The sequence below is a fragment of the Rhodovulum strictum genome, assembly GCF_009649175.1.
GTDB classification, from domain to species: Bacteria; Pseudomonadota; Alphaproteobacteria; order Rhodobacterales; family Rhodobacteraceae; genus Rhodovulum; species Rhodovulum strictum.
The window spans coordinates 1-55642 of record NZ_WJPO01000025.1; the positions used below are offsets into that span (position 1 = coordinate 1).

The window sequence follows — 55642 nt, forward strand, 5'->3', positions numbered from 1 at the left end:
TCTCCACCCCCGTCAGTTCGGGAGCTTGAATCACGCAGGCCGGACAGCTTCAAGTATATCAATGGGTCCTGACCCTAGAAAGAGTTTCATGAATATTCTTCCGCGGTAGAGGTGAAATCTGTGTGGGAGCGTATGGGAGTTCTGTTCCACAATGCAAGCGCGCACCGGCCTTCCGCCCTGGGCGCCCGCCCCCCAACACCCCCCTACGCCGCCTTCGCACTGCCCCGCGACTGGTCCACCAGATAGTCGGTCGCCACGCCGCCGATCCACATCGCGACCAGCGCGACCCACATCGTGGCGACGAAAAGCGAGCCTCCGGTGACGCCTGCGCCGATCGAGCAGCCGCCGGCCAGCAACCCAGTAGCCGACGCGGATATTGTAACGGAAGTCGCACTCCGCCGCATAGGGGGCAGGTGCGGCGTGCCAAGCTGGCTGTAGGGGAAAGCCGAACCTTGGGCGCTGTCTTCAAGATCGAGCTGGCTGGGGAGGTAGGATTCGAACCTACAACCTGCGGTACCAAAAACCGTTGCGCTACCGTTGCGCCACTCCCCAATGCTGGGCCGCTAGATACGCTGGTCGCGCGCGGGCTGCAAGCCCCATCCAGCGAAAAATCGCATGCCCGGTTTCGCGCCGGGCACGCGCCGTCAGACCGTCAGCGGATGCGCCTTGGCCAGCCGGTCGAATGCCATCAGCGTCGCGATCAGATCGGGCATCTGGTCCAGCGGAATCATGTTCGGCCCGTCCGAGGGCGCGCGGTCGGGATCCTCGTGGGTTTCGATGAAGACCGCCGCCACACCCAGCGCCACCGCCGCGCGTGCCATCACCGGGGCGAATTCGCGCTGCCCGCCCGAGGTGCCGCCCAACCCGCCGGGCTGCTGCACCGAATGGGTCGCGTCCATCACCACCGGGTAGCCGGTGCGCGCCATGATCGGCAGCGCGCGCATGTCCGCGACCAGCGTGTTGTAGCCGAAGGAGGTGCCGCGCTCGGTCAGCAGGATGCGCCGGTTGCCGGTCGATTCCACCTTGGCCACGACATTCGCCATGTCCCAGGGGGCAAGGAACTGGCCCTTCTTCACGTTGATGACGGCGCCGGTTTCGCCCGCGGCCAGCAGCAGATCGGTCTGGCGGCAGAGGAAGGCGGGGATTTGCAGGATGTCCACCGCCTGCGCCGCCGGGGCGCATTGCTCGGGCGCGTGGATGTCGGTCAGCACCGGCACCCCCAGCGCCGCGCGCACCTCGGCCAGAATCTCCAGGCCCCTGTCCATGCCGATCCCGCGCTTGCCGCTCAGCGAGGTTCGGTTGGCCTTGTCGAAGCTGGCCTTGAAGACGAAGCCCGCACCGGCGGCGGCGCAGGCCGCCTGCATCGCGCGGGCGATCATCAGCGCGTGTTCGGCGCTTTCCAGTTGGCAGGGCCCGGCGATCACGGTCAGCGGGCGGGTGTTTCCGACGCTCAGCGCGCCGATCTGGACATCGGTCATCTCAGGCCGAGACCTGTTCGCGCAGGATCGAGGCGGTCAGCGAGATCATCAGGTAAATCCCTCCGAAAATCAGGAATGCCAGCGCCGTGTTCTCGAAGGCGCGCGGATAGGTCGGCTCGTCCGGCGCGACGGGGCTGACGCCCAGCGACAGGTAGCGCACCTGGCGGTTCGCCTCGATCCGCGCGGTTTCAAGCTGCTGCAAAGCCTGTTGCAGCAAAAGCTGGCGGTTGGCAAGGTCGGCCTCGGCGATGCGCAATTCGGCCGAGACGCGGGCAAGCGAGCCGCCATTCGTGCCGCTTTCGGTCATCGAGGCGCGCAGGTCGGTCACCAGATCCTCAAGCCGCCTGATATCGCCCGCGATCCCGTCGACGCGCGCCTTGCTGGGGCTGGGATTGTCCAGAAGCTGCTGAAGTTGCAGACGTTTCTCGCGCAGCTGCGTTTCGAATGTGGCGATCTGGCTCATCAGCGCGCTGGTCTCGCTGACCGGGTCCAGAACGCCCAGCTTTTCCTGAAGATCCAGCACGCGCTCCTGCGCCTCGACCACCCGGGCCTCGGCATTGTTATAGCTTTCGCGCGCCCCGGACATCTGGTCGCCGCGCAGCCGCTGGGTCAGCCCGTCCACCCGTTCCTCGGCATAAGAGATCAGCGCCTCGGCAAAGGCGGCAGAGATGTCGGGATCGGCGGCGATCACCTCCATCTTCAGGATGCCCTCGGTCGGGTCGTAGCCGATCCTGACCACCTTCTGATAAAGCTTGTAGGCGGCTTCGTTGCTGCCGCCCTCGGGCAGCCGCCGCAGCGGGTCGATGCCCTCCTGGCTGAAATGGCTGCGGAATCCCAGATCGCCGTCAAGCCGCAGCATCGCATCGCGCGATTGCAGGTAGCTTTGCACCGCGATGGAATCCTGCTGCATCGCAAGTCCCGTGCCCTGGAACAGCCCGCCCAGACCGCCCGCGCCCTGGCCATCGGCCTGCTGGATCACGAATTCCGACTTGGTGGCATACATCGGCGTCGCAAGGACGTGGAAGTAATAGCCCGCGATCGCGGTCGGCAGCAGCACGAAGGCCGCCAGCCGGGCCAGCATCATCGCAAAGGCGCGGCGGCGGCGGCGGGCGATGTCGCGCTGGATCTGGCGCACTTCGCGCATCCGGTTCTCGGCCGGGGCGCGGCTGGCCGGTGCGCCGCCTTCGGGCCGGGTCGCGGGCAGGTCGCGGCCGGGTTGCGGAACGCTGCGCGGCACCTGGTCCCGGCCGGTGCCATCGGCGGCGACGCTGCGCACAAGTTCCAGCAGGTTGGAACGCTGGAACGGGTCGATCCCGCGCTGGCGCAACTGCCGCACCGCGTCGTGGTCGGAACTGACGGCAAGCCCCTGCTTCTGGGCGAGGCGGCGTGCCATGCGCAATTGCCGCCCCGTCAACCCCTCGCTCCGGATCGCGTCGAGTTCCTGGGCGACGCTCAGCGGCTTGCGGTTCTCGGCCGGGGCGGAATTGGCCGGGCTGGCTGCGGCTGCGGTGGGGAAGGGCGCGGCGCCTAATCCGTCCTCGACCCCGGGCGCGGTGCCGGGGGCGGACGGGTCGGTGCGCCGGATGCGGAAGCGTTTAGCCATCGGTCTGGTAGTCATAAAGTTCCCTGGCCTCTTCCAGGCTGTCGAACAGGTGAAGCTGCCCGTGATGCAGAACGGCCGCCGAGCGGCAGAATTTTTCCAGCGTCGCGGGCTGGTGCGAGACGATGACGACGGTCGCGCTTTCCAGCCGCTCGCGCAGCAGCGCGCCGGCCTTGCGGTTGAAATCGACATCGGTGGTGGACGGCATCCCCTCGTCGATCAGGTAGATGTCGAAATCCAGCGCCAGCATCAGCGAAAAGGTAAAGCGCGCGCGCATGCCCTGGCTGTAGGTGCCCACCGGCATGTCGTAATATTCCCCGATCCCGCACAGCCAGCGCGAGAACGCCTCGACATAATCGGGATCGAGCCCGTAAAGCCGCGCGATATAGCGCGCATTCTCGGTGCCGGTATGGCGCCCGACCACGCCGCCCATGAAGCCCAGCGGGAACGAGATGCGGCAGGCGCGGTTGATCCGCCCCTCATCGGGTTTTTCGAGGCCCGCCATCATGTTGATCAGCGTGGTCTTGCCGGTGCCGTTCGGCGCAAGGATGCCCAGCGAGTTGCCCAGTTCGACGCGAAATGACACGCAGTCAAGGATCACCTTGCGCTGCCTGCCCGTCCAGAAACTCTTGCTGACCTCAATGAACTCGATCATGCCTTGCCTGCGCCGCCCGGCTTGTGGCCCGGTCCTGCCGGATGTTTGTTTCCAGATGGAAGCCTAAACCGGATTTGCGGCCACATTATGTCCTGCATGGCATCGGGGCCGCGCGGAAACACCCGCGATGGCACCGCTTTGCCGGTCTTGCGGGTGGCGCGTCAGCCGCCCCGGGCCTCGGTGCCAAGGCTGCGGTGGACCTGGCCCGACTGGTCGACGAAATAGCGGCCGTCGGGCGTGTCGAACACCCAGAAGGGCAGGAAGCTGTCCCAGCTTTCGCGGCTGGGCCGCCAGCCCAGGAAGGGCGCGGCCTCGGCCGGGACGGGCAGGGCGGCGCGGGCGGTTTCGGGGTCCAGCAGGAAGGGCGTGCCCGGTGCCGTGATCGCGCCCGTCTTGGCCAGGGTGCAGCCCTGCGCCTCGATCTCGGCAATCGCGACAAGGGTGCCGTCGCGCAGGAAGGGCACGAGGTAATAGCCCCCCTCCGTCAGATCCAGCCGCCGCACATAGACCGGTTCCCCGGCAGCCGCACCCCCCGCCGACAGGCCCGAAATGGCCGCGGCGCGGGCTTCGGACGGGCCGCAGGGCCCGCCCGTATCGGATTCGTCCGAACTCACACGCCGGTTCCCGTGGTGGTCAGGCTGGTGAACATCTCGCCATCGGCCCGGACATAGACCGTCTGCGCGCCCGCGGTGATCTGCCAGAACGGCAGATGCGGCGAAAAGGATTCACGGCACGGCCGCCACACCATCGTCGGCGAGACGCAGAACGTGTCGGGCCGCAGCCGGAACCGGCCCCGGAACTCGTCGCGCGGGCTGAAGACATGCTCAAGCGCGCGCTTGGCCACCCGCTCGCGGTCCAGATCGAAGGGACGGGCGGGTTTGGCCAGGATCGACACGCCCTGAAGATCGCCGAACAGCGCGTCCACCTGTGCGTAGCCGTGCACTTCGCCCCCCATCATCGCCGGGGCAAGATAGTAATACTCGTCCAGCCGGTCGAGCCGCTTGACCAGAACCGGCTCCTCGAACCGCGGCTCGCGCAGCTTGCGCATCGCCTCGACGCCATCATGCAGACGGTAGCGCTCGATCCCGTCGCCGATCATCCGCAGCGCATCGTCCCGGCGGATCAGGTCGCGCCCGTTGAAGGGGCTTTCGAATTTCGGACGGCGCGGCAGTTCGATCCGTGGCGGCTCGGGGTCGCAGACGCTGATATACTGGCGCGTGCCGGTGCCGCTGTCATAGTCGCAGCCGGTGAAATAGGTCGATTGCCAGCTTGCATAGCTGACCCATTGCGCCTCGACCCCGTTCACGCCGCCGGTGCCGCAGACATCGCCCCCGTCATGCGGGGCATTGTTGCGATGCACCGGGTTGTTCACCCAGAAACCCAGCACCGAATAGGCCGTGCCCGGCGTGGGTTCCACATCGGTCTGGACGCCGCGCACGACGATCCAGTGCATGCAGCCATAGACCAGCGTGATCGGCGAAACCCGATAGCGCCAGAGCGTGTAGACGACCTTTTGCGTGCCCTCGGCCTCGGTCGTGGGCTTGTAGACCACGAAGGAATTGGTGAATGCCGCGGGCTTGCGGTCCATCATGGTGAATTGCAGCCCGTAAGGGTCGGTCGCCCAGCCCGGCTTGACGTTGTGGCTGTGGTTCGAGTTGTAGAGATCGTCCTGGTTCATCGAGCCATAGGGCAGCCCGATCTCGGCCAGCACCATCATCGCGCAGGCCGCGCCGCAATAATAGCCGGTGTCCTGCGTGTGGTACTTTGCGCCGGTGTCGAAGCTCCAGGTCATCGGTCCATCTCCCTCTGCTGTCGGCCCGCAACGGGCCATGGGCGCAGGTTAACACAAGGGGGGCGCCTTGCGCTTGACGGGCGTCAACGCCGGGTTGCGAGGCGTTGCGGGATGCCGCCTTGGGTGGCGCAGCGGGCCTGAAACATTCAAAACATTGAATTTATAACGGGCAGGCCCTATCCTCTGTCCGGGCGCCCGCAGGCGGGCCGATTCCAGCCAAGGAGAAAGACGATGACACTCGACCGCGCCGTGATGATGTTCGCAGGCTTCATGATCCTGCTCTCGCTTGCCCTGGGCATCTGGGTTTCGGGCTGGTGGTATCTGCTGACCGCCTTTGTCGGCGTGAACCTGATCCAGGCCTCGGTCACCGGCTTCTGCCCGGCGGCAATGGTGATGAAGAAGCTCGGGATCCGGCCGGGCAACGCCTTTCAGTAAGGTCGCTTGCGGCACACGGTCCCGCGATCCGGGGGTGTCCGCGCCAGCCGCCTGCGCTAGATAGGCGCAGCGGAGGTGCGGATGCTTCTTTCCATCAACGGGCTTGGCAAGGGCTATGACAGCGGCGGCGCGCGCGTCGAGGTGCTGCGCGGCGTCGATCTGGCGCTTGAGCCGGGCGAGACGGTCGCGCTGACCGGGGAATCGGGCTCGGGCAAGAGCACGCTGCTGCATCTGTGCGCCGGGCTCGACCGCGCCGATACCGGCCGGATCGAGGTGGCCGGGCGCGATCTGGCCGGGGCCGACGATGCCACGCTGGCCGCGCTGCGCCGTCAGGCGGTGGGTCTGGTATTCCAGCAGTTCAACCTGATCCCCTCGCTGAATGTCGGGGCCAACCTTGCCTTTCATGCCCGGCTCTCGGGGCGCGACGATCCTGCGGCGGTTGCAGCGCTGGCCGACCGTCTGGGGCTGGGCGGGCTGATGGCGCGCTATCCCGAGCAATTGTCGGGCGGCCAGCAGCAGCGCGTCGCCATCGGCCGGACTCTGGCCGCCCGGCCCGCGCTGATCCTGGCCGACGAGCCCACCGGCAATCTGGACGAGGCGACGGGGGATGCGGTTCTGGAACTGATGCTGGAACTTGTGGCCGAGGCCGGCGCCGGGCTTCTGATGGTCACCCATTCGCCCCGGCTGGCTGCCCGGCTGTCGCGCCGGGTGCATCTGTCGGGCGGGCGGCTGGCCTGATGCGTCGCACTGCCCTTGCCGCGCTCTTGTCGCATTGGCGCCGCCACCCGCTGCAACTGGCCAGCCTGCTGCTGGGGCTGGCGCTGGCCACCGCGCTATGGTCCGGCGTGCAGGCGATCAATGCCGAGGCGCGCGCAAGCTATGACCGCGCCGCCCGCGTGCTGGACCAGGACCGGCTGGAAAGCCTTGTGCCCGCCGATGGCCAGCGCATGCCGCAACAGGTCTTCGTCGATCTGCGCCGCGCGGGCTGGCAGGTCACCCCGCTGATCGAGGGGCGATGGGCGCGCGCGGGCCGCGCGGTGCAGGTCTACGGCATCGACCCCTTCACCATGCCCGCCGGTGCGCTGCCCGAGGCGGTGGGCGAAAGCGGCGACATCGCCGGGTTCTTCACCCCGCCCGGCCGGGGCTTTGCCGCACCCGAAACCGTGGCGGACCTTGAGGGCGCCGAGGGGCTGCCGCCCCTGATCGCGGCCGAGGGCATCATGCCGGGCATCCTGATCGCCGATATCGGCATCGCCCAGAGCCTGCTGCGCGCCGAGGGCCAGATCTCGCGGCTGTTGCTGGCCCCGGATCAGCCCCTGGGCCGCGCACCGCTGGAGGCGGTGGCCCCGGGCCTCGACCGGATGGCGCCGCAGGAAACGGCCGATGTGGCGCAACTGACGGGCAGCTTTCACCTGAACCTGACGGCCTTCGGCTTCCTGTCCTTCGCGGTGGGGCTGTTCATCGTCCATGCCGCGATCGGGCTGGCCTTCGAACAGCGCCGCGCCATGTTCCGCACGCTGCGCGCGCTGGGCCTGCCGCTGCGCACATTGGTGGGCCTCCTGGCGGCCGAGGTGATGCTGCTGGCGCTGGTCGCGGGGATCGTCGGTGTCGCGCTGGGCTATGGCATCGCCGCGGCGCTGTTGCCCGATGTAGCCGCCACGCTGCGCGGGCTTTACGGCGCGAGTGTCTCGGGCAGCCTGTCGCTGCGCCCGGAATGGTGGCTGGGCGGGCTGGCCATCGCGCTGCTGGGGGCGGGCGTGGCGGCGGCGCAAAGCCTGTGGCGGCTCTGGCGCATGCCGCTGCTGGCCTCGGCCCAGCCGCGGGCCTGGGCGCGCGCCTCCGCCCGCGGTTTCGCGGCTCTGGGCGGTCTGGCTGCGCTGCTGGCCGTGGTGGCGGTGATCGCGGGGGTCTACGGGCAGGGGATCGTCGGCGGGTTCGTGCTGCTGGGCGCGCTGCTGATGTCGGCGGCGCTGGCGCTGCCCGGCGCGCTGGCGCTGGCGCTGGGGGCGGCAGAACGGCTGGCCCGGGGCGTGCTGGCGCAATGGTTCTGGGCCGACACGCGCCAGCAATTGCCCGGCCTGTCGCTGGCGCTGATGGCGCTGATGCTGGCGCTTTCGGCCAATATCGGCGTGGGCACGATGGTCGCGAGTTTCCGGCTGACCTTTACCGAATGGCTGGACCAGCGCCTGCCCTCGGAACTCTATGTCACCGCCCGCAGCGAGGAGGAGGCCACCCGCCTGCGCGACTGGCTGGAACCGCGCAGCGATGCGCTCCTGCCGATCTGGAAGATCGAGGGGCCGGTGCTGGGCCAGACCGCGGAAATCTACGGCGTCGCCGATCACCGCACCTATTCCGACAACTGGCCGATGCTGCTGGGCGAACCCGATGTCTGGGCGCGGCTGGCGCGCGCCGAGGGCGCCATCGTCAACGAACAGCTCTGGCGGCGCGAGCGGTTGTCGCTGGGCGATCCGGTGCCATTGCCGGGCGGCGCGATCCGCCCGCTGGTCGGCGTCTATTCCGATTACGGCAATCCGCGCGGGCAGGTCATCATCGGCATCGCCGATCTGGTGGCCCAGTTCCCCGATCTCGACCGCCGCCGCTACGCCATCCGCACCGATCCCGCCGCCGTGCCGGAATTGCGCCGGGCGCTGGTTCAGGAATTCGGCCTGCCCGAAGACAGCATGATCGACCAGAGGGCGGTCAAGGATCTGTCGCTGCGGATCTTCGAACGCACCTTTGCCGTAACGGCGGCGCTGAACGTGCTGACCATGGGCGTTGCCGGCTTCGCGATGTTCACCAGCCTTCTGACGCTGGCCGCGATGCGCCTGCCGCAGCTTGCCCCGGTCTGGGCACTGGGGCTGACGCGGGCGGGGCTGGCGCGGCTGGAGGTGCTGCGCGCGATGCTGCTGGCGGCGCTGACCATGGTGCTGGCGGTGCCCGTCGGGCTGATCCTGGCCTGGGTGCTGCTGGCGGTGGTCAATGTCGCGGCGTTTGGCTGGCGGCTGCCGATCCATGTCTTTCCGGCCGACTGGCTGTGGCTGGGGGCACTCGCGCTGGCGGCGGGCGGTCTGGCGGCGTCCTGGCCCGCCTGGCGGCTGGCCCGGATCGAACCTGCCACATTGGTCAAGGTGTTCGCCGATGAACGTTAGGGCGCTGATCCTTGCGCTTTTCCTGCCCTTGCCCGCGCTGGCGCAGGGCTTTGCCGGGCTTGGGCAAACCGCCGATGGCTACACCCTGCCGCAGCGCGGCGGGGTGCTGGACTTTCCGCGCGATCACGGCGCGCATCCCGATTTCCGCATCGAATGGTGGTATCTGACCGCCAACCTGACCGGCGCGGACGGGCAGGATTACGGCATCCAGTGGACGCTGTTCCGCTCGGCCCTGGCGCCCGGCAATCCGGGCGAGGGCTGGCAGAACGCGCAGGTCTGGATGGGCCATGCCGGGCTGACTACAGCCCGGCACCATTTCCATGCCGAGCGGCTGGGCCGCGGCGGCACCGGGCAGGCGGGGGTCACGCCTGCCCCCTTTGCCGCCTGGATCGACGAATGGCGGATGGAGAGCACCGCCCAACCCGGGGCCGATCCGCTCTCGGCGCTGCGGCTGAATGCGGCGGGCAGCTATTTCGCCTATGCCCTGACACTGACGGCCGAGGGGCCGCTGGTCCTGCATGGCGATCAGGGCTATTCGGTGAAATCCGATCAGGGCAATGCCAGCTACTACTACTCGCAGCCCTTCTACCGCGTCGCGGGCACGCTGACCCTGCCCGATGGCCCGGTCGAGGTCACTGGGAACGCCTGGCTTGACCGGGAATGGTCCAGCCAGCCGCTTGCCTCTGACCAGCAGGGCTGGGACTGGGTTTCGCTGCATTTCGACGGCGGCGACAAGCTGATGGCCTTTCAGTTGCGCAGCAGCGCGGGCGACTACACCACCGGCACCTGGATCGCCGCCGATGGCAGCGCAACGCCGCTTGCCCCCGGATCGGTGACGTTCGAGCCGCGCGCCATCGCCCGGATCGCGGGCCGCACCATCCCGGTGCGCTGGCGCATCGCGTTGCCCGAACGCGGGCTCGATGTCATGATCGAGGCGCTGAACGAGGCCGCCTGGATGGAGACCACCGTTGCCTATTGGGAAGGCCCGGTGCGGATCACCGGCAGCCATGCGGGCCGGGGTTACCTGGAGATGACGGGCCATGACTGACCCCCTTGCAACGCTGTCGGGCACGCTTGACGCTGTCTGGGCGCAGCTTTTGCGCGGCGCGTCCGACCGCGAGGCGCCCGCCCGCCATCCGGTTCTGGCCACTGCCGGGCGGTCGGGGGGCGAGGCGCGGATGGTGGTGCTGCGCTCCGCGGATCGCGAGGGCGCGCGGGTCGAGATCTTTGCCGACCGCCGCTCGGCCAAGGTCGGCGAACTGGTGACCGAGCCGCGGGCAAGCCTTCTGGTCTGGGATCCGGCGCAGCGTTTGCAGATCCGGCTGCGCGCCCGGTTCGAGGTGCTGGCGGGCGAGGCGGTGACGCCCTTGTGGCAGGCGCTGCCGGGGGCGGCGCGCGCGCTTTATGGCGGACGGCCCGCGCCCGGCACGCCGATTGCCGCCCCGGGCGATCATATCGCCGATCCGGCCGCGCTTGCCTTCTGCGTGCTGCGCGGAATGCTCTCCGAGATCGAGACGCTGCATCTTGAAACGCTGGGCCATCGCCGCGCGCTTTTTCGGGCCGCCGAGGGCTGGCAGGGCCAATGGTGCGCGCCCTGAGCCCGGCCATGCCGCCCCGCCCGCGCGAGATCGTGCTGATCGGCGGCGGCCATACCCATGCGCTGGTCGCCCGCGCCTGGGGGCTGGACCCGCTGGCGGGCGTGCGGCTGACGCTGATCAATCCCGGCCCGACCGCGCCCTATTCGGGGATGCTGCCGGGGTTGATCGCGGGGCATTACGACCGGCAAGAGCTGGAAATCGACCTTGAGGCATTGGCGGCCCATGCGGGCGCGCGGCTGGTGATCGGCCGGGCCGAGGGGATCGACCGCGCGGCGCGGCTGATCCATGTGGAGGGGCAGGGGGCGATCCGCTATGACCTCGCCTCGCTCGATATCGGGATCACCACCGATCTGCCCGACCTGCCCGGCTTCACCGACCATGCTGTGCCCGCAAAGCCGCTGGGCGCCTTTGCCGAGGCGTGGGAAGGGTTCGTTGCCCGCGCGCGGGCGGGGGCGGTGGCACCCGGTATTGCCGTGATCGGCGCAGGCGTGGCAGGCGTCGAACTGGCGCTGGCGGCGCGGTTCCGCCTGGCCGAAGCGGGGCTTGCGCCGCAGGTCACGCTGATCGACGCTGCGCCGGAGGTGCTGCGCGATGTGCGCCGCGGGGCCCGGGCGGCGCTGATGGCGGCGCTTGCGGGGCAGGGGGTGCAGCTTGTGACCGGCGCCCGCATCGCGCGGATCGAGCCGGACGGCGTGATGCTGGCGGGGGGCGCGGCGATCGCGGCGAATTTCGTGATCGGCGCGGCAGGCCCGCGGCCGCAGGGCTGGCTGGCGGGCACCGGGCTGGACCTGACCGGCGGCTTCGTGACGGTTGACCGGCATCTGCGGTCGCTCACCGATCCGGCGATCTTCGCCGCGGGCGATTGCGCGCATCTTTCGCACGCGCCGCGGCCCAAGGCAGGGGTCTATGCGGTGCGCGCGGCCCCGGTGCTGGCGGCCAATCTGCGCGCGGCAGTGACGGGGGCGCGGCTGCGGGCGTTTCGGCCGCAGCGCGATTACCTCAAGCTGATCTCGATGGGCGGCAAGCATGCCGCCGCCGACCGGCTGAACCTGCGGATCGAGGGCGGCTGGGTCTGGCGCTGGAAGGACCGGATCGACCGCGGCTTCATGCGCGGCTTCCACGATCTGCCGCGGTCCTGAGCCGGGTCAGGGCCGCGCCGGGCAATCCGTGGGCAGGGGCCGCACCGCCCGGCCCGTCGCGCGATAGGCGGCAAGGCCCAGATATTCGTGCAGCGCAAGGTTGAAGGCCACCAGGCTTTCGGCCGGGGCCCAGCGCAGCCCCGCGCCGGGGCGGCTGCGGAAATCGACCGGATAGGGCGTCAGATCGCGCCATCCCGCCGCGCAGAAGGTTTCCACCGCGCGCGGCATGTGAAAGGCGCTGGTCACCAGCAGCCAGCGGCCCGGCCGGTCCGGTGCCAGCGCCCGGCTGAGCCGCGCATTTTCGGCCGTGTTGCGCGAGGCCCCTTCGAGGATCAATCGCGCCGGATCCAGCCCCGCCCCGGTCAGAACGCGCCGCGCCACCTCGGCCTCGGGCAGGTCCGAGCCGCCCAGCCGCCCGCTGCCGCCGGTGAACAGCACAACCGCCTCGGGATGGCGCCGGGCAAGGTCCAGCGCGGCAAGGAACCGCTCGCCCCCCTCGTTCAGCGAGGGCGGCCCCCAGGCCAGCGTGCCCGCCGGATCCTCGGCGCCGCCAAGGATCACGATGCCCGCCACCGGACCGGCCAGTTCGGGCACGGGATGGCGCGCTTCGATCCCGCGCAACAGGACATTGGCCAGCGGGCTCAGCGCGATCACCGCCCCGCCCAGCGCCGTTGCGGTGACCAGAGCGCGGCCAAGCTCGGGCCGTCCCGCCCACAGCGCCCAAAGCCCCGCCGCCAGCAGGATCAGCAGGACCGAGTCGGCGCGCAGAAGCCCCCAGACGATCTTCGAGGCGTAGAAGAAAAGATCGTCGGGCAGGCTCTGGCCCACGCCCCTCAGCCCTCGACCCCGAAGCCCGGGCGGCCGACCGCGACATGGGCCACGAAGCCCGCCTCGCGCACATCCTCGGGCGGGTAGATGTTGCGCAGATCGGCCATCCGGGGATGCGCCATCCGCTGCGCCATCTGGCCCAGGTCAAGGCCGCGGAACTCGTTCCACTCGGTCAGGATCACCAGCGCGTCAGCCCCTTCGGCCGCCGCATAGGGATCGTCGGCCCATGTGACGCCGGGCAACAGCGCCTCGCCCTCGCGCCGCCCTTGCGGATCGACGACGCGCACCTTTGCGCCGCCGCCCACCAGTGCGGGCACGATGGTCAGGCTGGGCGCGTCGCGCATGTCGTCGGTATTGGGCTTGAAGGTGACGCCGAGGACCAGGATCGTCTTGCCGTTGACCGAACCGCCGCACAGATCAACGACCTTGTCGATCATCCGCCGCTTGACCCGGTCATTGACCGCGATGACGGTTTCGGTGATCGCACAGGGCGCGGCATGTTCCTGCCCGATGCGCGCCAGTGCCTGCGTGTCCTTGGGAAAGCACGACCCGCCATAGCCGGGGCCGGCATGCAGGAACTTGTTGCCGATCCGGCCATCCAGCCCCATGCCGCGCGACACCGCCTTGATGTCGGCGCCGACCTTTTCGCACAGCATCGCCATTTCGTTGATGAAGGTGATCTTGGTCGCGAGAAACGCGTTCGCGGCGTACTTGATCATCTCGGCCGATTCGAGATCGGTATAGACGACGGGGAATTCGCGCAGGAACAGGGGCCTATATATATCCGCCATCACCGCCTTCGCGCGTTCGCTCTCGACGCCGACCACCACCCGGTCGGGGCGCATGAAATCGTCGATCGCGGCCCCTTCGCGCAGGAATTCGGGGTTCGAGGCAACGTCGAACTCGGCCGCCGGATTGGCCGCACGCACCGCAGCCGCAACCTGCCGGTTGGTGCCCACGGGCACGGTGGATTTCGTCACAACCACGGCATAGCCGGTCAGCGCCCGGCCGATTTCCCCGGCGGCGGCCATCACATAGGTCAGGTCCGCATGGCCGTCGCCGCGCCGCGTCGGCGTGCCGACCGCGATGAAGACCGCATCCGCCCCGTCCACCGCCGCCGCCAGATCGCCGGTAAAGGTCAGCCGCCCGGCCGCCACGTTCCTTGCCATCACCATATCAAGGCCGGGTTCGTAGATCGGCACCTCGCCGCGGCGCAGCATCTCGATCTTGCGCGGATCCTTGTCGACGCAGACGACCTCGTGCCCGAAATCGGAAAAACACACCCCCGAGACGAGCCCGACATAGCCCGTTCCGATCATTGCAATCTTCATTTCAAATCTCCCGCCATTGGGGTCTGGCCATGCCGATGCGACAGCGTGGCGGTCAAGTCAACTCGCCTTTGCCGTTCAGCGCCTCTGTGACATGCACCTGTGACGATGCTGCGGCGGCGAATTGACATTGGCGCGCGTCCTGCGGTTCATGGCCTCGACCAGCCCCCTTGCCCCGGATCGCCCATGCTTGCCGCGTTTCTGACCCTTGCCGCCGGTGCTGCGGGTGCGGTGCTGGCCGCGCTGCTGGGCGTGCCCGCGCCGTTCCTGACCGGGCCTGCGCTTTGCGTGACGGCTCTGGCGCTGGCGGGGGTGCGGGTCGTGCTGCCGGTGGGGCTGCGCGATGGCTGTTTCCTGCTGATCGGCCTGAATATCGGTGCGGGCATCACGCCCGAGGCGCTGGCCACCGCCGCGCGCTGGCCGCTGAGCCTGGCGCTTCTGGCGGTTTCGGTGATCGCGATCATGGCGCTGGGGGCGCGGCTTCTGGTCTGGCGGTTCGGCTTCGACCGGATGAGCGCGCTGCTGGCCGCGACGCCCGGGCATCTGAGCTTCGTGCTTAGCCTCTCGTCGGATGTCCGCGCCGACCTGCCGCGGGTCACGCTGATCCAGACCATCCGGGTTCTGGCGCTGACGCTGATCGTGCCCTTCGCCGCGCCGCTGATCGGCGGGGGCGACCTGCCCGCGCTGCCGCCCGGCCCCGATGCGATGCCGCTGGCGGTGCTGGCGCCGATCATGGCCCTTGGCGTTCTGGCGGGGCTTCTGTTCCAGCGTCTCAGGGTGCCCGCCGCGCTGCTGTTCGGGGGCATGGCGGTTTCGGGGCTGGGCCATGCCACGGGGCTTATCGCGGGCGCGGTGCCCGAATGGCTGGCGATCCCGGCCTTCACGGTGATGGGCACGCTGATCGGCACGCGGTTTGCAGGCGTCACGCCGCGCATGGTCTGGCAGGCGCTGGGCGCGTCGGGCCTGTTGACGGGCTTTGCCGCCCTGCTGTCGCTGGCCGCGGCGGCGCTGGTGGCGGTGCTGCTCGACCTGCCGATGCTGACCGCGCTGATCGCCTTTGCCCCCGGCGGGCTGGAAACGATGATGGCGATGTCGCTGCTTCTGGGCGCGGATCCGGCCTATGTCGCGGCGCATCACGTGTTCCGGCTGCTGGTGCTGACCGTGGTGCTGCCCTTGGCCGTCGCCCGCATCGGGGCGACGGCCGGGCGGGATGTCAGCCCACCACGTTGAACGCGGGGCCGTAGGGATAGCCCGTGATGTTCTCGGCGCCGGTTTCGGTGACGATCAGGATGTCATGCTCGCGATAGCCGCCCGCGCCGGGCTGGCCATGCGGGATGGTCAGCATCGGCTCCATCGAGATCACCATGCCGGGTTCCAGCACCGTGTCGATATCCTCGCGCAGTTCCAGCCCGGCCTCGCGCCCGTAATAATGCGACAGCACGCCGAAGGAATGGCCATAGCCGAAGCTGCGATATTGCAACAGGTTGCGCTCGGCGAGGAAGGCGTTGATCGCATGGGTCACCTCGGCGCAACTGGTGCCCGGCTTCAGCAGCGACATGCCATATTCATGCGCGGCGACATTGGCCTGCCAGATCGCCAGGCTGGCGGCATCCACCTCGCCCACGAACATGGTCCGTTCCAGCGCCGTGTAATAGCCCGAGATCATCGGAAAGGTGTTCAGCGACAGGATATCGCCCCGCTGCAACTGCCGCGCGGTGACCGGGTTATGCGCGCCATCGGTGTTCAGCCCCGACTGGAACCACACCCAGGTATCGCGATACTCGGCATCGGGAAACCGCCGCGCGATCTCCAGCTCCATCGCATCGCGGCCCGCCATGGCCACGTCGATTTCGCGCGTGCCTTCGCGCACCGCGTCCCGGATGGCGTATCCCCCCACATCCGCCACGGCAGCACCCGCGCGGATCAACTCGATCTCGGCCGGGCTCTTGCGCATGCGCTGCTGCATCGTGGCGGGCGCGATGTCGAGCGTCTCGCGCGGGGACAGGAAGGCATCCAGTTTCGCCTTCTGCATCAGCGTCAGGTGATCGCCCTCATACCCCACGGCGCGGCCCGTGCCCGCCACATGGGCGACCGCACGCCAGAAATTGTCGCGCGCCCAGTCGGTATAGGTCAGGTTGTCGGTGGCACAGCGCCGCCAGGGCTGGCCCGCGTCGATGCCTGCGCTGATCGTCACCGCGTCCGAGGCCGTGACGACCAGCCCATAGGGCCGCCCGAAGCTGCAATAGAGAAAGCCCGAGTAATAGGCGATGTTCTGCATCGAGGTCAGAACCACCACCTCGGCGCCGGTTGCATCCATCGCAGAGCGCAGGCCCATCAGGCGGGTGTCGTATTCCTCGGCCGAAAAGGGCAGGGCGACCTTGTCGCCATTGTGAAAGCGGAAGAAGTCGGGTCGGGTCATCGGGTCCTCCGAAGATGGGGCCCGGGGGTCTGGATGCCGGGCCGCGAGGGGTTCCCGGCGTACAGGAGTCTGGCGCATCTCGCGCCGGGCCATCGGGGCGGTCTGCCCCCGCAGCGACGCCATCGCCACGCGGCCCGCGCGCAGGATAGCGCAAGCGCGGCGCCGGGCAAGCGGGGAAATCCTGTGGCGCAGGGCCGCGCGACTTTCTAGGATTCGATCCATGCTGCGCTTTGCCCTTTCGCGCCTTCTTTCGCTCGGCCTCAGCCTGCTGGCCGCAAGCGTCGTGATCTTTGCCGCGATCGAGGTGATCCCGGGCGATCCCGCGGCCTACATGCTGGGAATGAATGCCACGCCCGAGGCGGTGGCCGCGCTGCGCGACGAGCTTGGCCTGGGGGGCGCGGCCCTGACGCGCTATCTGGACTGGGTATCGGGCATGCTGCGCGGCGATTTCGGGCTGTCCTATACCTATCGCGTGCCGGTTGCCGATCTGGTTGCCCAGCGGCTTTGGGTCTCGGTGCCGCTGGCGGGCTATGCGCTGGCGCTGTCCACCCTGATCGCGCTGCCGGTGGGGCTGTGGGCGGCGGCGCGGCGGGGCGGGCCGGTCGATATCGGCGTGATGGGGGCGACGCAGCTGGGCATCGCGGTGCCGAATTTCTGGTTCGCAATGCTTCTGGTTCTGGTCTTTGCGGTCAAGCTGCGCTGGTTCTCGGCGGGCGGCTTCCCGGGATGGGAGGCAGGGGTCTGGCCGGGGTTCAAGGCGCTGACCCTGCCCGCGGTGGCGCTGGCGCTGCCGCAGGCGGCGATCCTTGCCCGCGTCATGCGATCGGCGCTGATCGAGACGCTGGGCCAGGACTACATCCGCAGCGCGCGGGCCAAGGGGCTGAGCCGCGGACAGGCCATCCGGCGACATGCGTTGCGCAACGCGCTGATCCCGGTCCTGACGATCCTGGGGCTGCAATTTTCCTTCCTGCTGGCGGGGGCGATCATCATCGAGAACGTGTTCTTCCTGCCCGGTCTGGGGCGGCTGATCTTTCAGGCGATCACCCAGCGCGACCTGATCGTGGTGGAAAGCGTGGTGATGCTGCTGGTCTTTGCCGTCATCCTCGTGACCTTCCTCGTCGATCTGGCCTATGCCGCCGTCGACCCGCGGCTGAGGCGGCGATGAGCGGGCGGGTGCAACTGATCCTTGGCGGGGCGCTGTCTGCGGTGTTCCTGCTGGCCGCGGCGCTGTCGCTGGTCTGGGTGCCGCATGACGTGGCGGCGCTGAACATCGCCGACCGGCTGCGCCCGCCCGGCGGCGCCTATCTGCTGGGCACCGACCAGTTCGGGCGCGACATGCTGTCGATGCTGATGGTGGGCGCGCGGTCGTCGATTGCGGTGGCGCTGGTGGCGGTGGGCATCGGCATGGGGGTGGGGGTGCCGCTCGGCCTGCTGGCGGCGGCCAACCGCAGCGGCTGGCTCGACGAGGTCGTGATGCGGATGAACGACCTGATCTTCGCCTTCCCGGCGCTGGTCATTGCCATCCTGATTACCGCCGTTCTCGGCCCCTCGGCCCTGAACGCGATCCTCGCCATCGGCATCTTCAACATCCCCGTCTTCGCCCGCGTCACCCGCGGCGCGGCGCTCAGCCTGTGGACGCTGGACTACATCCTTGCCGCCCGCGTCGCGGGCAAGGGGCGGGCGCGGATCAGCGTGGAACATATCCTGCCCAATATCGCGAGCCTCCTGATCGTGCAGGGCTCGATCCAGTTCAGCCTTGGCATACTGGCCGAGGCGGGGCTGTCCTATGTCGGCCTTGGTGCGCAGCCGCCCACGCCCAGCTGGGGCCGGATGCTGGCCGAGGCGCAGACCATGATCTACACCCACCCGCTGCTGGCGGTACTGCCGGGGCTGGCCATCGTGCTGATGGTGCTGGGTCTGAACCTGATGGGCGATGGCTTGCGCGACGCGCTGGACCCGCGGCTGCGGAGGGTCGCGCGGTGATCGCGGTTCAGGGGCTGAGCGTCGCCATCGGGGGCACGCCCTTGCTGCGGGGCGTGTCGTTCGGAATCGATCGCGGGCAGATCCTCGGGCTGGTCGGCGAAAGCGGATCGGGCAAGTCGATGACGGCGCTTGCGATCATGGGGCTGCTGCCGCCGGGCGCGCATGCGGCAGGCCGGGTGGTGTTGGACGGCACCGACCTGCTGGGCCTGTCCGAACCGCAGATGTGCGATATGCGCGGGCGGCAGATCGGAATGATCTTTCAGGAGCCGATGACCGCGCTGAACCCGGTGCAGAGCATCGGCGACCAGGTGGCCGAGACGCTGGTGATCCACCGCGCTGCCACGCGATCCGAGGCGCTGCGCGCGGCGCGGCGGCGGCTGGACCGGGTGGGGCTGCCCGAGGGGCGGTTCCCGCTGGGGCGGTTTCCGCATGAACTCTCGGGCGGGCAGCGGCAGCGGGTCTGCATCGCCATGGCCATCGCACTGCGCCCGCAACTGCTGATCGCGGACGAGCCGACAACGGCGCTGGACGTGACCACGCAGGCGCGCATCCTCGACCTGCTGAAGGGGCTGGTGGAGGAGGAACGGATGGGGCTGCTGCTCATCACCCATGACCTTGCCGTGGTGGCGGGCATGGCCGACCGGCTGGCGGTGATGCGGGCGGGCGAGATCGTGGAACAGGGGCCGGTGGCCGATGTGCTGCGCGAGCGCCGCCACCCCTATACCCGCGCGCTGGTCGAGGCCTCGGCCCATCACCCCGGCGCAGACCTGCGGCCCACCGACAGGCCGTTGTTGCAGGTCGCGGGTGCGGTGCGGGACTATCCCCAGCCGCGCCTTCGGCTGTTCGCCCGGCCCGCGCCGTTCCGGGCGGTGGACGAGGTCAGCTTTGAGGTCCGGCGCGGCGAAAGCGTGGGGCTGGTGGGGGAATCGGGTTGCGGCAAGTCCACGCTGACGCGCGCGATCCTGGGGCTGGAGCCGTTGCAGGGGGGCGAGATCCGGCTGGACGGGCAGGCGGTCAGCGCGGGCCAGCGGATGCAAGCAAGCCTGCGCCGCAAGATGAACGTGGTGTTTCAGGACCCCTATGGCAGCTTCAACCCGCGCCACCGCGTTGCCCGCCTGATCGCGGAGCCCTTTCACCTGACCGGGCGCCCGGTGGATGCCGATGCAAGGGTGGCCGAGGCGCTGGTTTCGGTCGGACTGACCCCCGAGGACCGGCACAAGTTCATCCACGAGTTTTCCGGCGGGCAGCGCCAGCGGATCGCCATCGCCCGGGCGCTGATCACCCGGCCCGAGCTGATCGTGCTGGACGAGGCGGTGTCGGCGCTGGATGTGCGGGTGCGGGCGCAGATCCTCGACCTGCTGGCCGATCTGCGGGCGCGGCTGGGGTTGTCCTACCTGTTCATCAGCCACGACCTGCATGTGGTGCGCGCGATCACCGACCGGGTGCTGGTGATGCAGGCGGGCCGGATCGTCGAGCAGGGCCCGACCGAAAAGGTGCTGCGTGCGCCGGAACATCCCTATACCAAGGAATTGCTGGCCGCCGCGCCGGTGCTGGAGGTGCCGCCATGACATCCGATCTGATCCGCGAGCTTTGGTTTCCCGCCGACCGCTGCGTTATCGGCGGGCACTGGGTCGCCCCGTCGGGTGGGGGCCGGCTGCCGGTCGAAGACCCCTCGACCGGCGCGGTGATCGGGGAAATCGCGCGCGGCATGGCGGCCGACATCGACGCCGCGGTGGCCGCCGCAACCGAGGCGCGGCGCGGCGCTTGGGGCCGGATGACGGCGGCGGAGCGGGGGCGCATCCTTGCCCGCATCGGGCAGTTCGTGCGGGGCCGCGCGGACGAGCTGGCGGGGATCGAGGCGACGGACGTGGGCAAGCCGCTGAGCCAGGCCCGCGCCGATGCGCTGGCGCTGGCGCGCTACATGGAATTCTATGGCGGCGCCGCCGACAAGGTGATGGGCGAGACGATCCCCTATCTTGATGGCTACACCGTCTTCACCCTGCGCGAGCCGCATGGGGTCACGGGGCATATCATCCCCTGGAACTACCCGATGCAGATCATCGGCCGGTCGGTCGGCGCGGCGCTGGCGATGGGGAATGCCTGCGTGCTGAAACCCGCCGAGGAAGCCTGCCTGACCGCGCTGGCCTTTGCCCGTCTGGCCGAGGAGGCCGGGCTGCCGCCGGGCGCGCTGAACGTGGTCCCCGGTCTGGGCGAGGAGGCGGGTGCCGCGCTGGCGGCGCATCCGGGCGTGCAGCACCTGTCCTTCACCGGCTCGCTGAATGTGGGGCGGCTGGTGCAGGCGGCGGCCGCGCGGAACGTCGTGCCGGTGACGCTGGAACTGGGGGGCAAGTCGCCGCAACTGGTCTTCGCCGATGCCGATCTGGACGCGGCGCTGCCCTTCCTGGTGAATGCGGGCATCCAGAACGCGGGCCAGACCTGTTCGGCCTCCTCCCGCATTCTGGTCGAGCGACCGATCTACAATGAGGTTGTAGCGCGCATGGCAGAACGATACCGCGCGCTGAATGTCGGCCCGGCGCTGGACGATCCGCATGTCGGCCCGCTGATCTCGGCCCGGCAGAAAGAGATCGTCGAAGGCTATATTGCCCGGGGCGCCGATCTGGAAACGGTGGCCGAGGGGCGGATCCTGGGCAACGCGCCCGCAGGCGGGCATTACGTGGCGCCGCGGCTGCTGGCGGGGGTGGCGCCGGGGCATGTGCTGGCGCAGGAGGAGATCTTCGGCCCGGTGCAGGCGGTGATCCCGTTCGAGGACGAGTCCGAGGCGGTCGAGATCGCCAATGGCACGCCCTATGGGCTGGTCGCCTCGGTCTGGTCGCGCGACGGGGGGCGGCAGTTCCGGCTGGCGCGCGCGCTGCGGGCCGGGCAGGTGTTCGTGAACAATTATGGCGCGGGGGGCGGCGTGGAACTGCCCTTCGGCGGCACGGGGCTTTCGGGGCATGGCCGCGAGAAGGGATTCGAGGCGCTGTACGGTTTTTCGGTGCTCAAGACGGTGGCGGTGCGGCATGGCTGAGGGAGGCGGCATGAGACTGGAGGGCAAGACAGCCATCGTGACCGGGGGCGGATCGGGCTTTGGCGCAGGCATCGCGCGCAAGTTCGCGGCGGAGGGTGCCCGGGTGATGGTGGCCGATATCAACGTGGAGGCGGCCGAGACCGTGGCCAAAGAGATCGGCGGGCTGGCGCAGGTCGTGGACGTGGCGGACGATCTGTCGGTCAGGGCCATGGCCGAGACGGCGCTGGCAGTGTTCGGGCGGCTCGACATCCTGGTGAACAATGCCGGCATCACCCATCTGCCGCAGCCGATGGAAGATGTCAGCGAGGAAGAATTCGACCGGGTGCTGGCGGTCAATGCCAAGTCGGTCTACCTGACCGCGCGCCATCTGGTGCCGCATTTCAAGGGCGCGGGTGCAGGCGCGATCCTGAATGTCGCCTCGACCGCGGGGCTGTCGCCGCGGCCGCGGCTGAACTGGTACAATGCTTCGAAGGGCTGGATGATCACCGCGACCAAGGCGATGGCGGTGGAACTGGCCCCCCATGGCGTGCGGGTCAACGCGATCTGCCCGGTGGCGGGCGAGACGCCGCTGTTGAAAAGCTTCCTCGGCGAGGACAGCCCCGAGATGCGGGCGAAGTTCCTGTCGACGATCCCGCTGGGCCGGTTCTCGACGCCCGGGGACATGGGGAATGCGGCGTGTTTCCTGTGCTCGGACGAAGCCTCGATGATCACCGGTGTCGCGCTGGAGGTGGATGGCGGGCGCTGCATCTGAGGCCGGGCCGGGGGCGCTGCCCCCGGACCCCCGGGGTATTTCGACCAAGAAGAAGCAGGGGGACGGGATGCGTCCGGGACACAGGAACCTGATTACCGATGTCGCCGGGCTGCGGGTCGGGCAGGCCGAGGATGCGCGCGTCAGGACCGGCGTTTCGGTGCTGGTGGGGGAGGCGCCCTTTGTCGCCGGGGTGCATGTGATGGGCGGCGCGCCCGGCACGCGCGAGACCGACCTGCTGGCGCCCGACCGGCTGGTGCAGCGGGTGGATGCGCTGGTGCTGGCGGGGGGGTCGGCCTTCGGGCTGGATGCGGCCTCGGGCGTGGCCGACGGCTTGCGCGCGATGGGGCGCGGCTTCGAGGTGGGGGGCCAGCGGGTGCCGATCGTGCCGGGCGCGATCCTGTTCGACCTGCTGAACGGCGGCGACAAGGACTGGGACGAGAACCCCTATGGGGGGCTGGGGCGCGCGGCGCTGGCGGCGGCGGGCGAGGATGTGGCGCTGGGCAGTGCGGGGGCCGGGTATGGGGCGACGACGGCGGATCTGAAGGGCGGCCTCGGCTCGGCCTCGGTCGTGCTGGACAGCGGGATCACGGTGGGCGCGCTGGTGGCGGTCAATGCGGTCGGCTCGGCGGTGATGGGGGGCGGGCCGGAATTCTGGGCCGCGCCCTGGGAGATCGGGGGCGAGTTCGGCGGGCTGGGGCAGGGGCGGCATGACCCGGCTGCGCGGCCGGTGACCAAGCTGGGCGCGGGGCAGGCCACCACCATCGCGATCCTCGCCACCGATGCCGCGCTGACCCAGGCCCAGGCGACGCGGTTGGCGATTGCCGCGCATGACGGGATCGCCCGCGCGCTGGTGCCGAGCCACACGCCGTTCGATGGCGATCTGGTCTTTGCGGCGGCGATGGGCGCGCGGGTGCTGGCCGATCCCGACCGGGACGCGCTGATGCTGGGGCATGCTGCGGCCTGTTGCCTGGCGCGGGCCATTGCGCGCGGGGTGTTCCATGCCCGCCCCGCGCCGGGCGATCCGCTGCCCTGCTGGCATGCGCGGTTCGGCGGGGTTTGAGGGGCGCGCGCCGGGTGCTAGGCTTGGCCGAGCGATCCGAGGAGTTGCCCGATGAAACGCCTGATCACCCTTGCCTGTCTTGCCCTGGCACCCGGTCCCGTCCTGGCCGATGACGTTGTCGACACGCTGAACAGTGCGATTGCGGCCTATGAGGCGGGCGATGTGAAATACGCCCTCGAGGAACTGGCCTATGCACGGCAATTGATGCAGGCGGTTGCCGCCGAGGGGCTGACGGGTTTCCTGCCGCCCGCGCCCGAGGGCTGGACCCGCGAGGTGAATATCGAAATGAATCAGGGGCTTGCCATCATGGGCGGCGGCGCCGGGGCCGAGGCCACCTATTCGGACGGGGACAAGTCCTTTACCCTGTCGGTGATGGCCGACAATCCGATGGTCGGGGCGATGGCCGCGATGTTCGGCAACCCGATGCTGATGGGCATGTCCGGCGAGATCGTCCGGATCGGCCGGCAACGATTCGTCGATCAGGGCGGCGAGCTGACGGGGCTGGTGGACAACCGCATCCTGGTGCAGGCCAACGGCGCCCCGCGGGAAGACATGCTGCCGGTGCTGGAGGCCATCGACTATGACGGGTTGGCGGGCTTCGGGCGGTAGGTGGGGGCGGTCGGGGTTCGGGGACCGCTGGCGCGTCCGATCTTCCCCGTGGGGAAGATCCGTTGTGGGGGTGGCGTGGTGGCGGTGTTCGGTATCGGCGCTTAGAAAGATGAGAAACTCGATATTGTGCGCCGCCACACTTGCTGGATAGTCTCTTCCAACAGGAACCTTCGCGGAGCGGTGATGGAATTTAACTTCACAGAGCCTCAGACTGACGCAGAGCGGCTATTTGGGGGTTTCTATTGCATCAACGCGATCGGAAGAATTGAGGCAGGTGACGATGCTCGGTTTCGTGAGTTTCTGATCAGGGTCATGCCCCCGCCACGCTTGACCGTATATATCAACTCGGTAGGTGGGGACGTTGATGCGGCGATTGGCATTGGTCGCCTTATTCGCGACCATTGGTTTTCAACATCGGTGGGCTCTTATGTCTTGGATCACGACCAAGACCGGTCCTATATTTTGCCTCGCAAGCACATCACCGGCACTTGTGCTAGCGCAGCTACGCTGGTGTATCTCGGCGGGCGACTTCGTTACCTTCCGATTGGATCAAAATTTGGTGTGCATCAGTTCTCTTTCCGAAACCCGTCGCCCGATGACGTGGGCCGCTCGCAAGTGCTCTCATCTCGAATAGCTACTTACGTGCAGGACATGGGGGTATCGACTGGCTTCCTTGAACTCTCATCTGCCACATCCAATGCAGAAATTGACACGGTAGAGGAAGAAAAACTTCGCGCACTAAAGGTCATAACCGGTGGTGAAACCGAAGCGAAATGGACCGTTCAGGCGCGCAATTATGTAATGTATGTCCGAGGTGAGCGTGACTCGCTATATGGACATCACAAAGTCATGCTCTGCTATGTAAAGGGGACCGGCTTCATGTTCTGGGCAGTTATCGAGTCACAAGGTAGAGAGCTGGAACTGACAAGCTTTGGTTTGGTCGAGATAGTTGTGAACGAAGAAGATTTTCGAATTGACGTTTCGAAGCGTTGCGAGCGTCAAGTTTGTGGCAATTATACTAACGTGCTCGCGCGAATCACGGAGGAGGAGGCTCGCACAATCGCGTTCTCAGAAAGCTTCGGCGTGCAGATCAGACTCTGCAATGAGTCACCAATGTTCCTCGGGATCTCGGCTGTTTCGACTGAAGGCGGCAGGGAGCAATTGCAGACATTCTTCAACACGCTTTGCGCAACGTAAGCGCTATTCCGAAAAGAAGGTGTTGAGGTGGGGTGGTCCCTTTTTGTAATAACAAATCTCGCTTAGCGTCATTGTGATATTTTACAACTACGTTGTTCAGGCTGAACCGAATAGTGTCCCACTGGTGACGCTGTCAGGCCGAGTTTTTACGGAGCGTCGGCGGAGAAGCTGCCCTTCGCTGCTGATTGCCATGGCACCTGCCTTGGACCCCTCGGTCGCCCCCCCCCCGCCGCCGATCCCGTCAGGCTGCGCCTCACCCCATCCCCAGCCCGCCCGCCACCGCGTCGGTCAGGGGGCTTGCGGGGGTCTCCAGGGCCTCGATCACGTCGAAATGGTGGCGGGTTTCGGCGATGTGCAGGGCGGTGCCGGGCCAGGCCTCGGCCAGCCAGCGGGCCTGATCGAGGAAGGCGGGGCGCTCGGCGGCGCCGACCCAGGCGGTGACGGGCAGCCCGGGGCGGGGCCGGTGCAGGACGGGGCTTTCGGCGCTGGCGGTGGCGGCGTCGAGGCAAAGTGTCTGGTTCATCCGGGTGCGCAGGAGCGGGCGCAGGTCGGCCAGCGGCGAGATCGCGATGACGCGGGCGAGGCGGGACGCGACGGGCTCGGGCAGGGCGATGTCGGGGCAGAGCATCCGCGCCACCAGATGCCCGCCCGCCGAATGGCCCGCCAGCACGATGGGGCCGGGGGCGAGCCGCGCCATCACCGGCAGGGCGGCGGCGATATCGGCGGTGATCGCGGGGATCCCGGCCTCGGGCGCCAGCCGGTAGGAGGGCAGCGCGACCGCCAGCCCGCGCGCGACCGGCCCGGCGGCCAGATGCGACCAGAAGGATTTGTCGAACCGCATCCAGTAGCCGCCATGCACGAAGATCATCAGCCCGGCGGGCCGCCCCGGGGGCAGGAAGATGTCGAAGCGCTGGCGCGGATGCTGGCCGTAGGGCATGTCGGTTTCGCCGCGGGCATGGGCGCGGAAGGCGGCGGCAGAGGCGGCCCAGCGCGGGGGATAATCCATGGCGCCGGGGATATGGGCGGCATTGGCATAGGCGTCGTCCCAGTCGATCGCGTCCTCGTCGCTGGACATTCCCCCGCCCTCCGTGCTTGCCTGCGGCCGAACCGCGACGGAGGATGACCGATGCCCGCACCCGATCTCAAGAGCCTTCTGGCCGACCGCGACCTGCTGGTGAGCCGCGCCTTTGTCGGCGGCGCATGGATCGAGGCCGATGACGGGGCGCGGTTCGAGGTCAGGAACCCGGCCACCGGCGCCGTTCTGGCCAGCGTGCCCGATCTGGGCCGGGCCGAGACGGCGCGCGCGATCGAGGCGGCGCGGGGGGCGCAGGTTGCGTGGGCGGCGCGTCCGGCGAAGGAGCGGGCGCAGGTGCTGCGGCGCTGGTACGAGCTGATGATGGCGGCGCAGGAGGATCTGGCGGTGATCCTGACCGCCGAGATGGGCAAGCCCTTGGCCGAGGCGCGCGGCGAGATCGCCTATGGTGCGGCGTTCATCGAATGGTTCGCCGAGGAGGCGCGGCGGATCTATGGCGAGACGATCCCGGGCCATATGGCGGACAAGCGGCTGATGGTGATCCGCCAGCCGGTGGGGGTGGCGGCGGCGATCACGCCCTGGAACTTTCCCAATGCGATGATCACCCGCAAGGCCGCCCCGGCGCTGGCGGCGGGTTGTGCGATGGTCATCAAGCCCGCCGAGGACACGCCGCTGTCGGCGCTGGCGATGGCGGTGCTGGCGGAGCGGGCGGGGCTGCCCGCGGGGCTTTTGTCGGTCGTTACCTCGATGCGGGCGGCCGAGGTCGGGCGCGAGTTCTGCGAGAACCCTGTGGTGCGCAAGCTGAGCTTCACCGGCTCGACCGAGGTGGGGCGCATCCTGCTGCGGCAGGCGGCCGATCAGGTCAAGAAATGCTCGATGGAACTGGGCGGCAATGCGCCCTTCATCGTGTTCGACGATGCCGATCTGGAGGCGGCCGTGCAGGGTGCCATCGCCTGCAAGTTCCGCAACAACGGCCAGACCTGTGTCTGCGCGAACCGGCTTTACGTGCAGGCGGGCGTCTATGATGCCTTTGCCGAAAAGCTGGCGGCGGCGGTGGCCCGGCTGCGGGTGGGCGACGGGCTGGAGGCGGGCACCGATCTTGGCCCGCTGATCTCGCACGACGCGCTGGACAAGGTCGAGGCGCATGTGGCGGATGCCAGGGCGCAGGGGGCGCGGGTGCTGTCGGGCGGGCGGCGCCATGCGCGCGGGGGCATGTTCTACGAGCCCACCGTGATCGCGGGTGCGACGCAGGCCATGCTGTTTGCCCATGAGGAGACATTCGGCCCGGTCGCGCCGCTGTTCCGTTTCGAGACGGTTGACGAGGTGATCGCGCTGGCCAATGACACGATCTTCGGGCTGGCCTCGTATTTCTACGCGCGCGACCTGAGCCGGGTCTACAAGGTGGCCGAGGCGCTGGAATACGGGATCGTGGGGGTGAATACCGGCATCATCTCGACCGAGGTGGCGCCGTTTGGCGGGGTCAAGCAGTCGGGACTGGGCCGCGAGGGCGGGCGGCAGGGGATCGAGGATTACCTGGAGACGAAATACATCTGCCTGTCGGTCTGAACGGGCGGGGCGGCCCGGTCAGGCCGCGTCATCCGGATCGGCCGGGGCCAGTTCCATGACCGCAAGCAGGTCGGCATAGGCCGATTGCCAAGCGCTGCGCATTTCATCGGTGCAGGCCGGGCCGAAGAAGTCCTGAAGCGCCATGTCGAAGGCGCGCTGGCCGATCACGAAATGCGCGTGCGTGACGTTGCGCCGGGCATGGACGCGGCCCAGATGCGCGGCGGTCGCGGTCAACTGGGCGCGGTCGCCAAGCACGCCCACCACCATGGCCAGGGCCGCCATCAGCATCCGTTTCTGCGTGGCGAAGTCGCGCTGGAACAGGCTCCGTGCCTCGGGCGCGATCTCGAACAGCCGATCATAGAACGCCTCGGCGAACCGGCCCTTGGCGGCAAAGAGGGGCGCGGCGCTTTCGACGATGATCTTGCGGGTCTGGGCGTCCATCGCTTCTCCGGGGGCGGCAACCGCGATAGTCTGCGCCGGTCCCCTTAACGGCGGGTGAACGGCGACCTGCGACGATTGCGCCCCGGGTCGCTGTGGCGTCCCGCTGCACCCAGATTTGCCTTGACCGCACCGGACATCAACGGGGAACATCAAGACGAAACGGGACGGCGGCCCGGCGCTTCCGGCGGCCGCACCCGACGGCCGGGGCGGGCCTGCGGCCCAGCCTCCGGTCCGGGCGCAGCATGTCGGATGGCGCGTGACGCACGCAAGGATAATCCCGTGCCACGCGACCGATCGGAGGAAGTCACCCCATGCGCTGTTTCACGATCCTCGGCCCCTCGCAGGCGGGCAAGTCGACCCTGCTGAAAGCCCTGAGCGAGCTTGACGGCCGACCCGTCACCGCCGCGTTTTCCGACGCGCTGACGGTCAGCCAGTTCACCTATCTGGGCGAGCCCTGGGCAGGCTTCGACATCGCGGGCGGGCCCGATTACCTTGGCCATGCGGGCGAGGCGCTGGCGGCGTCCGATGCGGCGATCCTGTGCGTCGCGCCCGAGCCCGATGCGGCGGTGCTGGCCGCGCCCTATCTGCGGCTGGTCGAGCAATCCGACGTGCCCTGTTTCGTCTTCATCAACAAGATGGACCAGGACGAGGCGCGCATCCGCGACATCGTGGGCGCGTTGCAGGCCTATGCCGCGCATCATATCGTGCTGCGCCAGGCCCCGATCCGCGACGCGGCGGGCCATGTGGTGGGGGCGGTGGACCTGATCTCGGAACGCGCCTTCCAGTATCAGGAGGGCCAGCCCTCGAAGCTGATCGAGATCCCCGCCGACCTGCATGACCGCGAGCAGGAGGCGCGGGCGGAACTGCTGGAGCATCTGGCCGATTTCGACGATCACCTGATGGAGCAGCTGATCGAGGACCGCGAACCGCCCACCGACGAGCTTTACAAGGTGCTGGCCGAGGCCCATCGCGGCAACCGCATCATGGCGGCCTATCTGGGCGCCGCGGGGCATGGCAACGGGCTTGTCCGGCTGATGAAGGCGCTGCGCCACGAGGCGCCCGACATGGCGGCAATCGGGCCGCGGCTGGGGGTCGAGGCGCCGCTGGCCATCGGCGTCGCGTCCGAAACGCGCAAGCATGTGGGCAAGTCCACGCTGATCCGCGCGCTGGGCGGCCCGGTGCAGCATGGCAGCCCGCTGGCGGGCGACAATCTGGGCAGCCTGACCGGGATCGACGGCAAGCCCGTGCCCGAACCGCTGGAGCCGGGCACGCTGGCCATCGCGGTCAAGTCGGACCATCTGGAACCGGGTTTCGTCTATACCGCGCAGGGCGCAGGCGAACTGCCCGGCTGGACCCGCGGCCGTCCGCCCGCCTATGCCCGCATCCTGATGCCCGCGAACGATCGCGACGATGCCCGGCTGTCGGCGGCACTGGCGCGGCTGGCGGGGTCCGATCCGGGGATGGAACTGGCCCAGGATGCTGCGACCGGGCATCTGGTGGTGCGCCTTCAGGGGCCGATCCACATGCGCCGGGTGCTGGCCAAGCTGGCCGAGGAGTTCGGGATCGAGGCGGTCGAGCATCCCGTGTCGGGCATCTATCGCGAGACGATCACCAAGACGGTCGACACCCATTACCGCCACCGCAAGCAGACCGGCGGCGCGGGCCAGTTCGCCGATGTTCACCTGACGATCCGGCCGCAGGGGCGTGGCGCGGGCTTTGCCTTTGCCGAGACGATCAAGGGCGGCACGGTGCCCAAGAACTACATCCCCGCGGTCGAGGCCGGCGCGCGCGAGGCGATGGACCAGGGGCCGCTGGGCTTTCCGGTGGTCGATGTCGCGGTGACGCTGACGGATGGCAAGTATCACGCGGTCGACAGTTCGGACCATGCCTTTCGCACCGCTGCCAAGGCCGGCGTGCGCGAGGCGCTGGCCGAGGCGGGGCCGGTCGTGCTGCAACCGATCGAGCGGGTGGACATCCATGTGCCCTCGGTCCATTCGGGGTCGCTGGTGGCGCTGGCGGGCAGTCTCAAGGGGCAGGTGCTGGGCTTCGAGGCGCATGGCGATGCGCGCGGCTGGGACGTGTTCCAGGCGCTGATCCCGGCGGCGGCCAAGGACGAGCTGTTCCAGGCGCTGGGCGGGCTGACCCATGGCACCGCATGGTTCGAATCGCGCTTCGACCATTACGAGGAACTGCACGGGCGCGATGCCGAACGCATCCGCGAGGCGCGGGCGGCGGAACTGGCCTGACGCGCGGCGCCGCGGCAATGAGCGGGGCGACCCCCTGGCTCTTGCCCGCCAGCGGCGCCCGGCTTGGCCATGCCGGGGCGCTGGCCTGGCTGGCGGGGGCAGATGCCGTGCTGCTGGGCGAACGGCATGACCGCGCGGCGGATCACCGCTGGCAAGTGCACGTTGCGGCGGGGCTGGCGGCGCATCGGCCGATCGTGATGGGATTCGAGATGTTTCCCGCGCGGCTTGACCCGGTGCTGGCCGACTGGGTCGGGGGCGGGCTGTCCGAGGGGGATTTCCTGGCCCGCGCCGACTGGTCCACTGTCTGGGGCTTTCCGGCCGAGCTTTACCTGCCGCTGTTCCGGTTCTGCCGCGAGATGGGCGTGGCCATGGTCGGGCTGAACTGCCGCCGCGATCTGGTGCGCGAGGTCGGCGCGGGCGGGTGGGAATCGGTGCCCGATGATGCGCGTGAGGGGCTGACGCCCGCCCGACCCTCGCCGCCCGCCTATCGCCGTTTCATCTATGATCTGACCGGTGGCGCGCGGCCGGGGCGCGTGGCGACATCGCCCGAGGATCCGGCCTTTGACCGCTTCGTGCGCGCGCAGGAGGTCTGGGACCGCGCCTTTGCCACCCGGATCCACGCCGCTGCCGGGCGCCCCGGCGCGCCGCTGGTGGTGGGGATCATCGGGCTGGGGCATCTGCTGTGGGGCGGTGGCGTGCCCTGGCAACTGGCCGATCTGGGGCTTCGGGATGTCCGCGTCGCGATCCCGTCCGCGCCCGACGATCCGCCGCCCGAGGTCGGGATGGCCGATGCGATCTGCACCCTGCCGCCCGGGGTCGAGCCTGCCGGAGCGTGACCCCGCAACAGGGGGCTTTTCAGCCGGTTTCAATCCTGATAGAAAATATCGGAAATAGGGCGCGCCCCGCCGCCCGCCATCGTCAGGCCCCAGCTCTTCGCCCGGTCCCCTGCGCCATTCTCAGGATGCACAGGATGAACCTTGCAAGAGCCCCGCTCAGGGACCGCCCCGCCAGCCCGGAACCGCATTTTGCCCGGATCTCTGCCGATCCGCTGGCCGATGCCTTTTCCGGCCGGATGGGGGCACATGCCCGGGGCAGCGCGCAGCCGGTGCCCGCCGACGAGGTTGCGGCGCTGTGGGGGCAACTGACCGCGACGCCACGCAAGGGGCCCTCGGTCGCCTATGTCCATATCCCGTTCTGCGAAAACCACTGCCTGTTCTGCGGCTTCTACCAGAACCCCTGGCGGCGCGAGGCGGGCGCGCCCTATGTCGATGCCGTGCTGGCCCAGCTTGCCCGGGGGGCGGAAACGGCTGTCCAGCGGGGCCACCCGCTGCGCGCGGTCTATCTGGGCGGCGGCACGCCCACGGCGCTGGCCACCCAAGATCTGGTGCGGCTGGTCGAGGGGCTGCGCCGCCACCTGCCGCTGGCGCCCGATTGCGAGATCACGCTGGAAGGGCGGATCGTCAGCTTTGGCCTGGAAAAGGCGCGGGCGGCTTTCGATGCGGGGGTCAACCGGATCTCGCTGGGGGTGCAAAGCTTCGATGAAAGGGTGCGGCGGCGGCTGGGGCGCAAATCGACCCGGGCCGAGACGATCCGCTTTCTCGACGGGCTGATGGCGCTTGACCGCGGTGCGGTGGTGATCGACCTGATCTATGGCCTGCCCGGGCAGGACCGCGCCACGTTCCGCGCCGATCTGCGGCAGGCGGTGGCGCTGGGGCTTGACGGGCTGGACATCTATTCGCTCAAGGCGATCCCCGGCACGCCGCTTCTGATCGCGCAGGACAAGGGCAAGCTGACCCCCGCCGCGCCCGAGGAACTGGGCCATTTCTATGCCGATGGCGCCGACGAGATGGACCGCGCCGGGTGGGAGGCGATCTCGACCACGCATTGGCGGCGCGGCACGCGCGAGCGCAGCATCTACAATCACGAGGTCAAGGCGGGCGCGCATTGCCTGGGTTTCGGGGCCGGGGCCGGGGGCAACCTGCATGGCCATGGCTATCGGCTGACGCCCGATCTGGACGCCTATCGCGCCGGGACCGCGCCGGTCGCCGGGCTGATGCGCCCCGCGCCGCTGGCCCCGGTCCACAACGCGATCAAGGCCGGGATGGAACGCGGGCGGCTGGAAGCCGCGCCCGTCGATGCCGCGCTGGCCGCCTCTGGCATCGCCGCGTGTTTCGACCGGATCGCCGCGCCGCTTCTGACCCAATGGCAGCAGGCGGGGCTGATGAAGGCGCGCGAGGGTGGCCATGCCCTGACCCTTGCCGGGCGGTTCTGGCAGGTGGCCATGACCGCGCGGCTGATGGCCTGGACCGATGCCCGGGCCACCGATTTCACCACCGAGGAGACCCAGCAATGACGACCACCCCCGATACTGCCGCCGCGATCCGCGCCGCACTTGCCGCCCATCCCGGTGCCGCACTCGAAGACATTGCCGCGCAAAGCGGCGCCAGCTTTGCCGAGGTTCTGGCCTGCCTGCCCGACGACGAGGCCGTACTGGTCCCCGGCCATCATTTCGAGGAGGCGATGGCCGAGATCACCCGCTGGGGCGAGATCACGCTGATCATCAATACCGGCGACGTGATCCTTGAGGCCAAGGGCGAACTGCCGCCGGGCAGCGTGGCGCAGGGCTATTTCAACCTGCATGGGCGCCCCATCGGCGGGCATATCCGTGCGGGCGCCTGCGCCGGGGTGGCCTTCGTCACGCGCGGGCTGTTCGGGATGGAGGCGCGCTCGGTCCAGTTTCTCGACACGCGTGGCGGGTGCCTGTTCAAGATCTATCTGGGCCGCGATGCGAACCGCGCGCTGATCCCCGCCCAGCTTGCCGCGTTCGAGGCGCTGCGCGACCGCCTTGCCTACGCGGTGCCCGCATGAGGGCCGGGCCATCATGCGCGACATGGCACGCAGCGGCACGCTTCCCATGAGCCTGCATGAATGCCTTCGGGCCCATTCGGGACAGCCCGTCCATGACGCGCGCATCCTGACCGGGGGCGGGACGGTCGCGGTGATCGTGCTGGACGGCGTGGCCTATACGTTGCGGATCACGCGGGCGGGCAAGCTGATCCTGACCAAGTGACCCGGCCTGCCGCCATGGACGGAATGTCGCGGCATTGGTTCTTGATAAAAACACTAAGGTAAGGTTTGGTGACCTTTGACACCGCCCCAAGCCAGACGCCAGGGGAATCGCTGACCGACATTGCGACGGACCACCGTCGCCCAGATTGACGAGGATCCCATGCGTCTTGATCTCCGACTTCCCGTTACGCTTGCCGCCCTGATCGGGCTTGCAGGCGCCGCGCTTGCCCATACGCCGCTGTGCTCCTGCTATGACAATGGCGACGGCACGGTGCTGTGCGAGGGCGGGTTTTCCGATGGCGCGTCGGCTGCCGGGGTCAAGATGTCGGTGATGGACGGCTCGGGCGCCGCCCTGATCGAGGGGGCAATCGACGCGAATGGCGAGTTCGTGTTCGACAAGCCCGAAGGGGCCTTCAGCGTGATCTTTGACGCGGGCGAAGGCCACCGCATCACCATTTCCTCTGACGCGATCTATTGAGGGCAGCACAATGAACCGCCTTTTCGCAGCCGCGCTTGCCGCCACGCTTGCCACCCCCGCCGCCGCGCATTTCCAGCTGATCTACGCCCCCGACCCGAATATCGAGGCGCCGGGCGATGTCACGCTGAAGCTGATCTTCTGGCACCCGATGGCGAACGGGCATGCCATGGACATGGGTACGCCGGTCGAATTCTTCTCGGATTTCCGGGGCGAGCGCACCGATCTGCTGCCCAGCCTTGCGCCGATCACCTTCAAGGGTGCGGATAACGAGGCCGCAGCCTATGAGGCCACGCTGCCCGTCCGGCGCAATGGCGACTACATCCTCGCGCTGACGCCCGCGCCCTATTACGAGGGGGGCGAGGATATCTATATCCAGCAGATCACCAAGGTCTTCTTCAACAAGGCGGGCCTGCCGACCGGCTGGAACGAACCCCTTGGCCTGCCGACCGAGATCGTGCCGCTGAACAAGCCGACCAACATCCTTGTCGGGTCCACCTTCTCGGGCCAGCTTCTGTCCGGGGGCGAACCCGTGGCGGGGGCCGAGATCGAGATCGAGTATCTGGCCGCCGAGCCCGACATGGAGACCAACACCGCTGGCGCGGCGACGGTGGGCGAGGCGCCGGGCGGCACGCTGGTCGCGATCACCGATGCCAACGGGGTCTTTACCTTCGGGATCCCGCGCGCCGGGCATTGGGGCTTTGCCGCGCTGGGCAGCGGCCCCGAAACCGAGCATGAGGGCAAGGAACTCAGCCAGGACGCGGTGATCTGGATCAAGGCCTATGATCTCGAATAGGCGTTAACCTGGGTGAAGGGGCGGCGTTCCGTGCCGCCCCGGCCCGTCGCCTGCGGTCGCTTTCCGGCCGCCGACGGGAGGCCCAGGACGCGGAACGCCCCACCCGGTTGTCGCACGCTCCCAGGAAACGGTCCCCACGAAAACGGCCTCCCAGGCAGAACGGATCCCAAGACATGAAACGCGCATTTTTCGGCCGCAACGGATGGGGCAGAGGTGGCCGGGGCACCGGCGGCGGGCAGGCGGATGGCTGCCGGGCCTGCTGGGACGGGTGCAGCCTTGACGCGCTGGCGCCCGGAACCACCTGCCGCATCCGGCGGCTGATGGGCTGCGGGCCGGTGCGCCAGCGGCTGCTGGATCTGGGCATTCGCCCCGAACGCGAGGTGACGGTTGTGCGCGCCGCGCCGCTGCTGGACCCGATCGAGCTGCGCGTGGGCGACAGTTTCATCGTCATCCGCCGCCGCGAGGCCGCCCAGATCGAGGTCGAGGATGTCTGATCGCCGCCTCGTCGCGCTGGCGGGGCAGCAGAACGCGGGCAAGTCGACGCTGTTCAACCTGCTGACCGGCCTGACCCAGCATATCGCCAATTATCCCGGCGTCACCGTCGACAAGAAATCGGGCCGCTATGCCCATGCCGGCCAGAGCGTCGAGGTGGTCGACCTGCCCGGCTGCTATTCGCTGACCTCCTATTCGCCCGAGGAACGGGTCGCGCGGAATTTCCTGATCGAGGATCGCCCCGATGTGGTGGTCAACGTGCTGGACGCCTCGAACCTGCGCCGGGGGTTGCCGCTGACCTTCCAGCTTCTGGAAATGGGCATGCCGGTGATCGTGGCGCTGAACATGATGGATGTGGCCGAGGGGCGGGGGTTGCAGATCGACCTGGCCGCGCTGGAACGGCGGCTTTGCGTGCCGGTGGTGCCGGTGATCGGGCGCAAGGGGCAGGGCGGCGAGGCGCTGAAGGCGGCGATTGCCGCTGCCCGCGACACGCGGCCCGCGACGCTGAATTACGGTGCGCTGGAACCCGCGGTTGCCGAGCTTCAGGCACGGCTTGCCGACCGGGGCGAACTGGCGGGGCTGTCGGCGCGCTGGCTGGCGGTCAAGCTGCTGGAGGCCGATATCGAGGCCGAGCGGCTTTTGGCGGACCGGCTGGACAATCCCCATCCGATCCTCGATCTGGCGCATCGGCTGCGCGCCCAGGCAGGCGGGGCCGAGGCGGCGGCCGACCGGATCGCCGCCGCGCGTGACGCTCTGGCCGCCGATATCGTGACCGCCTGCATCATCGCCACCCGGGCGGGCCATGTGCCGCTGTCGGAACGGATCGACCGGGTGGTGCTGAACCGCTTTATCGCGCCGGTCTTTCTGGTGGCCATCGTCTGGGCGATCTACCAGCTTTCCATCGTGCAGGGCTATGAACTTACCAAGGTCACATGGCCGGTGCTGGCGGGTTTTCGCAACCTTGCCGCGGGCGTGCTGCCCGATGCGGGGTTCCTGGTCGATCCGCAGGTCCGGTCGCTGGGGCTGTGGATGGTCGATTCCGTCAACACGCTGCTGAACTATGTGCCGATCTTCCTGATCCTGTTCGCGCTGATCGCGATCCTCGAGGATTCGGGCTACATGGCGCGGATCGCCTTCATCCTCGACCGCATCCTGCACCGCTTTGGCCTGCATGGGCAGTCGACGCTGCCCTTCATCCTGGCCGGCGTCTTTGCGGGGGGCTGTGCGGTGCCGGGCGTGATGGCGACCAAGGGCATTCCCGACGCGCGCGCCCGGATGGCCACGATCCTGACCGTGCCCTTCATGAACTGCATGGCCAAGATCCCGCTTTATACGCTGCTGATCAACATCTACTTCCCCGAGGCCAAGGGGTTGATGCTGTTCTACCTGTCCACCATCACCGTGATCGCGGCGCTGCTGGTTGCGAAGCTTCTGACCACATCGGTCCTGCGCCACCATGAAACCGCGCCTTTCGTGATGGAACTGCCGAACTACCACCTGCCCACGATCCGCGGCGTGGCGCAGCGCGCCTTTGACCGGACCTGGCTTTACATCAAGAAGGTGGGCACCGTGGTCGTGGCCATCGCGGTCGTGATCTATGTGCTGCTGCAATTCCCCGGCGTTCCGGCCGAGCGCGAGGTCGCCTATCAATCCCGCGCCGAGACCGCCATCGCGGACTTCTACACCGCGCTTGGCGACAACCCGCACCGGGCCGCCGTGCCCGATCAGGCCGCGCTGGTGGCGCTGGTCAATGCGGCGACCGATTATCGTGCGGCGCGCCTGAACGCAGGCGGGCGCGCGGCGGCCGAGGCGATCGACGCCCGCTTTGCCGAGCGGTTCCCCGAATTCGTGCCCTTCGTGCTGCGTGCGCAGGATGACGCTGCCCGCGCCGCCTCGGCTGCGCTGCGCGATCTGGCCAATGCGCGGACCACGCTGCGCCGCGAGATGCGCCAGGACAAGATCGAGTCGAGCTTTCTGGGCATGATCGGCCGCAGCATGGAGCCGGTGACGCAATTCGCGGATTTCGACTGGAAGATCAACGTCGCGCTTCTGGCCTCCTTTGCGGCACGCGAAAGCTCGGTCGCGACGCTGGGGGTGCTGTTCGACCAGCCCGAGGGCGAAGGCGCGCAGACGCTGGAGCAACGCATGGGCGCCGAACAGGCCGCCGAGGGGCGCAGCGCGCTGTCGGCCGTCGCGCTGATGCTGTTCTTCGCGCTTTACCCGCCCTGTCTGGCGACCGTCATCATGGTGCGGGTGCAGACCGACAGCTACCGCTGGATGGGCTTTGCCATCGTCTTCCCGACGCTTCTGGGCCTTGCGGTGGCGAGCGCCGTCTTTACCCTGGGCAGCGCATTGCAGCTGACCGGCCTTCAGACCATGACCGCGGTCTACCTGCTTGGCCTTGCGGCGCTGCTGATCGTGGCGCTGCCCAAGCCCTGGCTGCGTCTTCCCCCACGCCGAGCGGCACAGGACATGCCATGACCCCCCAGATCGACCTTGCCACCGAGACCGCCCTTGCCGGGCACGAGATCGCCCTGATCGCGCTGGCGCTTGCCGTCGCGCTGGGTTTCCTGTTCCGCGGGCTGATCCGGCGCCGCCGCGGGGCGGCACGGGCCTGTGGCGGATGCGCGGGCTGTGGCGGGGCAAGCTGCAAGGCGACCGGGCTGGACCTGCCCGGGACCACGGACCGAAGCTGAGGTCCGGGCGGATCGCCCCGACCTCAGACCTGCATTTCCTTGGTCGCGCTCAGGGTCAGTTCGGGGTGGTCGCGTGCCACGCGGTCGATATCCCATTGCAGCCGCGTCATGTAGACCGCGTCGCCATCATTGTCGGTGGCCATGTGCTGCTTGTTCTTCTGGGTGAACGCCTCGACCGCGGCCTTGTCGCCATGCACCCAGCGCGCCGAGGTGAATTGCGACGCCTCGAACCGCACCGGCAGCCCGTATTCCAGTTCGATCCGGCTGGCCAGAACCTCGAATTGCAGCGCGCCCACCACGCCGACGATGAAGCCCGAGCCCACCATCGGCTTGAACACCTTTGCGGCACCTTCCTCGGCGAACTGCATCAGCGCCTTGTCCAGATGCTTGGCCTTCATCGGGTCGCCCGCGCGGCAGACGCGCAGCAGTTCCGGTGCGAAGGACGGTATCCCCGTGACCTTCAGCGCCTCGCCCTCGGTCAGCGTGTCGCCGATGCGCAACTGGCCGTGGTTCGGGATGCCGATGATGTCGCCCGCCCATGCCTCGTCCGCCAGTTCGCGGTCGGCGGCCAGGAACATCACCGGGTTCGTCACCGCCATCGGTTTCTTCGAGCGGACATGCAACAGCTTCATCCCGCGCTGGAAATGCCCCGAGGCCAGCCGCACGAAGGCCACCCGGTCGCGGTGCTTGGGGTCCATGTTGGCCTGAACCTTGAACACGAATCCCGAGACCTGCGTTTCCTCGGGCGCGATCTGGCGGGGTTCGGCGGGCTGGATCTGGGGCTCGGGCGCATAGGTGCCGATGCCCTCCATCAACTCCTTTACCCCGAAGGAATTGATCGCCGAGCCGAACCAGATCGGCGTCATGTGCCCTTCGAGAACCTGTTGCGCATCGAGGGCGGGCAGCAATTCGCGTGCCATCGCGACCTCCTCGATCAGCTTTTCGCGCAGATCGGCGGGCACGTGCTCGGCCAGTTTCGGATCGTCCAGCCCGTCGATCCGGATCGATTCCGCCACCCGGTTCCGGTCGGCCCGATCCATCAGTTCCAGCCGCTCGTTGATCATGTCGTAGCAGCCCAGAAAGTCGCGGCCCATCCCGATCGGCCAGCTTGCGGGCGTCACATGGATCGCCAGCATTTCCTGGATCTCGTCGATGATCTCGAACGTGTCGCGCGCCTCGCGGTCCATCTTGTTGCAGAAGGTCAGGATCGGCAGATCGCGCAGGCGGCAGACCTCGAACAGCTTCTGGGTCTGGCTTTCCACGCCCTTCGCGCCGTCGATCACCATGATCGCGGCATCCACCGCCGTCAGCGTGCGGTAGGTATCTTCGGAAAAGTCGCTGTGGCCGGGCGTGTCGACCAGGTTGAAGCGGTACTTCCCGTAATCGAAGGACATCGCCGAGGCCGAGACCGAGATGCCCCGGTCCTTTTCCATCTGCATGAAGTCCGACCGCGTGCGCCGCGCCTCGCCCTTGGCGCGCACCTGCCCGGCCATCTGGATCGCGCCGCCGTAAAGCAGGAACTTCTCGGTCAGCGTGGTCTTGCCCGCATCGGGGTGGCTGATGATGGCAAAGGTGCGCCGCCGGGCGATTTCCGGCGGCAATTGGGGGCGGTTCTTGGCGGCGTCCAGCATGGGCGCGGATATAGCGGCGGGGGCAGGGGGGCGCAATCGCGTTCGAACGCGGGCGTCGGGGCGGGCCGCTACCCGCGATAGCGGTTCAGCACGAAGACCCGGATCGCCGAGGCAAGCCCGGTCCCGGGATCGCGGTTCGCGTCGATCTCGGCCGCGAGCGCGTTGATCGGTACGCCCCGTTCGGTCGCGATCTCGCGAAAGGCGGCCCAGAACGCATCTTCCAGCGACACGCTGGTGCGGTGCCCCTTGAGCGTGAGCGAGCGTTTGACCGGGCGGCCGTTCATTCGTCCTCGCGCCGGTGGGCGTCAAGCGTGTCGCGGGCGCGGGCGGCTTCGGCCGCCTCGCGCGCCTTCTGGGCCTTGGTGCGGCCGAATTTCGCGGCGTTCTCGTCGCCCCTTGCGCGTTTCTCGGCGCGCTCGCGTGCCTTGCGGGCCGCGCGCAGGTTGACGACGCCGCCCGCCATCAGTCGGACGGCCCGATCATCTGCTCGGGCCGCACCACCCGGTCAAAGGTCTCGCCATCGACAAAGCCCAGCGCGATCGCCTCCTCGCGCAGCGTGGTGCCGTTCCTGTGCGCGGTCTTGGCGACCTTGGTGGCGTTGTCATAGCCGATCTCGGGGGCAAGGGCTGTGACCAGCATCAGGCTTTCGCGCATCAGCTTTTCGATCCGCGCCTCGTTGGCCTGGATGCCGTTGAGCATCCGTTCCGTGAAGCTGTCCGCCGCATCGCCCAGAAGCTGCATGGATTGCAACAGGTTATAGGCCATCATCGGGTTGTAGACGTTCAGTTCGAAATGGCCCTGGCTGCCCGCGAACTTGATCGCCGCGTCATTGCCGATGACATGGGCGGCGACCTGGGTCAGCGCCTCGGCCTGGGTGGGGTTGACCTTGCCCGGCATGATAGAGCTGCCCGGCTCGTTCTCGGGCAGGATCAGTTCGCCCAGACCCGAGCGCGGCCCCGAACCCAGAAGGCGGATGTCGTTGGCGATCTTGTAGCACGAGCCTGCCACCGTGGCGATGGCGCCCGACAGGAACACCATCGCGTCATGGGCGGCCAGCGCCTCGAACTTGTTGGGCGCGGTGACAAAGGGCAGGCCGGTGATGCGCGCCATGTTGGCCGCCACCATCTCGCCCCAGCCCTTTTTCGTGTTCAGCCCGGTGCCGACTGCCGTGCCGCCCTGCGCCAGTTCGTGGATGCCGGGCAGCGCCATCTCGATCCGCGCGATGCCCTGACGGATCTGCTGGGCATAGCCCGAGAATTCCTGGCCCAGCGTCAGCGGCGTGGCGTCCTGGGTGTGGGTGCGGCCGATCTTGATGATGTCGCGGAACTCGTCCGACTTGCGTTCCAGCCCGTCCAGCAGCTTGCGCAGCCCCGGCAGCAGCACGTCGCGCGCGGTCATCGCGGCGGCGATATGCATCGCGGTCGGGAAGGTGTCGTTCGAGCTTTGGCCCATGTTCACATGGTCGTTCGGATGCACCGGATCCTTCGAGCCGATCACCCCGCCCAGCAATTCGATCGCGCGGTTCGAGATCACCTCGTTGGCATTCATGTTCGATTGCGTGCCCGAACCGGTCTGCCAGACCACCAGCGGGAAATGATCGTCGAACCGGCCCTCGATCACCTCGGCCGCGGCCTGCACGATGGCCTTGCCGCGGCGTTCGTCCAGCGTGCCGAGCGTCATGTTCGCCTCGGCGCAGGCCTGCTTGACCACGCCCAGAGCGCGCACGATGGCGATGGGCTGCCGCTCCCAGCCGATGGGAAAGTTCAGCAGGCTGCGCTGGGTCTGGGCGCCCCAATACCTGTCGGCTTGCACCTCCAGCGGGCCGAAGCTGTCGGTCTCGGTGCGGGTCTGGCTCATCGCGATCCTCCGGTCTGTCGTTGCCGACAGGCTATAGGCCGGGGCCGGGCGCGGGGCAATGGGCCGGGCGCGGGTCTACTTGCGGAACTTGTCCAGGCTGACCACCTCGGCCTCGCCATGCTGGGCCTCGGCGGGCACGTGGCGGTGGCCGGGGCCGTCATCGCCGTCGTCATCCTCGTCCTCGGCCTGATGGGTCTCGAAGCGCAGGCCGAACTCGACCGAGGGATCGACGAAGGTGCGGATCGCGTCGAACGGGATGTAAAGCGGCTCGGGGCGGTCGCCGAAATTCAGCGTGACCGAGAACCCGTCCAGGTTGACCTCGAGATGCTCGAACCAGTGCTGGATCACCACGGTCATCTCTTCGGGATAGCGGTCGCGCAACCAGTCCGCCAGCTCGACCTCGGGATGGGTCGTCTCGAAGGTGATGAAGAAATGATGCTCGCCCGGCAGGCCCGCGGTGGCCACGCGGTCCAGAACCTTGCGGATCAGCTCGCGCATGGCGGCATGCATCAGGTTGCCATAGTCGATCCGGTCGGACATTGCCGCTGAACCCTCGGGTTGAGTGGGCCCAGCATAGGGGATTCGCAAGGCAGGGGAAGGGGCTACGGGAAAAATCCGCTGCGACCCCGTGCGGGCGCTTTCCGGCACCCCCGGCAGCCGTGGCGGGCAGGGCGGATCAGCCGATCTTCTGGCCGCTCATCCCGATGGCGATCGAATGGGCGGGCAGGAGTCCCAGTTGTTCGAAGAAGGCGACGAAGTCGAAACTGTTATATGCCTCGGCGATCCTGTCACCCTCGTAGCGGGCCATGAGCTGGCCCATCACGCGCACCGGCTTGCCGTCGCCCGGCCGTACCGCCGAACATTCGATCAGCGCGGCCAGCCAGTCACCCGATTCCACCGTCTTGACAAGACGCAGTTGCGGCGCCTCGACCAGGTTGACCAGCGCCATCGCGAAGACGCCGATATCCTCGGGCCCCACCTGCATGTCGTCGATCAGGCCCTCAGCCTTGGACTCGTCGGTGAACAGCGTCCCGACCGCGTCGAAATCGCCCTCCAGATAGACGCGGCGATACCAGTCTTCCAGTCGTTCGGATCTGTTCATGGGCGTCCCCTTTGCGTCCCTCCGTTTGTCGCTCAGAACGGTTAGCGCAGGATGAACGGAGGCTATGGGCGCGGTGGATAACGTGCTGTCGTCAGGAGAAGTGCAGGCTTCTGTTGCCAGGTGCCTGCGAACCCCGCCTTACGTTGCTAGACGCAAGGGCTTAGATTTGGTCTTGCGGACCGCTTACGCGGCCAGCGCCACCGGAGCACGGTTGTCATTGGCAACTATCATGCTTGCACCGATAACGGTGGTAGCTCACCGGGCGAAAGCAAACCCCTTTAGACGTCCGTCGATCCTGTTTCGGCCCCATGATCCCGCCAATGTGGGATTTTGGTGGAGCCGCCGGGTACCGCCCCCGGGTCCGATCCGCTTATTACGGGCGCGTTTATCGCCATAGTCCCTTGCGAGACATTTCGAATGTAGGCGGATGGCCCGAGTCGCGCAAGGGGCGCGCCGCGACCGGGCTCAGCTTCCGGGCAGCGAGGCGCAATGCGCCCCGCCCGAGGCTTGTCCGGACCCGAGCGCCAGAAGCGGCGGCGCGGTGAACGGATCAAGCGGGCGCGAGGTGGCCAGATCGAAGCCCAGCACGCCCGCCACCGCCACCAGCAGCACCAGAACGATGGGCTTGCGGGTCATCGCCGCGCCTCCAGCCCCAGATAGGGCCTGAGCTTGATGCCGTACCACGACCCGGTAAAGGCCGCCGCAAACCAGGCCCAGCCATGCAGGCTGCCGGTCGAGACCCCGCTGAACAGCGCCCCGATATTGCAGCCAAAGGCCAGCCGCGAGGAATAGCCCAGCAGGAACCCGGCGATGATGACCGCGATCCAGGCATGGATCGGGTGGCCCGTGACCTTGGCGCTGAGCCCGTCACGCCACCAGGCGGCCAGTGCCGCGCCCGCGATCAGGCCCAGATCGGTCAGCGAGGTGATGTCGGTCAGAAGGCTCTGTTCGATCCGTTCCACGTTGGAGGGCGCCGACCAGAAGGCCGAGCCCGACAGATCGGCCCCCATCGCCACCGCGCCCTTGGCGACCCACAGCCCCAGCCCGTAGACCACGCCCCAGGGCTGGCCCGCGACCACCAGATGCAGGATCGCCAGCCCCGCCAGGATCAGCGCCGCCGCCCAGAGCCGGCCGGGCAGCATCCGCTTGCCGGGTTCGGCCACCGCCAGCGCGATCCCCGCCACCGCCGCCAGCGCGACCAGCGTCAGCGCCAGCCCCGCGCCCCCCGACAGCGCCGCCACGGGCAGGCTGCCGAGCCCGGTCCACCAGGTCAGGTGATAGGCCCCGGCGAAACTGCCGATGCAGAAGAAGGGCAGGGCAACCGCGCTGACGAGATTGCCCGAACCCGCATTGACCAGCGTGCCCGAGCCGCAGCCCAGCACGATCTGCATGCACAGCCCGAAGACGAAGGCGCCGCCGATCATCGCATAGCCGACCGGCGCATGCGCCCCCATCAGTTCGGTCGGGTTGGCGGCCAGCAGCGGAAAGGCGATCAGCGCCACCAGCCCGATGCAGATCATCTGCGCCACGATGCCGGTTGCGTCGCGGAACAGGATCAGCCGCCGCCACGGCCCGGTAAAGCCGAAGCGCAACCCCTCCATCACGATGCCGAAGCCCAGCCCGATCAGCAGAAGTGCGCCGTAGCGCGGCCCGGCCAGCGCCGCGACGGCCAGCGCCGCGGCCAGTGCCGTCAGGACCGCCAGCGCGCGCCCCCTCAGCCGCGGCGTGCTCTGCGTTGCGAGCGTGGTATCGGTCATGGGTGCCTCAATACTTGCCGGTCACCCGGTTCCACAGGTTGCGCACCGGCCCCGGCACATTCGCCATGGGATTACCGGAATTCGCCCAGCCGACCATCGAGTCGGGGTAAAGCCGCACGCCCTCGATGCCTGCGAGTTCGCTCAGCGCGAACCAGTTGGTCGCGGCCCAATGGCCCGTGTTGCAGAAGGACACCAGCCGGTCATCCTGATCGAACCCGTTGAGCGCGGCCAGCCGCTGCACCATTTCGGGTTCGATCCGCGAGGGCGCGGTGCCGAACCAGCCCGAATGGGTGAAATAGCGCGATTGCGGCAGCGTGCCGGGCCGGGCGGCGGCGTCATGCTTGGCGTTGCCTTCCCAGAACTCGGCGGGCCGGGCGTCGATCAGTTCGCCGGACTGGCCGCCTGCCACGATCGCCTCGATATCGGCGGTCGTGGCCAGCCATTCGTCGGAAAAGCTGATCGTGATGTCGCTGGGCGTGGGCGCGACCGGGCCGGTCTCGACCGGCAGATCGGCCGCCAGCCAGGCATTCATGCCGCCATTCAGGATCGCCAGAGGCGCGACGCCGCTGGATTTCAGCGTCCAGTAGACCCGCGCGGCCGAGCCGAAATCGGTCTGGTCGCTGCCCTGATAGACGATCACCGTGGGGCGGTCATGGGTTACGCCCACCGCGCGCAGCACTTCGGTCAGCCGGTCCTCGGGCACCAGCGCGCCGGGATTCTCGGCCGGGCCGCGGAACAGGTTGTAGGGCGCATGGACCGCGCCGGGGACGTGCCCGGCCTCGAACAGGGTCTGCTCGCTGCCCTCGACCTTGCCGGGGCGGATGTCGAGGATCAGCGGATCCAGCGTCTCGCGCGCTTCGGCAAGGGCAGGGGCCTCGATCAGAGGGCCGAATTCCTGGGTCTCTGCCCGCAGCGGCAGCGCCGCAAGGGCCAGGGTGATGGCGAGGGAAGGCAGGTGTTTGGTCATGTCGGTCACCTCTTTCTGATGGGCCGAACCTGTGGCGTGGTATCGCGCGGCGCAATACCGCATGGCGCGACTCAGACTAGCGTGAAACCCGCAGAAAATCGCCCGTTCTTTGCATCATCGTTTTCAGGTGCATTTTTTCGCCCGTCCTTGCGGTTGCGGGAAACCGGTTGCGCGGGCAGGCGGGAAAAAAGGATGCGGGCGTGACATTCCGGCCTCAGCCGGGGACGCGAAGGGGGCCGCCCCCCGGCAAGGGAGGCGGCGGCAGGCGGGATCAGAACCCGGCCTTGATCTTTTCGAACTCGGCGGACTGGCGTTCGCGCAGTTGGCCCGGCATCGGCAACTGGGTCAGGACCGGCGCCGAGATCGGCCCCAGACCGACCTCGGTCAGCGCCTCGTCGCCGATCTCGGCCATCGAGGCGGCGTTGGAATGGCCGAAGCCCGCCGCCAGCAGCCCCTCGGTCGAGGACGGATCGAGCAGCGCGTTGATGAAGTCATAGGCCTTGTCGACCGAGCCCTGGCCATCCTTGAGCTTGGCATAACCGCACATCCACAGCGACGAGCCTTCGACCGCCTCGCGCTGATAGCCGATGGGGAAGCCCTGTTCGGCCATGGTGGGCACCGTCTCGTTCCAGGCCCAGGCGATCAGCACCTCGCCCGTGGCTAGAAGCTGCGCCAATTCGGCGGGGTCCACCCAGTAGGTGCGCAGGTTCGGATGCACCTCGCGCAGCCAGGCCGAGGCGGCAGCGAACTGCGCGTCGGTGGCTTCGGTCCAGTCGGTGGTGCCCGTCGCCAGATAGGCCAGCGCATAGATGTCGTCCACGTTGTCGGGCAGCGCGACACGGCCGGCATAGTCGGGGTTCAGGAAGACCTGAAGCGAGGCGACGGCCTCGGCGGGCACCTGATCGGTGTTGTAGGCGATGCCGGTCGAGCCGAAATCGGTCGGCACGAAGAACACCTCGCTGGCATCGACCAGCGCCTTGCCCTTCAGCTCGGCATTCACGTCGGCCCATGCCGGAATGCGGCTGGTGTCCCACGGCGCCAGGATGCCCGACTCGACCCATTTCGTCACCGAGCCCGCGCAAAGATGGCTGACATCGGCCTTGAAGCCCGAGCGCAGCTTCTGGAAGGCTTCCTCCTCGTCGCCGAAGAACGAGAAGCTGGGCGCCTGGCCGTGCGCCTCGATGTATTTCGAGTGGAAGGCGGGGTTTTCGAACCCGGAATAGTCCAGGACCAGCAATTCGGGATCGGCAGCCAGTGCGGCAGAGCCGATCAGCGTGGCGGCGGAACAGGCGAGGAAGGTGCGCATCGTCATTCGTCATCCCTGTGTCTGTGAGGGGAAGGGTGGCGGCACGCTAGCGATGCGCTGTCGCCCGCTCAAGGGAAATAGGGGGGACTCGCAACCGGCTCACGGCTCTGTCAAAAGGGGTGAGACCAAGGAGGGCAGGATGGGCGGGACGCTGGTGACGGCCGACTGGTGCCGGATGATGGCACGTTACAATCGCTGGCAGAATCGCGCCGTCTTCGAGGCCGCGGGCGCCTTGCCGCTGGAGGCGCGCGAGGCGGATAGCGGTGCGTTCTGGCGCTCGATCCGGGGGACTTTGTCGCACCTGCTCTGGGCCGATCACGTCTGGATGGCGCGGCTTGACGGCTGGGACGCGCCCGATCCGGCGCTGGCCGACAGCGGCGATTTCGTCCCCGACTGGGCCGATCTGCGGTCCAAGCGGCAGATCACCGACGCGCGGATCAGCCGCTGGGCGCAGGCGCTGACCGACGGGGCGCTGGCGGATGATCTGGTCTGGTACTCGGCGGCGGCAGAACGCATGGTCACGCTGCCGCGCGCGCTGTGCGTGGCACATATGTTCAACCACCAGACCCATCACCGCGGCCAGATCCACGCGATGCTGACCGCCGCCGGGTCCGATCCGGGGCCCACCGACCTGTTTCTGATGCCCGATCTTGCGGGCTGAGACCGAGGGAGAGAGCGAATGTTCAAGGCGCTGGTCGTCGAGAAGGACGAGGATGGAAAGACCCGGGCGGGCGTGCAGGAGCTGGACGAAAGCCGCCTGCTGCAGGGCGAGGTGACGGTTGCGGTCGAATATTCCACGCTGAACTACAAGGACGGGCTGTGCATCGGACCGGGCGGCGGGCTGGTGCGGAATTATCCGCATGTGCCGGGGATCGACTTTGCCGGCGTGGTCGAAGACAGTGCCGACCCGCGCTATGCCCCCGGCGACCGCGTGGTGCTGACCGGCTGGCGCGTGGGCGAAAGCCATTGGGGCGGCTATGCCCAGAAGGCGCGCGTGGCGGCCGACTGGCTGGTGCCGCTGCCCGAGGGGCTGACGACGCGCGCGGCGATGGCGGTGGGCACGGCGGGCTTTACCGCGATGCTGGCCGTCATGGCGCTGGAGGATCACGGGCTGAAACCGGGCGACGGGCCGGTGCTGGTGACGGGGGCCGCGGGGGGCGTCGGTTCGGTCGCGACGGCGATCCTGGCGAAACTGGGCCATGAGGTCGTCGCCGTCACCGGACGCCCCGAGACGGAAAGCTATCTGCGCGATCTGGGGGCTGCGCGCATCCTGCCGCGCGAGGAACTGACCGAGGTCACGAAGAAACCGCTGGAAAGCGAGACCTGGGCGGGCTGCGTCGACTCGGTGGCGGGCGCGATGCTGGGGCGCATCCTGAAGCAGATGAAATACCGCACGTCCGTTGCCGCGGTGGGGCTGGCCGGGGGCGCGGTGATCGAGGGCGCGCTGATCACGCCCTTCATCCTGCGCGGGGTCAACCTTCTGGGCATCGACAGCGTGCTGAGGCCGCAACAGGACCGTCTGCGCGCCTGGAACCGGATCGCGACGGATCTGCCGATGGACAAGCTCGAGGCGATGATCCGGCCCGCGGTGCTGGCCGATCTGCCCGCGCTTGGCGCCGATATCCTCAAGGGTCGCGTGCAGGGGCGGGTTGTGGTGGATGTGAACGCCTGACCCTGATCGCGCCTAGCGCGAAGTCATGGTATTTCAAGGCTTTGCAAGCTGCCCGCCCGCCGTCTAGACAGGCAGGACAACAGATGCCCGACAGCGCCGGAGCCAAGATGGTCGCGCTCGATCCCGAGTTTGTCCGCAACCAGTTCCCGGCCTTCCGGCAAAAGGAACTGCGCGACAAGGTGTTCTGCGAGAATGCGGGCGGATCCTATGTCTGCCGCTATGTGATCTGGCGCATCCACCGCTATTTCAACGAACGCCGCGTGCAGCCCTATGGCGCCTATCCGGCCTCGCAACAGGCGGGCGCCGAGATGGACGAGGCGCGGCTGCGGCTGGCCGCCCATATGGGCGTGGCCCGCGACGAGGTGCATTTCGGTCCCTCGACCTCGGCCAATACCTATGTGCTGGCCCAGGCGTTCCGACAATGGCTGCCCGCAGGCGCGGCGATCGTGGTCACCGATCAGGATCACGAGGCGAATTCCGGGGTCTGGCGGCGGCTGGCCGAGGATGGCGGGATCGAGATCCGCGAATGGAAGGTCGATCCCGGCACCGGCCATCTGGACCCCGGCGCGCTGGCCGCGCTGCTGGATCGGCGGGTGCGGCTGGTCTGTTTCCCGCATGCCTCGAACATCCTGGGCGAGGTGAACGACGTGGCCGCGATCTGCCGGATGCTGCGCAGCGCAGGTGCGCTGAGCTGTGTTGACGGGGTGGGCTATGCCCCCCATGGCTTGCCCGATATCCGCAGGCTCGGGGCCGATATCTACCTGTTCTCGACCTACAAGACCTATGGGCCCCATCAGGGCGTGATGGTGATGCGGGGCGAGCTGGCGCATCGGCTGCCGAACCAGGGCCATTGGTTCAACGCCGCCGATACCGTCAAGCGGTTCAACCCAGCCGGGCCGGACCACGCCCAGATCGCCGCCTGCGCCGGGATCGCGGATTACATCGACGCGATTTATGACCACCATTTCCTGGGCGGGCGGGATGCACGGGGGCGGGCGGACAAGGTGGCGGAACTGTTCCGCCAGCAGGAAACCGCGATCCTGACGCCGCTGATGGAGTATCTTGCCGGCCGGCCCAGCCTGCGGGTTCTGGGGCCGAAGCGGGCGGATAGGCGGCTGCCGACCGTCTCGGTCGCCCTGTCCGAACCCGCCGCGCAGGTGGCCGAGCGGTTGGCGCGGCATGGCATCTTGGTGGGCGGGGGCGATTTCTATGCGCGGCGTCTGTTGCAGGCGATGGGGGTGGATCCGGCCCGGGGCGTTCTGCGGCTCAGCCTGTTGCATTACACCCAGCCCGCAGAGGTTGACCGCCTGATTACCGCGCTAGATTGCGAACTCTGACCGCGGCAACCCCCCGGAACCCCGATGCCCGACGCCTCTCCGATCCTGTGGTGGGTCCGCCGCGACCTGCGCCTGGCGGACAATCCCGCGCTGGCGGCGGCCTGCCGTTCGGGCCGCCCGGTGATCCCGGTCTTCATCCATGACGAGCTGGTGGCGGGTCTGGGTGCGGCGGCGAAATGGCGGCTGGGGCAGGGGGTCGAGCATTTCGCGCGGATTCTGGGCGCGCGCAATTCGCGGCTGATCCTGCGTCGCGGCGCGGCGCTGGAGGTGCTGCGCGCGCTGGTGGCCGAGACCGGGGCGGGCGCGGTGATCTGGTCGCGCGCCTATGACCCCGACAGCGTTGCCCGCGACAAGGCGGTGAAGGCCGAGCTTAGCGCCGACGGGATCGAGGCGCGGTCGGTTCCGGGGTTCCTGCTGTTCGAGCCCTGGACGGTCGAGACCGGGCAGGGGGCGTTCTATCGGGTCTATACCCCGTTCTGGAAGGCGGTGCGCGACCGCCCCGTGGCCGAGCCGCAGCCCGCGCCGGGCATCATACCGCGCCCCGAACGCTGGCCCACCACCGACGAGATCGAGAACTGGCGCATGGCGGCACCGATGCGCCGGGGCGCCGCGGTCGTCGCGCGCCATGCCCGCATCGGAGAGGAGGCGGCGCAGGACCGGCTGGGCGTCTTTGTCGAGGAACGGATCGCCGACTACAAGGAACGGCGCGACTTTCCTGCCGCCAATGCCACCTCGCATCTGTCCGAGAACCTGACCTGCGGCGAGATCTCGCCCCGCACCCTCTGGCATGCGGGGCTGGCGGCGATGGATGCGGGCAAGGCGGGCGCCGAGCATTTCCTCAAGGAAGTCGTCTGGCGCGAATTCGCCTGGCATCTGATGTGGCACAGCCCGCAGATCGCGACGGCCAACTGGCGCGAGGGCTGGGACAGCTTCCCCTGGTCCACCGACGAGACCACCCCCGAGGTGACTGCCTGGAAACAGGGCCGCACCGGCATCCCGCTGGTCGATGCCGGGATGCGCGAGATGTATGTCACGGGCAGGATGCACAACCGCACAAGGATGATCGTCGCCTCCTACCTGACCAAGCATCTGATGACCCATTGGCAGGTCGGGCTTAGATGGTTCGCCGATCATCTGACAGACTGGGATCCGGCGGCGAATGCGATGGGCTGGCAATGGGTTGCGGGCTCTGGCCCCGATGCGGCGCCCTATTTCCGCATCTTCAACCCGGTCAGCCAGGTGGCGAAGTTCGACCCCGATCACGCCTATCTCGACGCCTGGATCGCCGAGGGCCGCGCCCGGCCGTCGGCCACGGCGCTGTCCTATTTCGAGGCGGTGCCGCTGTCCTGGGGACTGTCGCCTGACGACAGCTATCCCGCCCCGATCGTCAGCGCAGAGGAGGGGCGCCGCCGCGCCCTGGCCGCCTATGAGGCGCGCAGCGGCTGAGAGGCATTGCGCGGCCGCGCGTGCATCTGCAAGAAAACCAATAAAAGGGGAACGAGGGAGCCGGGATGAGTGTCCTGACAACGACAAGAGGGCAGGCCAACCTGCCGCGCTATTTTTCGCAGGTTTTCGATGTGGCCTGTTCCATGGGCCATGGGCGGCTGGATTTCGTGCTGCCCGACGGGCGGCGGTTCCGCGCCGAGGGGCGCGCCCCGGGGCCGGTGGCGGAACTCGACATCCACGATCCGGACGTCTTTGCCCGGCTGATCCGCGAGGGCGATCTGGGCTTTTGCGAAGCCTATCTGGACGAGGGATGGTCCACGCCGGACCTGATGGCCTTCATGGATCTGGTCCATGCCGACAATGACGAACTGTTCGACGGCTTCCCCGGCATGGGGCTGGTGCGCGCCTATGAGCGGTTCCGCTTCTGGCTGCAACGCAACACAAGACGCCAGGCCAGGAAGAACATCGCCGCCCATTACGATCTGGGCAATGATTTCTACGGGCTCTGGCTTGACGAGAGCATGACCTATTCCTCGGCGATGTTTCTGACCGGCCAGGAAAGCCTGGAGGCGGCGCAGGAACGAAAGTACGCCTCGATGGTCGATGAAATGGGGGTGAAGCCCGGCGATCATGTGCTGGAAATCGGCTGCGGCTGGGGTGGGTTCGCGGAATATGCCGCCGGCAAGCGGGGCTTGCGCGTGACCGGCTTGACGATCAGCCGCGAACAGCACGATTACGCGGTCGAGCGCATCCGCCGCGCGGGGCTGTCGGACCGGGTCGAGATCAGGTTGCAGGATTACCGCGACGAGGCCGGGCGCTATGACGGCATCGCCTCGATCGAGATGTTCGAGGCGGTGGGCGAGAAATATTGGCCGGTCTATTTCGCCAAGCTGCTCGACTGCATGAACCCGGGCAGCCGGGCGACGCTTCAGATCATCACCGTGCAGGAACGCCGCTTCGAGATTTACCGCAAGGGCGTGGATTTCATCCAGAAATACATCTTCCCCGGCGGCATGCTGCCCAGCCACACGATCCTTGGTGATCTGGCGCGGGCCGCCGAGCTTGAGGTGACCCGCTCGGTCGAGTTCGGCGAAAGCTATTCGCTGACGCTGCGCCGCTGGCACGAGACGTTCAACGCCCGCTGGGACGAGGTGTCGGCGCTGGGCTTCGATGCGCGCTTCCGGCGCATGTGGAACATGTATCTCACATCTTGCGCGGCGACCTTCCACAGCGGAAACTGCGACGTGACCCAGTTCACCGTCACGAGACCCGCCTGATCCATGCCCACCGCCGCCAAACTCGTCGCTGCCCTGCTGTTCGCAGCGGTGGCGTGGTTCACCTCGGACGCCCTTGTTCCGGTGTTTCCCGAGGGCACGAACCTGGGCAAGTTCACCTATGTGAACACTGCGATCGGGCTGCTGGCGGGCTGGTTAGTGATGGGGCGTCTCGCGGGCGAGGGCTATGGGGTGGCGGTGGCCTCGGGGGTGCGCACCTCGGCGGTTCTGGCCTTCTATGCGCTGCTGGCCCATTCGATCTACGAGATGCTGCGCATGGCCACGCGGCTGCGCTTTGACGGGATCATGGATGCGCTGACCGGCACGGTCGAGTTGATGGCCAGGAACGGCCTGATGCTGGTCACCGCCCCGGTAGCAATGGGGATCCTTGTCGGCGGGGGGATTCTGGCCGCCATTGTCGTCGAGTTCATAGCGCATCGCTGGAACTGAGGGGGGCGTCCTGGACCGGCTGTTCTTTTACGGCACGCTCTGCCATGTGCCGCTTCTGGCCCGCGTTCTGGACCGGGCCGAGACAGACCTTGTGCTGACGCCCGCCCGTCTGGCCGATCATGCGGTCCGCTGGGTCGAGGGCGAAAGCTTTCCCGCGATCCACCCCGCGCCGGGTGCGGTGGCCGAAGGGCTCTGTCTTGAGGATGTGGGGCCGGAGGCGCGCGCGCGTCTGGACTATTACGAGGGCGGCTATGGCTATGCGCTGGCCGCGGTGACGGTCGAGACCGCCGCAGGCCCGCGCGCGGCGCAGGTCTATCTGCCCCGCGGCCCCGCCCCGCAGACCGGCGCGGCCTGGAACCTGGCCGAGTGGCAGGCGCACTGGGGCGAGATTGCGACCCTCGCCGCCGATGAGGTGATGCTGGGCTATCCCGGCCGCGATCCTGCCGTTAATGCAAGGCGTTACCGGATGATCCTTGCACGCGCCGCCGCCCGCATCCGGGCCCGTGAACCGGCGCCTGCGACCCTGCGCCGTCCCACGCGGCCCGGCGATATCCAGGAACTCGCGCGCAGCCAGCCCTATGCCAATTTCTTTGCGGTCGAGGAATACGATTTCCGCCATCGCCGCTTTGACGGGGCATGGAGCCCGGCGGTGAACCGCGCTGCCTTCTTCTCGGCCGATGCGGCCACGGTGCTGCCCTATGACCCGGCGCGCGATGCGGTGCTGCTGATCGAACAGTTCCGCGTCGGCCCCTATGGCAGGGGCGACAGCGAATGCTGGTCGATCGAGGCCATTGCCGGGCTGATCGACCCCGGCGAGACGCCCGAGACCACCGTGCGGCGCGAGGCGGTCGAGGAGGCGGGGATCACGCTGGGCACCCTGCACAGGGTCTATGGCTACTATCCGTCCCCGGGCGCCAAGACCGAGTTCATCTATTCCTTCGTCGCCGAGGCCGACCTGCCCGAAGGCAGCGGCGGGCTGGGCGGGCTGGCCGCCGAGGACGAGGATATCCGCGCCCATGTCGTGCCCCTTGCCCGCGCGATGGACCTGATCGAGACCGGCGAGATCGGCAATGCCCCGCTGATCCTGTCGCTGCTGTGGCTTGCACGGAACCGTGAGAGGCTGCGCCCTTCGCCTTGAGTTCCCGCGCCTGCCCCCGTAGCACTATACGAAACGGGAGGCGAAGGGCGCATGGATATCGGCAGGGATCTTGCGGGTCTGATCGGCAACACGCCGCTTCTGCGGCTGAACGGCCCGTCCGAGGCGACGGGCTGCGAGATACTCGGCAAGGCCGAGTTCATGAATCCCGGCCAGTCGGTCAAGGACCGGGCCGCGCTGTGGATCATCCGCGATGCGGTGGCGCGCGGCGCGCTGCGGCCCGGCGGCACCATCGTCGAGGGCACGGCGGGCAATACCGGCATCGGGCTGGCGCTGGTTGGCGCGTCGATGGGCTTTCGCACGGTCATCGTGATCCCCGAGACGCAAAGCCAGGAAAAGAAGGACATGCTGCGGCTGGCCGGCGCCGCGCTGGTCGAGGTTCCCGCCGCGCCCTATTCGAACCCGAACAATTTCGTGCGCTACTCGGCCCGGCTGGCCGCGCGTCTGGCCGAGACCGAACCGAACGGCGCGGTCTGGGCGAACCAGTTCGACAATGTGGCCAACCGTCAGGCCCATCTCGACAGCACCGGCCCCGAGATCTGGGACCAGACCGGGGGCAGGGTGGACGGCTTCATCTGCGCGGTGGGCTCGGGCGGTACGCTGGCGGGGGTGGCAATGGCGTTGCAGCCCCGCGGCGTGAAAATCGGTCTGGCCGATCCCGAGGGGGCCGCGCTTTACAGCCATTACACCACGGGCGTTCTGAAATCCGAAGGCTCGTCGATCACCGAGGGGATCGGACAGGGCCGGATCACCGCCAATCTGGAGGGGCTGACGCCCGATTTCTGCTGCCGCGTCCCGGACAGCGAGGCGCTGCCCGTCGTCTTTGACCTGCTTGAAAAGGAAGGGCTTTGCCTTGGCGGCTCGTCCGGGATCAACGTGGCGGGCGCGATGCGCATGGCGCGCGAGATGGGGCCGGGGCATACCATCGTGACCGTGCTGTGCGACTACGGCACACGCTATCAGTCGCGCCTGTTCAACCCCGCCTTCCTGCGCGAAAAGGGCCTGCCGGTGCCGCATTGGCTGGACGGCCCAACCCGTGCGCTGCCCGCGATGTTCGAGGCATGACGCGCCTCGTTCGGGTCTTTGCGCTGGTCCTGCTGGCCGCGCTTGCCGCGCCCGGGCTGGCGCCGCCGGGCCTTGCCCAGCAATCCGCCCCCGCGGCCGAGGACGCCACGCTGGACCTTGGCGCCTGGGAACAGCTTGCCTCCCGCGCCGAGCAGGCGCTGGCATCTGGCCGCGACAGCGATGCCGCGCTGGCCGAGCTGCGGGCGCAGCTTGTCGACTGGCGCACCCGGCTTCTGACCGCGCAGGGCACCAATGCGGCGCGGATCAAGACGCTGCGCGACCAGATCGCCGCGCTTGGCCCCGCACCGCCCGAGGGCGAGACCGAGCCCGCCGAGATCGCCGCGCGCCGGGCCGAACTGAACCGCCAGCTTGCCGACATGCAGGCCCCAGCACTTCGGGCGGTCGAGGCGCATAGCCGTGCCGACGGGTTGATCCGCGAAATCGACGCCGTGATCCGCGAGCGCCAGACCAGCAAGCTTCTGGAACTCGGGCCGATGCCCTTCAACCCGACGAACTGGGCAATGGGCGCCGAGGCGCTGCGCCAGACCGGCATGGCGATGTTCGTCGAACTGGCCGAAGCCTGGACCACCCCGGCGGGACGCGACACGTTCCGCGAGGATCTGCCCGTCACGATCCTGTTCCTGGCCATGGCGGGCGTGCTGCTGGCCCGCGGGCGGCGCTGGATGGAACAGTTGTCGGACCGGCTGATCCATACCAGCCGCAGCCGGGGGCGGACGGTCTTTTCCTCGTTGCTGTCGC

At 68.3% G+C, this 55642-nt stretch carries 56 protein-coding genes, 1 tRNA gene and 1 other RNA gene (1 of these 58 cut by a window edge); 35 read left to right on the forward strand and 23 right to left on the reverse strand.

Annotated features, from left to right (window positions below; translation table 11 throughout):
- Nucleotides 1-203: 203 nt before the first annotated feature.
- The 7 genes from GH815_RS14145 to GH815_RS14175 form a co-directional block, all read right to left on the reverse strand.
- Nucleotides 204-356: a hypothetical protein gene (locus GH815_RS14145; RefSeq protein WP_407072187.1), complete on the reverse strand. Its 153-nt coding sequence runs from the start codon at nucleotides 354-356 to the stop codon at nucleotides 204-206.
- A 121-nt stretch (nucleotides 357-477) separates the two neighbouring features.
- Nucleotides 478-552: transfer RNA gene (locus tag GH815_RS14150), tRNA-Gln, on the reverse strand.
- A gap of 92 nt (nucleotides 553-644) precedes the next feature.
- Entirely contained in the window at nucleotides 645-1478 is an 834-nt protein-coding gene (gene kdsA / locus GH815_RS14155; RefSeq protein WP_153749422.1) for a 3-deoxy-8-phosphooctulonate synthase, read from the reverse strand.
- A gap of 1 nt (nucleotide 1479) precedes the next feature.
- Nucleotides 1480-3081, reverse strand: coding sequence for a capsule biosynthesis protein (locus GH815_RS14160; protein WP_425542013.1), 1602 nt, complete (start codon nucleotides 3079-3081; stop codon nucleotides 1480-1482).
- A complete protein-coding gene (locus GH815_RS14165) occupies nucleotides 3074-3733 on the reverse strand; it encodes an ABC transporter ATP-binding protein (protein ID WP_153749424.1) in 660 nt (219 codons plus the stop codon). Before GH815_RS14165 ends, GH815_RS14160 begins: the two co-directional genes overlap by 8 nt.
- A 161-nt stretch (nucleotides 3734-3894) precedes the next feature.
- The gene (locus GH815_RS14170) at nucleotides 3895-4347 is read right to left on the reverse strand and encodes a hypothetical protein (RefSeq protein WP_153749425.1); all 453 of its coding nucleotides are present in this window, start codon (nucleotides 4345-4347) and stop codon (nucleotides 3895-3897) included.
- Nucleotides 4344-5525, reverse strand: coding sequence for a hypothetical protein (locus tag GH815_RS14175; protein WP_153749426.1), 1182 nt, complete (start codon nucleotides 5523-5525; stop codon nucleotides 4344-4346). Before GH815_RS14175 ends, GH815_RS14170 begins: the two co-directional genes overlap by 4 nt.
- A gap of 231 nt (nucleotides 5526-5756) precedes the next feature.
- Here GH815_RS14175 and GH815_RS14180 point away from each other — a divergent pair, with 231 nt between their 5' ends.
- The 6 genes from GH815_RS14180 (at nucleotide 5757) to GH815_RS14205 (ending at nucleotide 11846) form a co-directional block, all read left to right on the forward strand.
- Nucleotides 5757-5960 (forward strand): YgaP family membrane protein, encoded by a 204-nt coding sequence (locus GH815_RS14180; RefSeq protein WP_153749427.1) that lies wholly within the window; start codon nucleotides 5757-5759, stop codon nucleotides 5958-5960.
- Between the two features lie 81 nt (nucleotides 5961-6041).
- Nucleotides 6042-6698, forward strand: coding sequence for an ABC transporter ATP-binding protein (locus GH815_RS14185; RefSeq protein ID WP_153749428.1), 657 nt, complete (start codon nucleotides 6042-6044; stop codon nucleotides 6696-6698).
- Complete coding sequence (locus GH815_RS14190; RefSeq protein WP_153749429.1) at nucleotides 6698-9109, forward strand: ABC transporter permease; 2412 nt, start codon at nucleotides 6698-6700, stop codon at nucleotides 9107-9109. Before GH815_RS14185 ends, GH815_RS14190 begins: the two co-directional genes overlap by 1 nt.
- The gene (locus GH815_RS14195) at nucleotides 9099-10157 is read left to right on the forward strand and encodes a lipocalin-like domain-containing protein (protein ID WP_153749430.1); all 1059 of its coding nucleotides are present in this window, start codon (nucleotides 9099-9101) and stop codon (nucleotides 10155-10157) included. Before GH815_RS14190 ends, GH815_RS14195 begins: the two co-directional genes overlap by 11 nt.
- Nucleotides 10150-10707: a pyridoxamine 5'-phosphate oxidase family protein gene (locus GH815_RS14200; RefSeq protein ID WP_153749431.1), complete on the forward strand. Its 558-nt coding sequence runs from the start codon at nucleotides 10150-10152 to the stop codon at nucleotides 10705-10707. Before GH815_RS14195 ends, GH815_RS14200 begins: the two co-directional genes overlap by 8 nt.
- A gap of 8 nt (nucleotides 10708-10715) precedes the next feature.
- Nucleotides 10716-11846: an FAD-dependent oxidoreductase gene (locus tag GH815_RS14205; protein ID WP_153749432.1), complete on the forward strand. Its 1131-nt coding sequence runs from the start codon at nucleotides 10716-10718 to the stop codon at nucleotides 11844-11846.
- Nucleotides 11847-11852: 6 nt separating this feature from the next.
- Here GH815_RS14205 and GH815_RS14210 read toward each other — a convergent pair whose 3' ends face one another.
- Complete coding sequence (locus tag GH815_RS14210; protein WP_343030891.1) at nucleotides 11853-12674, reverse strand: YdcF family protein; 822 nt, start codon at nucleotides 12672-12674, stop codon at nucleotides 11853-11855.
- A 5-nt stretch (nucleotides 12675-12679) separates the two neighbouring features.
- The gene (locus tag GH815_RS14215) at nucleotides 12680-14005 is read right to left on the reverse strand and encodes a UDP-glucose dehydrogenase family protein (protein WP_153749433.1); all 1326 of its coding nucleotides are present in this window, start codon (nucleotides 14003-14005) and stop codon (nucleotides 12680-12682) included.
- 183 nt (nucleotides 14006-14188) lie between these two features.
- Here GH815_RS14215 and GH815_RS14220 point away from each other — a divergent pair, with 183 nt between their 5' ends.
- A complete protein-coding gene (locus GH815_RS14220; RefSeq protein ID WP_170290356.1) occupies nucleotides 14189-15232 on the forward strand; it encodes an AbrB family transcriptional regulator in 1044 nt (347 codons plus the stop codon).
- On the opposite strand, the gene GH815_RS14225 is transcribed toward GH815_RS14220, so the two are convergent.
- Nucleotides 15216-16421, reverse strand: a complete 1206-nt coding sequence (locus GH815_RS14225) for a M24 family metallopeptidase (RefSeq protein ID WP_153749435.1) — start codon at nucleotides 16419-16421, stop codon at nucleotides 15216-15218. The two genes, GH815_RS14220 and GH815_RS14225, sit on opposite strands and share 17 nt — an antisense overlap.
- Nucleotides 16422-16641: 220 nt before the next feature.
- Between GH815_RS14225 and GH815_RS14230 the strand changes: the two genes are divergently transcribed.
- From GH815_RS14230 to GH815_RS14265, 8 genes are all read left to right on the forward strand, one after another.
- On the forward strand, nucleotides 16642-17586 hold the full coding sequence (locus GH815_RS14230; RefSeq protein WP_153749436.1) for an ABC transporter permease: 945 nt from the start codon (nucleotides 16642-16644) through the stop codon (nucleotides 17584-17586).
- A complete protein-coding gene (locus GH815_RS14235) occupies nucleotides 17583-18404 on the forward strand; it encodes an ABC transporter permease (protein WP_153749437.1) in 822 nt (273 codons plus the stop codon). Before GH815_RS14230 ends, GH815_RS14235 begins: the two co-directional genes overlap by 4 nt.
- Nucleotides 18401-19972: an ABC transporter ATP-binding protein gene (locus GH815_RS14240; protein WP_343030892.1), complete on the forward strand. Its 1572-nt coding sequence runs from the start codon at nucleotides 18401-18403 to the stop codon at nucleotides 19970-19972. Before GH815_RS14235 ends, GH815_RS14240 begins: the two co-directional genes overlap by 4 nt.
- Nucleotides 19969-21432, forward strand: a complete 1464-nt coding sequence (locus GH815_RS14245; RefSeq protein ID WP_153749438.1) for an aldehyde dehydrogenase family protein — start codon at nucleotides 19969-19971, stop codon at nucleotides 21430-21432. The genes GH815_RS14240 and GH815_RS14245 overlap by 4 nt, the downstream gene beginning before the upstream one ends.
- Before the next feature lie 10 nt (nucleotides 21433-21442).
- The gene (locus GH815_RS14250; RefSeq protein WP_153749439.1) at nucleotides 21443-22183 is read left to right on the forward strand and encodes an SDR family oxidoreductase; all 741 of its coding nucleotides are present in this window, start codon (nucleotides 21443-21445) and stop codon (nucleotides 22181-22183) included.
- A 67-nt stretch (nucleotides 22184-22250) separates the two neighbouring features.
- On the forward strand, nucleotides 22251-23243 hold the full coding sequence (locus GH815_RS14255; protein ID WP_153749440.1) for a P1 family peptidase: 993 nt from the start codon (nucleotides 22251-22253) through the stop codon (nucleotides 23241-23243).
- 51 nt (nucleotides 23244-23294) lie between these two features.
- Nucleotides 23295-23852 (forward strand): hypothetical protein, encoded by a 558-nt coding sequence (locus tag GH815_RS14260; RefSeq protein WP_153749441.1) that lies wholly within the window; start codon nucleotides 23295-23297, stop codon nucleotides 23850-23852.
- A gap of 183 nt (nucleotides 23853-24035) precedes the next feature.
- Entirely contained in the window at nucleotides 24036-25049 is a 1014-nt protein-coding gene (locus GH815_RS14265) for a COG3904 family protein (protein ID WP_153749442.1), read from the forward strand.
- 253 nt (nucleotides 25050-25302) lie between these two features.
- On the opposite strand, the gene GH815_RS14270 is transcribed toward GH815_RS14265, so the two are convergent.
- Entirely contained in the window at nucleotides 25303-26103 is an 801-nt protein-coding gene (locus GH815_RS14270; RefSeq protein ID WP_343030894.1) for an alpha/beta hydrolase, read from the reverse strand.
- A gap of 72 nt (nucleotides 26104-26175) precedes the next feature.
- Between GH815_RS14270 and GH815_RS14275 the strand changes: the two genes are divergently transcribed.
- Nucleotides 26176-27648, forward strand: a complete 1473-nt coding sequence (locus GH815_RS14275) for an NAD-dependent succinate-semialdehyde dehydrogenase (protein ID WP_153749444.1) — start codon at nucleotides 26176-26178, stop codon at nucleotides 27646-27648.
- 18 nt (nucleotides 27649-27666) lie between these two features.
- On the opposite strand, the gene GH815_RS14280 is transcribed toward GH815_RS14275, so the two are convergent.
- Nucleotides 27667-28089, reverse strand: a complete 423-nt coding sequence (locus GH815_RS14280) for a globin domain-containing protein (RefSeq protein WP_153749445.1) — start codon at nucleotides 28087-28089, stop codon at nucleotides 27667-27669.
- Nucleotides 28090-28400: 311 nt separating this feature from the next.
- Between GH815_RS14280 and GH815_RS14285 the strand changes: the two genes are divergently transcribed.
- From GH815_RS14285 to GH815_RS14330, 10 genes are all read left to right on the forward strand, one after another.
- Nucleotides 28401-30335, forward strand: coding sequence for an elongation factor G (locus GH815_RS14285; protein WP_153749446.1), 1935 nt, complete (start codon nucleotides 28401-28403; stop codon nucleotides 30333-30335).
- Nucleotides 30336-30352: 17 nt separating this feature from the next.
- Entirely contained in the window at nucleotides 30353-31171 is an 819-nt protein-coding gene (locus GH815_RS14290; protein WP_153749447.1) for a ChaN family lipoprotein, read from the forward strand.
- Nucleotides 31172-31305: 134 nt separating this feature from the next.
- Complete coding sequence (gene hutW, locus GH815_RS14295) at nucleotides 31306-32688, forward strand: heme anaerobic degradation radical SAM methyltransferase ChuW/HutW (RefSeq protein ID WP_153749448.1); 1383 nt, start codon at nucleotides 31306-31308, stop codon at nucleotides 32686-32688.
- Nucleotides 32685-33203, forward strand: coding sequence for a heme utilization cystosolic carrier protein HutX (hutX, locus tag GH815_RS14300; RefSeq protein ID WP_153749449.1), 519 nt, complete (start codon nucleotides 32685-32687; stop codon nucleotides 33201-33203). Before hutW ends, hutX begins: the two co-directional genes overlap by 4 nt.
- Before the next feature lie 46 nt (nucleotides 33204-33249).
- Nucleotides 33250-33405, forward strand: a complete 156-nt coding sequence (hemP, locus tag GH815_RS14305) for a hemin uptake protein HemP (protein ID WP_153749473.1) — start codon at nucleotides 33250-33252, stop codon at nucleotides 33403-33405.
- A 159-nt stretch (nucleotides 33406-33564) separates the two neighbouring features.
- On the forward strand, nucleotides 33565-33882 hold the full coding sequence (locus GH815_RS14310; RefSeq protein ID WP_153749450.1) for a hypothetical protein: 318 nt from the start codon (nucleotides 33565-33567) through the stop codon (nucleotides 33880-33882).
- 10 nt (nucleotides 33883-33892) lie between these two features.
- Entirely contained in the window at nucleotides 33893-34675 is a 783-nt protein-coding gene (locus GH815_RS14315) for a DUF4198 domain-containing protein (RefSeq protein WP_153749451.1), read from the forward strand.
- A 173-nt stretch (nucleotides 34676-34848) separates the two neighbouring features.
- Entirely contained in the window at nucleotides 34849-35169 is a 321-nt protein-coding gene (locus GH815_RS14320; protein WP_153749452.1) for a FeoA family protein, read from the forward strand.
- A complete protein-coding gene (gene feoB / locus GH815_RS14325; RefSeq protein ID WP_153749453.1) occupies nucleotides 35162-37648 on the forward strand; it encodes a ferrous iron transport protein B in 2487 nt (828 codons plus the stop codon). Before GH815_RS14320 ends, feoB begins: the two co-directional genes overlap by 8 nt.
- Complete coding sequence (locus GH815_RS14330; protein ID WP_153749454.1) at nucleotides 37645-37863, forward strand: FeoB-associated Cys-rich membrane protein; 219 nt, start codon at nucleotides 37645-37647, stop codon at nucleotides 37861-37863. The genes feoB and GH815_RS14330 overlap by 4 nt, the downstream gene beginning before the upstream one ends.
- A 23-nt stretch (nucleotides 37864-37886) precedes the next feature.
- Here the strand turns inward: GH815_RS14330 and GH815_RS14335 are convergent, their stop codons facing one another.
- From GH815_RS14335 to GH815_RS14380, 11 genes are all read right to left on the reverse strand, one after another.
- On the reverse strand, nucleotides 37887-39494 hold the full coding sequence (locus GH815_RS14335; RefSeq protein WP_153749455.1) for a peptide chain release factor 3: 1608 nt from the start codon (nucleotides 39492-39494) through the stop codon (nucleotides 37887-37889).
- 68 nt (nucleotides 39495-39562) lie between these two features.
- The gene (locus GH815_RS14340; RefSeq protein WP_153749456.1) at nucleotides 39563-39778 is read right to left on the reverse strand and encodes a ribbon-helix-helix domain-containing protein; all 216 of its coding nucleotides are present in this window, start codon (nucleotides 39776-39778) and stop codon (nucleotides 39563-39565) included.
- On the reverse strand, nucleotides 39775-39957 hold the full coding sequence (locus tag GH815_RS14345; RefSeq protein WP_153749457.1) for a DUF4169 family protein: 183 nt from the start codon (nucleotides 39955-39957) through the stop codon (nucleotides 39775-39777). The genes GH815_RS14340 and GH815_RS14345 overlap by 4 nt, the downstream gene beginning before the upstream one ends.
- On the reverse strand, nucleotides 39957-41351 hold the full coding sequence (fumC, locus tag GH815_RS14350; protein ID WP_153749458.1) for a class II fumarate hydratase: 1395 nt from the start codon (nucleotides 41349-41351) through the stop codon (nucleotides 39957-39959). Before fumC ends, GH815_RS14345 begins: the two co-directional genes overlap by 1 nt.
- A gap of 75 nt (nucleotides 41352-41426) precedes the next feature.
- Entirely contained in the window at nucleotides 41427-41891 is a 465-nt protein-coding gene (locus tag GH815_RS14355; protein ID WP_153749459.1) for an SspB family protein, read from the reverse strand.
- A gap of 136 nt (nucleotides 41892-42027) precedes the next feature.
- Nucleotides 42028-42453: a nuclear transport factor 2 family protein gene (locus GH815_RS14360; protein WP_153749460.1), complete on the reverse strand. Its 426-nt coding sequence runs from the start codon at nucleotides 42451-42453 to the stop codon at nucleotides 42028-42030.
- 99 nt (nucleotides 42454-42552) lie between these two features.
- Nucleotides 42553-42902: a transfer-messenger RNA gene (gene ssrA / locus GH815_RS14365) on the reverse strand.
- A 16-nt stretch (nucleotides 42903-42918) separates the two neighbouring features.
- Complete coding sequence (locus tag GH815_RS18875) at nucleotides 42919-43089, reverse strand: hypothetical protein (protein ID WP_170290357.1); 171 nt, start codon at nucleotides 43087-43089, stop codon at nucleotides 42919-42921.
- Entirely contained in the window at nucleotides 43086-44210 is a 1125-nt protein-coding gene (locus tag GH815_RS14370; protein ID WP_153749461.1) for a YeeE/YedE thiosulfate transporter family protein, read from the reverse strand. Before GH815_RS14370 ends, GH815_RS18875 begins: the two co-directional genes overlap by 4 nt.
- Before the next feature lie 7 nt (nucleotides 44211-44217).
- On the reverse strand, nucleotides 44218-45177 hold the full coding sequence (locus GH815_RS14375) for a sulfurtransferase (protein WP_153749462.1): 960 nt from the start codon (nucleotides 45175-45177) through the stop codon (nucleotides 44218-44220).
- A 271-nt stretch (nucleotides 45178-45448) separates the two neighbouring features.
- On the reverse strand, nucleotides 45449-46489 hold the full coding sequence (locus tag GH815_RS14380; RefSeq protein WP_153749463.1) for an extracellular solute-binding protein: 1041 nt from the start codon (nucleotides 46487-46489) through the stop codon (nucleotides 45449-45451).
- Nucleotides 46490-46622: 133 nt separating this feature from the next.
- Between GH815_RS14380 and GH815_RS14385 the strand changes: the two genes are divergently transcribed.
- The 9 genes from GH815_RS14385 to GH815_RS14425 form a co-directional block, all read left to right on the forward strand.
- Nucleotides 46623-47144 carry a DinB family protein gene (locus GH815_RS14385; RefSeq protein ID WP_246176453.1) on the forward strand — a complete coding sequence of 174 codons (522 nt, stop codon included), beginning with the start codon at nucleotides 46623-46625 and terminating at the stop codon, nucleotides 47142-47144.
- Between the two features lie 18 nt (nucleotides 47145-47162).
- Complete coding sequence (locus GH815_RS14390) at nucleotides 47163-48155, forward strand: MDR family oxidoreductase (protein WP_153749464.1); 993 nt, start codon at nucleotides 47163-47165, stop codon at nucleotides 48153-48155.
- A gap of 107 nt (nucleotides 48156-48262) precedes the next feature.
- A complete protein-coding gene (locus GH815_RS14395) occupies nucleotides 48263-49492 on the forward strand; it encodes an aminotransferase class V-fold PLP-dependent enzyme (protein ID WP_153749475.1) in 1230 nt (409 codons plus the stop codon).
- A 24-nt stretch (nucleotides 49493-49516) separates the two neighbouring features.
- Nucleotides 49517-50938: a cryptochrome/photolyase family protein gene (locus GH815_RS14400; protein ID WP_153749465.1), complete on the forward strand. Its 1422-nt coding sequence runs from the start codon at nucleotides 49517-49519 to the stop codon at nucleotides 50936-50938.
- A 65-nt stretch (nucleotides 50939-51003) separates the two neighbouring features.
- Complete coding sequence (locus GH815_RS14405) at nucleotides 51004-52215, forward strand: SAM-dependent methyltransferase (protein WP_153749466.1); 1212 nt, start codon at nucleotides 51004-51006, stop codon at nucleotides 52213-52215.
- Between the two features lie 3 nt (nucleotides 52216-52218).
- A complete protein-coding gene (locus tag GH815_RS14410) occupies nucleotides 52219-52662 on the forward strand; it encodes a TrgA family protein (RefSeq protein WP_153749467.1) in 444 nt (147 codons plus the stop codon).
- Between the two features lie 19 nt (nucleotides 52663-52681).
- Nucleotides 52682-53800 carry an NUDIX domain-containing protein gene (locus GH815_RS14415; protein WP_281354796.1) on the forward strand — a complete coding sequence of 373 codons (1119 nt, stop codon included), beginning with the start codon at nucleotides 52682-52684 and terminating at the stop codon, nucleotides 53798-53800.
- A gap of 51 nt (nucleotides 53801-53851) precedes the next feature.
- Nucleotides 53852-54883: a cysteine synthase A gene (locus GH815_RS14420; protein ID WP_153749469.1), complete on the forward strand. Its 1032-nt coding sequence runs from the start codon at nucleotides 53852-53854 to the stop codon at nucleotides 54881-54883.
- Nucleotides 54880-55642: the 5' portion of a DUF3772 domain-containing protein gene (locus GH815_RS14425; protein ID WP_153749470.1), read on the forward strand. It continues 1718 nt past the right edge of the window; 763 of the gene's 2481 nt are visible here — the first part of the coding sequence; the start codon lies at nucleotides 54880-54882; its stop codon lies beyond the right edge, outside the window. Before GH815_RS14420 ends, GH815_RS14425 begins: the two co-directional genes overlap by 4 nt.

Excerpts from the sequence above, each read along its gene's own strand:
- kdsA (WP_153749422.1), bottom strand. The coding sequence starts at position 1,478 with ATGACCGATGTCCAGATCGGCGCGCTGAGCGTCGGAAACACCCGCCCG.
- GH815_RS14160 (WP_425542013.1), bottom strand. The coding sequence starts at position 3,081 with ATGGCTAAACGCTTCCGCATCCGGCGCACCGACCCGTCCGCCCCCGGC.
- GH815_RS14165 (WP_153749424.1), bottom strand. The coding sequence starts at position 3,733 with ATGATCGAGTTCATTGAGGTCAGCAAGAGTTTCTGGACGGGCAGGCAG.
- GH815_RS14175 (WP_153749426.1), bottom strand. The coding sequence starts at position 5,525 with ATGACCTGGAGCTTCGACACCGGCGCAAAGTACCACACGCAGGACACC.
- GH815_RS14180 (WP_153749427.1), top strand. The coding sequence starts at position 5,757 with ATGACACTCGACCGCGCCGTGATGATGTTCGCAGGCTTCATGATCCTG.
- GH815_RS14185 (WP_153749428.1), top strand. The coding sequence starts at position 6,042 with ATGCTTCTTTCCATCAACGGGCTTGGCAAGGGCTATGACAGCGGCGGC.
- GH815_RS14190 (WP_153749429.1), top strand. The coding sequence starts at position 6,698 with ATGCGTCGCACTGCCCTTGCCGCGCTCTTGTCGCATTGGCGCCGCCAC.
- GH815_RS14195 (WP_153749430.1), top strand. The coding sequence starts at position 9,099 with ATGAACGTTAGGGCGCTGATCCTTGCGCTTTTCCTGCCCTTGCCCGCG.
- GH815_RS14200 (WP_153749431.1), top strand. The coding sequence starts at position 10,150 with ATGACTGACCCCCTTGCAACGCTGTCGGGCACGCTTGACGCTGTCTGG.
- GH815_RS14205 (WP_153749432.1), top strand. The coding sequence starts at position 10,716 with ATGCCGCCCCGCCCGCGCGAGATCGTGCTGATCGGCGGCGGCCATACC.
- GH815_RS14215 (WP_153749433.1), bottom strand. The coding sequence starts at position 14,005 with ATGAAGATTGCAATGATCGGAACGGGCTATGTCGGGCTCGTCTCGGGG.
- GH815_RS14220 (WP_170290356.1), top strand. The coding sequence starts at position 14,189 with ATGCTTGCCGCGTTTCTGACCCTTGCCGCCGGTGCTGCGGGTGCGGTG.
- GH815_RS14225 (WP_153749435.1), bottom strand. The coding sequence starts at position 16,421 with ATGACCCGACCCGACTTCTTCCGCTTTCACAATGGCGACAAGGTCGCC.
- GH815_RS14230 (WP_153749436.1), top strand. The coding sequence starts at position 16,642 with ATGCTGCGCTTTGCCCTTTCGCGCCTTCTTTCGCTCGGCCTCAGCCTG.
- GH815_RS14235 (WP_153749437.1), top strand. The coding sequence starts at position 17,583 with ATGAGCGGGCGGGTGCAACTGATCCTTGGCGGGGCGCTGTCTGCGGTG.
- GH815_RS14245 (WP_153749438.1), top strand. The coding sequence starts at position 19,969 with ATGACATCCGATCTGATCCGCGAGCTTTGGTTTCCCGCCGACCGCTGC.
- GH815_RS14250 (WP_153749439.1), top strand. The coding sequence starts at position 21,443 with ATGAGACTGGAGGGCAAGACAGCCATCGTGACCGGGGGCGGATCGGGC.
- GH815_RS14255 (WP_153749440.1), top strand. The coding sequence starts at position 22,251 with ATGCGTCCGGGACACAGGAACCTGATTACCGATGTCGCCGGGCTGCGG.
- GH815_RS14260 (WP_153749441.1), top strand. The coding sequence starts at position 23,295 with ATGAAACGCCTGATCACCCTTGCCTGTCTTGCCCTGGCACCCGGTCCC.
- GH815_RS14265 (WP_153749442.1), top strand. The coding sequence starts at position 24,036 with ATGGAATTTAACTTCACAGAGCCTCAGACTGACGCAGAGCGGCTATTT.
- GH815_RS14275 (WP_153749444.1), top strand. The coding sequence starts at position 26,176 with ATGCCCGCACCCGATCTCAAGAGCCTTCTGGCCGACCGCGACCTGCTG.
- GH815_RS14280 (WP_153749445.1), bottom strand. The coding sequence starts at position 28,089 with ATGGACGCCCAGACCCGCAAGATCATCGTCGAAAGCGCCGCGCCCCTC.
- GH815_RS14285 (WP_153749446.1), top strand. The coding sequence starts at position 28,401 with ATGCGCTGTTTCACGATCCTCGGCCCCTCGCAGGCGGGCAAGTCGACC.
- GH815_RS14290 (WP_153749447.1), top strand. The coding sequence starts at position 30,353 with ATGAGCGGGGCGACCCCCTGGCTCTTGCCCGCCAGCGGCGCCCGGCTT.
- hutW (WP_153749448.1), top strand. The coding sequence starts at position 31,306 with ATGAACCTTGCAAGAGCCCCGCTCAGGGACCGCCCCGCCAGCCCGGAA.
- hutX (WP_153749449.1), top strand. The coding sequence starts at position 32,685 with ATGACGACCACCCCCGATACTGCCGCCGCGATCCGCGCCGCACTTGCC.
- hemP (WP_153749473.1), top strand. The coding sequence starts at position 33,250 with ATGAGCCTGCATGAATGCCTTCGGGCCCATTCGGGACAGCCCGTCCAT.
- GH815_RS14310 (WP_153749450.1), top strand. The coding sequence starts at position 33,565 with ATGCGTCTTGATCTCCGACTTCCCGTTACGCTTGCCGCCCTGATCGGG.
- GH815_RS14315 (WP_153749451.1), top strand. The coding sequence starts at position 33,893 with ATGAACCGCCTTTTCGCAGCCGCGCTTGCCGCCACGCTTGCCACCCCC.
- GH815_RS14320 (WP_153749452.1), top strand. The coding sequence starts at position 34,849 with ATGAAACGCGCATTTTTCGGCCGCAACGGATGGGGCAGAGGTGGCCGG.
- feoB (WP_153749453.1), top strand. The coding sequence starts at position 35,162 with ATGTCTGATCGCCGCCTCGTCGCGCTGGCGGGGCAGCAGAACGCGGGC.
- GH815_RS14330 (WP_153749454.1), top strand. The coding sequence starts at position 37,645 with ATGACCCCCCAGATCGACCTTGCCACCGAGACCGCCCTTGCCGGGCAC.
- GH815_RS14335 (WP_153749455.1), bottom strand. The coding sequence starts at position 39,494 with ATGCTGGACGCCGCCAAGAACCGCCCCCAATTGCCGCCGGAAATCGCC.
- GH815_RS14340 (WP_153749456.1), bottom strand. The coding sequence starts at position 39,778 with ATGAACGGCCGCCCGGTCAAACGCTCGCTCACGCTCAAGGGGCACCGC.
- GH815_RS14345 (WP_153749457.1), bottom strand. The coding sequence starts at position 39,957 with ATGGCGGGCGGCGTCGTCAACCTGCGCGCGGCCCGCAAGGCACGCGAG.
- fumC (WP_153749458.1), bottom strand. The coding sequence starts at position 41,351 with ATGAGCCAGACCCGCACCGAGACCGACAGCTTCGGCCCGCTGGAGGTG.
- GH815_RS14355 (WP_153749459.1), bottom strand. The coding sequence starts at position 41,891 with ATGTCCGACCGGATCGACTATGGCAACCTGATGCATGCCGCCATGCGC.
- GH815_RS14360 (WP_153749460.1), bottom strand. The coding sequence starts at position 42,453 with ATGAACAGATCCGAACGACTGGAAGACTGGTATCGCCGCGTCTATCTG.
- GH815_RS18875 (WP_170290357.1), bottom strand. The coding sequence starts at position 43,089 with ATGACCCGCAAGCCCATCGTTCTGGTGCTGCTGGTGGCGGTGGCGGGC.
- GH815_RS14370 (WP_153749461.1), bottom strand. The coding sequence starts at position 44,210 with ATGACCGATACCACGCTCGCAACGCAGAGCACGCCGCGGCTGAGGGGG.
- GH815_RS14375 (WP_153749462.1), bottom strand. The coding sequence starts at position 45,177 with ATGACCAAACACCTGCCTTCCCTCGCCATCACCCTGGCCCTTGCGGCG.
- GH815_RS14380 (WP_153749463.1), bottom strand. The coding sequence starts at position 46,489 with ATGACGATGCGCACCTTCCTCGCCTGTTCCGCCGCCACGCTGATCGGC.
- GH815_RS14385 (WP_246176453.1), top strand. The coding sequence starts at position 46,623 with ATGGGCGGGACGCTGGTGACGGCCGACTGGTGCCGGATGATGGCACGT.
- GH815_RS14390 (WP_153749464.1), top strand. The coding sequence starts at position 47,163 with ATGTTCAAGGCGCTGGTCGTCGAGAAGGACGAGGATGGAAAGACCCGG.
- GH815_RS14395 (WP_153749475.1), top strand. The coding sequence starts at position 48,263 with ATGGTCGCGCTCGATCCCGAGTTTGTCCGCAACCAGTTCCCGGCCTTC.
- GH815_RS14400 (WP_153749465.1), top strand. The coding sequence starts at position 49,517 with ATGCCCGACGCCTCTCCGATCCTGTGGTGGGTCCGCCGCGACCTGCGC.
- GH815_RS14405 (WP_153749466.1), top strand. The coding sequence starts at position 51,004 with ATGAGTGTCCTGACAACGACAAGAGGGCAGGCCAACCTGCCGCGCTAT.
- GH815_RS14410 (WP_153749467.1), top strand. The coding sequence starts at position 52,219 with ATGCCCACCGCCGCCAAACTCGTCGCTGCCCTGCTGTTCGCAGCGGTG.
- GH815_RS14420 (WP_153749469.1), top strand. The coding sequence starts at position 53,852 with ATGGATATCGGCAGGGATCTTGCGGGTCTGATCGGCAACACGCCGCTT.